This window comes from Pseudomonas koreensis (genome assembly GCF_025447595.1).
Taxonomy (GTDB): domain Bacteria; phylum Pseudomonadota; class Gammaproteobacteria; order Pseudomonadales; family Pseudomonadaceae; genus Aquipseudomonas; species Aquipseudomonas koreensis_H.
Genome location: NZ_JAOEJU010000020.1, coordinates 56,578 through 111,741, shown reverse-complemented (window position 1 = coordinate 111,741; position 55,164 = coordinate 56,578). Strand labels below are relative to the sequence as shown.

The window sequence follows — 55,164 nt, the reverse complement described above, 5'->3', positions numbered from 1 at the left end:
GACTTTGACGGTCACGCCGTCCTTGTCCTGGGTGATGGCGGAAACCGGTGAGTCGGTCTTGATGGTTTTCAGCTGTTTGACGAAGGCCTGCGCCAGCACCGGGCTGCCGCCCACGAGGCGCGAGGCACGCAGATCACGGTCGGATACACCACGATAAACACGGTTTTGCTGTGCGAAGTACAACAGCGACAGGCGCGACGGTTCATCGTAACGGCTGCGGATTTGCTGGTTGATCAACTGACGCGCGGTGGCAGGCAGATTCTGTTTATCGAGCCAGCTCGAAACGTTGATCTGGTCCAGCGCGTGCAGCGTGTTGGTCGCCGCTGGATTCTGCGGGTCGTCAATCGAGCGCGACAGATCATCGAGGGTTTTCTCGTAGCGCTTGAGCGCTTCGGCCGTGGCCGGTTGTTTGGTGGTCAGGTCGGCGGCGGAGAAATACTCGCCGTCGATCAGGTAACCCGGGGTCCGTACGAACTCAGGCGCTGGCGTGGTGTTCAGCTTGAAGGTCGACACGTATTTGTTCAGCACCGGTTGCGTCTTGTCGTTGCCGATCCACTCGCTGGTGGCCATGCCCGAGCGACCGCCCAGGCTCGGTTTGGCTTCGAGCAGCGTGACTTGCCAGCCCTTGTTCTGCAGTTCGTAAGCCGCCGTCAGGCCCGAGAGGCCGCCGCCGATCACGATTGCGGTTTTATCCTTGGCCAGCGCCGTAACGCTAAACAGCCCCAACACCACTAGCGCACAGGCGCGCAGCCAACCGACAGACATTCAGCGAACTCCGGAAAAACACGTAGGAAAATGCAGTTTTTGCGGGTCAGACGACCCAAAGAACCGCGAAGAATACGTCAGCCATCAAAACGCCGCCAGCGACGTCTATCGGCCCATACAAAGTAGCTCAATCGACACAATGGGTTGTCCCGGCGCGACGCATTGCATAGGCTTGCGCGATTGTTTGCCCGCGCCTGACGCGAGCCGCCTCGAGGAGACTGAACATGGGCCTGAACAACCAGTGGATGCAACGCGATCTCGCGGTGCTGTGGCATCCCTGCACCCAGATGAAAGACCACGAACAGCTGCCGCTGATCCCGATCAAGCGCGGTGAAGGCGTCTGGCTGGAAGACTTCGAAGGCAAGCGTTATCTGGATGCGGTCAGCTCCTGGTGGGTCAACGTGTTCGGCCACGCCAACCCGCGTATCAACCAGCGCATCAAGGATCAGGTCGATCAGCTGGAACACGTGATTCTGGCCGGTTTCAGCCATCAGCCGGTGATCGAGCTGTCCGAGCGTCTGGTGAAGATGACGCCGGAAGGGCTGAACCGGGTGTTCTACGCCGATAACGGTTCGTCCTGCATCGAAGTCGCGCTGAAAATGAGCTTTCACTACTGGCTCAACCGCGGCCAGCCGAACAAGAAGCGCTTCGTCACCCTGACCAACAGCTACCACGGCGAGACCATGGCGGCGATGTCGGTCGGTGACGTGCCGTTGTTCACCGAAACTTATAAAGCGCTGCTGATGGACACCATCAAAGTGCCGAGCCCGGATTGCTACCTGCGCCCGCAGGGCATGAGCTGGGAAGAACACTCACGCAACATGTTCGCAGCGATGGAACAGACGCTGGCGGAAAATCATGACAGCGTCGCTGCCGTGATCGTCGAGCCACTGATCCAGGGCGCCGGCGGCATGCGCATGTATCACCCGGTGTACCTCAAGTTGCTGCGCGAGGCTTGCGACCGTTACGGCGTGCACCTGATCCACGACGAAATCGCCGTCGGCTTCGGCCGGACCGGGACGATGTTTGCCTGCGAACAGGCCGGCATCCGTCCGGACTTCCTGTGCCTGTCGAAAGCCCTGACTGGCGGTTATCTGCCGTTGGCCGCGTGCCTGACCACCGACGAGGTCTACAGCGCGTTCTACGACGACTACCCTACCCTGCGCGCCTTTCTGCATTCGCACAGCTACACCGGCAACCCGCTGGCGTGTGCGGCGGCGCTGGCGACCCTGGATATTTTCGAACAGGACAACGTGATCGAGAACAACCAGGCCCTGGCTCAACGCATGGCTTCGGCGACGGCGCATCTGGTGGATCATCCGAATGTTTCGGAAGTCCGGCAGACCGGCATGGTGCTGGCGATCGAGATGGTCAAGGACAAGGCATCGAAAGAAGCCTATCCGTGGCAGGAACGTCGCGGCCTGAAGGTGTTCCAGCATGCGCTGGAGCGTGGCGCGTTGCTGCGTCCGCTGGGCAGCGTGGTGTATTTCCTGCCGCCGTACGTGATCACCCCGGAGCAGATCGACTTCCTCGCCGAAGTCGCCAGCGAAGGCATCGACATCGCCACTCGTGACAGCATCAGCGTGGCGGTGCCGAAGGATTTCCATCCCGGGTTCCGTGATCCGGGCTGATTCGGCTTACTTGAGATTTGCAGTGCCTGGACTGCCTCTTTCGCGAGCAAGCTCGCTCCCACAGGGAAATGCATTCTAAATGTGGGAGCGAGCTTGCTCGCGAATGAAGTCGACTTCGATCCAACTGATTCACATCTTTTCAGAGAACCACCATGAGACTGTCCCGCTTCTTTATCGACGCCCCGCTCAGCACCGGCGAACACGAACTGCCGGAAGCCCAGGCGCATTACATCAGCCGCGTGCTGCGCATGGCCGAGGGCGATGCGGTGCAGTTATTCGACGGCTCCGGCCACGAGTTTCGCGGTTCCCTGGTGGAAGTCGGCAAGAAACGCGTGGTGGTGCAGATCGACGAGCAGTTCGCCGGCCAGGTCGAATCGCCGCTGCACATCCACCTCGGCCAGGGCCTGTCCCGGGGCGAGCGGATGGACTGGGCGATCCAGAAAGCCACCGAACTGGGCGTGACCGAAATCACCCCGATCTTCAGCGAACGCTGCGAAGTCCGGCTCAAGGACGAACGCGCCGACAAACGCCTGCTGCACTGGCGTCAGGTGGCGATCAGCGCTTGCGAGCAATGCGGTCGCTCTCGGGTGCCGGTGATTCATCCACCGGTGCTGCTGGCCGACTGGCTGAAGCAGATCGAAGCCGAACTGAAACTGGTTCTGCACCCGGTGGCCGAGCCGCTGGTCAGCCATGCCAAACCTGCGACGCTGGCGTTCCTGATCGGCCCCGAAGGCGGCCTGTCCGACGCCGAAGTCGAGCAAGCCAAGGCCAACGATTTCCACGCCGCCCGCCTCGGCCCGCGCGTGCTGCGCACCGAGACTGCGCCAGTTGTGGCGTTGGCAGTAGCGCAGCAATTGTGGGGGGACTTCTAAACCTGTGGGAGCGAGCTTGCTCGCGAAAGCGGTGGGTCATTCAACGAATGATGCTGATTGACCTGACCTCTTCGCGAGCAAGCTCGCTCCCACAGGCGTCGCGATTACAAGACGTAAAAAAGAATCGCCACAAAGTGCAGCAGGCTCCCGGCGATCACGAACAGATGCCAGATCCCGTGGGCATGCCGCAACCGATGGTCGAGGGCAAAAAAGATGATCCCCACGGTGTACAGCACACCGCCCGAGGCCAGCCAGGCAAACCCCGCCGTCCCCAGTGCGGCGATCAGCGGTTTGACCGCCACCAGTACGATCCAGCCCATCACCGCGTAGATCACGATCGACAGGATCCGCGCCTCGGAGCGCGGTTTGATCTCTTGCAGGATGCCGATCAGCGCCAGCCCCCAGACGATTCCGAACAGCGTCCAGCCCCAGGGCCCACGCAGGGTCACCAGGCAAAATGGCGTGTAACTGCCGGCGATCAACAGGTAGATCGAAAAGTGATCGACCTTCTTCATGATCGCTTTCTTGCGCCCGCGCACGCTGTGGTACACGGTCGATGCGCTGTAGAGCACCAGCAGGGTAAAACCGTAGATCGCCACGCTGACGATCTTCCAGGGACTGCCGTCGAAACTGGCGATCACCACTAGCCAGATCGCCCCGACAAACGCCGCCACCGCCCCGACCAGATGCGTCCAGGCGTTCAATCGTTCTCCGTGATACATGTGTCGCACACCTCGATTTCATTTACCGCAGCGCGCAAGGCTCGGGCCTTGAGCGTAAAAGCGCAATGTTTCCGTTAAACGCGGGCCTGCGCCTGTCCTGATATTTGGGCACAATCGACCGATACCAAGAAGAGTCCGCGCCATGCTGATCGACGAAGAATTGACCCTGAAGAAACTCGAGGTGTTCCTCGCCTTCATGCGTACCGGCAACCTCGCCCGCGCCGCCGCCGAGCTGCAGACCAGCAACGTCAGCGTGCACCGCGCGATCCACTCGCTGGAAAGCGCCCTGCGTTGTCCGCTGTTCAAACACGAAGGGCGCAACCTGACGCCGCTGGAAAGCGCCTATGTGCTTGAAGAACGGGCGCAGAAGCTGATTCAGGACGTGGTCGAAAGCGTGCGCCTGACCCGCGAAGCCGCCGGGTTCTCGGCCGAGCGCTTCAAGCTCGGTTCGCTGTATTCGCTAACGGTGAAGACCGTGCCGCAGCTGATCATGGGTTTGAAGATCCGCCGCAGCGAACTCAACATCGACCTGATCCTCGGCTCGAACATCGACCTGCTCTACAAGCTGAAAAACATGGAAGTCGATGCGATCCTGGTGTCGCTGGACGACACCGTCAACGACCCGGACTGCGAGCAGATTCCGCTGTTTTCCGACGACATCTTCCTCGCCACTCCAGCCGATTCGCGCTTCGCCCAGCGCAGCGAAGTGGATCTGGCGGAGGTACGCGACGAAACCTTCATCACCCTGACCCAAGGCTTCGCCACCCATCAGGACGGCATTCGGGTGTTCAGGCAGGCGGGGTTCGAGCCGAAAGTGGCGATGCAGGTCAACGACATCTTCACCCTGCTGAGCATGGTCAGTTCCGGGGTCGGTTATGCGTTGCTGCCGGGGAGGATTGCAGCGGTGTACGAGAACCGGGTGAAGCTGATTCCGTTGCAAGAGAAGTACCGGTTGCAGCAGCACATTGGCGTGGTATTTTTGAAGGCCAAGGAGCGCGATCCGAATCTGCTGGCGTTGTTGGCGGAGTGTCGGATGTATGCGAATCGCCAGACCTGACACCCCGTCGCGCCCTTCGCGAGCAGGCTCGCTCCCACAGGGAAATGCATTCCAAATGTAGGAGCGAGCCTGCTCGCGAAAGCGTCAGCCCGGACAACTCAAAATCCGAACCTAGCCAACGATTCCGCGAACGATGAAGAACAGCAGCGAAGGCCCAAGCAGACACCCAAGTCCGGTGTGGAAGGTCGCGGTCAACGCCCCATAAGGCACCAGCCGCCGATCCGTCGCCGCCAGCCCCGCCGTCACGCCGCTCACCGTACCGGCCAACCCGCCAAACACCATCGCCGAACGCGGGTTATCCAGGCCCATCCAGCGCGCCGCCACCGGCGTGCCGACCATCACCAGAATCGCCTTGATCAACCCGGTGGCAATCGACAGCGCCATCACATCCGACGTCGCGCCAATCGCCGCACCGGTCACCGGGCCGACAATGTAAGTCACCGCACCGGCGCCGATGGTGGTCATGCTCACCGCATCGCGATAACCGAACGCCCAGGCCATGCACGCGCCGACAATGAACGGCAGGATCGTGCCCAGCAGCAGCGCAATCACGCCGATCATCCCGGCCTTCTTCGCCTCGGTCGCCTGCACTTCAAACGCCGTTGCAACGATGGCGAAATCCCGCAGCATCGCGCCGCCCATCAGGCCGATGCCGGAGAACAGTGTCAGATCCGCCAGGCCCTTCTGCCCGCCCGTCATCGTGCCGCCGACCCAGGCCAGCACCAGACCGATGACGATGGCAATCGCCGAGCCGTGAATCCGCCCGAACGTCAGGCGTTTGGAGAGAATCACCGAGACCCACATGATCACGCCGACGAAGGCGAACGCGGTGATCAGACCGTTGTGTTCCAGACCTTTTTCAATGAGATCCCACATGTCAGCGACCTCCTACCGGTGTGCCCACCGGAGAGATTTCCGCCGGTTCGTCGGGCAATGGCTCGCCCTTGTGGGTGCGGCTGATCAGGGCAATCGTGCAGCCACAAACCACCACCGAACCGATCGCCGCCAGCACCGCCACCGGGCCGCCGTGCAGGGCGGTGACGACGTTCTGTTGTGCGGCCATCGCCACCACCACCGGAATGTACATGGCGCCCCAGAAGCCGACGCCCATCTCGCAATCCTTGGTCATGCCGCCGCGTTTCTGCATCCACAACCGCGCGCAGATCAACAGGATCATGGCGATGCCGACCCCGCCGACGTTGGATTTGACCCCCAGCAGCACGCCGAGCAGGTCACCCATGATCACCCCTGCCAGCGTACAGATCGCCAGCAGCGCCACACCGTAAATAATCATTGTTGTAGTCCTCAAAGTGCATCGTCGAATGTTGTTTTTGTTGTTCGAAGCCTGAGTCGCTGCGGTCTAGAGTCGGCGGCTTCCCTCCTCACGCAACAGCGCCTGCAAGGTGTCGAGCCGGGCACTGTCGAAGGCAGTGACGGTGCCCTGCTCGAACACCGGGCGCGCCAGCCCGGTCAGCACCGCACCGGGCGGCAGTTCGATCTGTAGCCGCACGCCGCGCTCGTAGGCGCTTTGCACGGTGCCGCGCCAGTCCACCACGCGGCACATGTTGAAGGCGAGGTCGTCGCGCAGCGCTTCTACCTGGGTCACAGGCCTTGCGCGGCTGCCGCTCAGGTAAGCGATTTTCGGTGTTTTCAGCTCTACCCTGGCGAACGCTTCGGCGAGGGTTTGCGCAGGCTGATCCAGCAACGGACAGTGCGACGGCACGCTGACCGCCAGACGTTTTGCCAGCCCGGCGCCGCGACTGCGCGCCAGCTCGGCGACCGCTTGCATCGCCTTGTCGCTGCCGGCAATCACCACCTGGTTATCGGCGTTGATATTGGCCAGATAAACCGGCGCATCTGCGCCGTGCACCTGATCCAGCAAATCTTCGACTGTGGATAATTGCAGGCCGATGATCGCGGTCATGCCGAAGCCCTGTGGATAAGCCTGCTGCATCAACTCGCCGCGCAGGCTGACCAGATGCAACGCATCGCTGAAGCTCAACGCCCCGGCAACCACCGCTGCCGGGTAGGCACCGATGGACAGGCCAGCGACGTAATCGGCAGTGAGTCCTTCCTGCAACAACTGCCGCGAAGCTGCGACTCCGGCGATCAGCAGGCAGAGCTGAACCGCCCGGGTGCTGCGCAACGCTTCGCTGGAATCCAGCCGCAAGACATCTTCACCGAGGCTATCGCTGGCCTCGATCAGCGTTTCCCGAGGCAAACGCTGGAGCATGCCGGGTTGCTGCGCGCCCTGGCCGGGAAACACCAGCAGGCTGCTCACGCTGCCTGCTCCTGCGGGTTCCACGGGTCAGACACCAGACACGCTTCATGGGCGTTTTTCAGCAGCACCCGCGAAGCGTTTCCGGCCCACTCACGCAGGGCGACGGCACCGAATGGTGTCTGCAACTGCAGGTCGACCCGGCAGATCGCCCGATCGAAAACCGCGACCAGTTTGCGCGCCTGATTACGGGTGATGAGTTGCGGTGTACGCAGGATCAGGTCGAGATCGCTGCGCTCGTGCATCGCCGTAAATCCGCTGGCCAGTTCAAACCCGGCACTGCCACTGACGCCCCAGATCCAGCCGCAATCATCGAGCACCGGCCGCAGTTGGCGAAGCGCGTGCATGACCGGCAGATCACGCTCGCACTCGACCTGACAAAGCGCTTCCGGGCTGACCCGACAGGCAATCGAATCGATCGCCATGAACGCCGCCAACCGCTGCTCGCGCAACCGACCGCGCACGCCCACCGCCACGAATCCCTCTTCACTCAACGCCCGCCGCACCACCACCGGTTGCCCGGCAGCCAGCGAATCATTCGCCCACTGCGGCGCATCCGCCGGCAACTGCGCCGGCGTCATGCCCCACAGCAAGTCGTGGGCCAGAGGCATGTTCACCACTGCGCCCTCAGCAGTTCACGCACGCGGCTGGAGGCTTCGCGATTTTTCGCGCCGAGACGATTGCTCAAATCAGTCGCCGAAATATCGCCGATGGCCTGTGTCAGGCACTCGGTCACCCGCGCCAGATCCTCCGCCGTCGGCTGTTCGATCTGTTGCACCGACAGGGTTTCCCAGAGCAACCCGAGGCTGGCGTAGCTGTCGATGTCATAGGCCATCGGCGGCACGCTGGACGCCAGGGCTTCCAGTTCTTCGACGCTGCGCAAGGTCACCCGCGCCGCTGACGCCTTGCCCATCGCATGCACCATCACCCCCGGATCACGCAGGGCGATCAAGCGATTGGCCTGATATCCATGAGCGAGAAACGCCCCCGACATGGCCTTGCCCACCAGCAGCGCAATCACCGGATGCCCGGCCAGACGCGCGCGGGCATAGGCGTCCGCCGCACCGGCCAAGGCCTGATGAATGCCGAGGGCTTCTTCGCGGCGACCATAGGCCTGGCTCGGCACATCGACGATCGCGATCAAGGGACGCTTTTGCGTTTTGTCTCGGTCGGCGGTGATCGCATCATCCACAGCCTTGGCCAAACCCCAGCCTTCGAGCAAACCGACTTCGCCGTTGCGAGCGCGAGGGAAACGGTTTTGCGGATCGGCGACCACCGCGATAAAGCGCCCGAGCTCACCGTCGGCGACCTTCAACGATGCCGGCAAACCCTCAACGGCATTCGCCCCGGCGCTCAAGGCATTGAACCAGTTCAAACCGCGCATGGAATAACCGCTCATGAGCGCTCTCCTTGATACAGGTCGCGAACCATCGAAGGCTCGATTTGCTTGTCAGTGTCCAGGCTCGTCAGCCGTTGCAGGAACCATTCGGCCCGCTGACTGCGCGGTTGTTTCGGCAAGCCTTGTTGCAGCAATTCGCCGACCTGCTGGCGAATCTGCGCCACGTCATCGGCGACATAACGGTCCACCAGACCACTGGCAAACCGTTGCTCGCCACCGGTCAGGCTCCAGATGAAGGGCCGGTCGCGGGAGTCGTATTCCTCGATCCCGGCTTCCTGCTCGATCACCTGCGGGCCGTTCAGACCGAGGCGTGCTTCCTGGGTCACCAGCAAGTAGTTGCATAGCGCGGCGGCAATCGACATCCCGCCAAAGCAACCGACGCTGCCGGCCACCACGCCGACCACCGGTTGGTAACGCTGCAGATCGACAATCGCCGCGTGAATATCGGCAATCGCCGCCAGCCCGAGATTGGCTTCCTGCAAACGCACGCCGCCGGTTTCCAGCAGCAGGATGGCGCGGGTCGGGATGCCTTTGCGGTTGTCCTCGGCAGCCAGTTCCAGTGCGCCGGCGATTTTCGCGCCGCCGACTTCACCGAGGCTGCCGCCCTGAAACGTGCCCTCAATCGCTGCGATCACCACTGGCAAACCATCGAGGCTGCCCTTGGCGATCACCACGCCGTCATCGGCCTGCGGCACCACGCCCTGACGTTCCAGCCATGGCGACATCACGCGCTGAAACGGGTCGAGCAGTTCGCGGAAAGTGCCGGTGTCGAGCAAGGCTTTCGCCCGCTGCCGGGCACCGAGCTCGACGAACGAATGTTTGTGCAAAAGCGCTGAGGTGTCAGTCATGGCCGATCTCCTCGAAGCCTTGTTCCAGTCGCAGGCGAACCACACCGGGGGTCGCGCCGAAGTCGTGGATATCGATGGCCATCGCCGGCGGTGTGGTGCCGTCGAACATCCGCGCGAACAGATGTTGCCAGCGCTGCTCGGCGCCATTGACCGAGGTCTGCACATTGATCGTCAGCTTGCCGGCCAGACCCGGTTCGATCAGCACTTCCAGATCGCCCGAACCGACACAACCGACCAGCGCCCGACCGCGTGGCGGCTGCCCGGCGGGGAATTCAAAGGATAAGGTTTCCATCAAAACGCTCCCTGAAGGATGCCGTCGCGCTCGACTCGGTCGAGCAACAACGTGGCGGCGAGCAAGTCGGCGGCGCCACCGGGCGAGGCATTCAATGCGATGAGTTGTTGATCCAGTTCGTGCAGGCGGCGGCGACCGGTGAGGCTGGCGCTTCCGCCAGCGTCGAGCACTGCCTGAGCGCCGTGCTGCATGGCGTGCAGGCCTTGTTCGCCGGCGCGGTAGAGCACGCAGGTGTCGGCAAGGTCGGTCATGATCGCCAGCAAGGCATCGAGCCGGGCGTTCTGTTCGCCATGGCCGGCGACGCGGCTGCGCTTGAGTTGCGGCAGACCGCGTTGCACCACGGACGGAAAGCCGAGTTGCGCTTCCTCCCGAGCACCGCGAGCGCCGTAGCGCTGGGCGACTTGCGCGCCGTGGCTCAACGGGCGCGGCGCATGACGATCATCGAGCAACGCCAGACGCGCAGCGCGCAGAGTGACGGCGCCAGCACTGGTGGATTTGGTGTCCAGCGCAGCAGCCGTGACCAGCAGACCCAGCGCCCATATCGCCCCGCGATGGGTGTTCACGCCGTTAGTGGTGGCGAGCATCGCTTGCTCGCCTTCCCGGCCGATGCGGCCAATGGCTTCGCGCAGCGGCAAGCCGACCTCGCCAAACTCCAGCGCGGCCTCGGCCATTTCCTTGAACGCCGGCCACAGCGCCAGCGCCGAGGCGTGCATTAATCCCAGGTGCAGATCGGTGTGCGCACCGTTGCCGCGACGGTCGACCAACGCCGGTTTCGGCGACAGGTCGGCTTCGTCGATCAGCGCGTCCACTGCCAGGTCCGCCAGCCGTTCCGCGAGGGTGATGGTTTTCGGTTGCAGGTTGATTGCGTGCATTACCAGCTCCTGAACTTGGCGGGCGGGTTGTAGAGGCCGCCGGACCACTCGACCAGATCGGCCACACTTTTCGCCGCCAGCAGTTCGCGGGTGGCATCGGTGCGGCGGATGCCAAGGTCTTTGGGCAAGGCGATCAGGCCTTCGCGGCGCATGCGTTCGGTGTCTTTCGGGTTGTGCCGCAGGCCGATGGCGGTGACGCCCGCGACGGCCGCGATCATCGCCTGACGCTCTTCCAGCGAACGTGCCTTGTACAGGTAGGCGATACCTTCTTCGGTGAGCAGGTGGGTGACGTCGTCGCCGTAAATCATGATCGGCGCCAGCGGCATCCCGCTTTTTTTCGCCACCTCCACTGCGTCGAGGGTTTCGACGAAGGTCGGTTTGCCGCCCTCCTGGAACGTTTCGACCATTTGCACCACGAGTTTCTTGCCGCGTTCGAGCATCGGTTGCTGCGAATCGTCATGGCGCATGTCGAGCCATGCCGGGGTGCCGTGACGCCGGCCGCGCGGGTCGTGGCCCATGTTCGGTGCGCCACCAAAACCGGCGAGGCGGCCACGGGTGACGGTGGAGGAATGGCCATCGCCATCGACTTGCAACGTTGCGCCGATAAACAGATCCACCGCGTATTGCCCGGCCAGTTGGCAGAACATCCGGTTGGAACGCAGCGAGCCGTCACGGCCGGTGAAGAACACGTCCGGCCGCGCGGCGATGTAGTTTTCCATGCCCAGTTCGGTGCCGAAGCAGTGCACGCTTTCGACCCAGCCGCTTTCAATCGCCGGGATCAAAGTCGGGTGCGGGTTGAGCGTCCAGTTACGGCAGATCTTGCCCTTGAGGCCGAGGGATTCGCCATAGGTCGGCAGGATCAGTTCGATGGCGGCGGTGTTGAAACCGATGCCGTGGTTCAGCGACTGCACATTGTGTTTTTCGTAGATCCCGCGGATCGCCATCATCGCCATCAACACGTGCACAGGCTTGATGTGGCGAGGGTCACGGGTGAACAGCGGTTCGATGTAGAACGGTTTGTTCGCCACCACCACGAAATCGACCCACGATGCGGGGATGTCCACGCGAGGCAGTTCGCTGACGTCGTCCACCAGTTGATTGACCTGGACAATGACGATGCCATCGCTGAACGCCGCCGGTTCGATTAGCGCCGGGGTGTCTTCAGTGCTCGGCCCGGTGTAGATGTTGCCGGCACGGTCGGCCATGAACCCGGCCGAGAGCACGACGTTGGGAATCAGGTCCACCACCAGCCGGGCGTAGAGTTCGATGTAGGTGTGGATCGCACCGACTTCCAGCAGACCGTCTTCGAGCAACTGGCTGATACGCAGGCTCTGGGTGCCGGCAAAGGAGAAATCGAGCTTGCGGGCGATGCCGCGTTCGAACAGGTCCAGATGCTCGGAGCGACCGACACTGGGCATGATCATGTGCAGGTCGTGGAGCTTTTCAGGATCGGCCTTGGCCAGGGAGCGCGAGAGGAAATCTGCCTGCTTCTGGTTGTTGCCCTCCAGCACCACACGGTCGCGGGGCAGGATCAGCGCTTCGAGCGCTGCGACGATCCTGTCGGTAGGCAACACCGCACCGTCGGCCAGCCCGCGCACCTTGTCGAGGCGCCGCTGCTTCTCGTCACGCCGCCGCGTCCAGCGCGAGTCGGGGGATATTGTTGTTGTCATGCTCACTCCACGGGGTTCGCTGTCGTGGAGCTACCTTAGGAGTGTCGGGTGGGGGCATCAATCAAGCGCAGCGGTGAATCATTACGGTCAGCGTAACGGTTGGAATCGCTATCGCGAGCAGGCTCGCTCCCACAAGGGAAACGCATTTCAAATGTGGGAGCGAGCCTGCTCGCGATGGGGCCAACCCGAACACTGCAGACTCTGGATCAGTGGACCAGCCCCGCATCCACCAACAATGTCTCCAATGCCAACAAATCCGGCACCTTCGCCACCTGCTCCCCCACCTGCACCGCCGCCTGTTCCAGCGCACACAGCGGCACGTCGACATAACTCAACTGACTGTCGAGCTTGTACGAGCGCGGAATACCCTGCACCAGCAGTGCGATGAACTTCAATTCCGGCCGCCCACCAAGAGCATTGAGGATGACGATCCGGGCCCGTTCGCCAATGACGATCTTGTTGCCGCACGCCGACTCGAAACTCAGCAGCGGAATCTGCCGCTCACGCCAGGTCACCCGACCGAGATACCACGGCGGTGTGTCGAGATCGAAGGCGCTGGACTGGTAGTCGATCAGCTCGGCGACGGCGACGTTGGGCAGGATCAGGTTGCGATCCGCCAGCGGCAGGAGCAGCCCGGTGAGTTGGCTGGTGCGCTGGTTGTGCCGGCGTTCATGCATGTTTTTTGCTCCACAGGGCGATGCTTTCGAGCAGCACCGATTCCTGGTACGGCTTACCGAGGTAGTCGTTGACGCCGATGGCCATCGCACGGTCGCGGTGTTTCTGCCCGGTGCGCGAGGTGATCATGATGATCGGCAGGTGTTGCAGGCGTTCGTCGTGGCGTACCTGGGTCGCCACTTCGAAGCCGTCCATGCGCGGCATTTCGATGTCGAGCAACATCAGGTCCGGCATGTGTTCTTCCAGCAGCAACATCGCATCGACCCCGTCCTTGGCGGTCAGCACGTTCATGCCGTGGCGTTCGAGCAGGCGGCTGGTGACCTTGCGCACCGTGACCGAGTCGTCGACCACCATCACCAGCAGCGGCTTCTGCGGTTCGCTCTCGATTTCATGACTGGCCGGACGCTGCGGCAACTGCGCCTGCATCGCGCGGATCGGCGCCAGCAGGTCGAGGATCAGCACCACCCGGCCATCGCCGAGAATCGTCGCCCCGGACACGCCCTGCACCGACGCGAACTGCGGGCCGAGACTCTTGACCACGATTTCGCGGGTGCCGGCCATCGTGTCGACCTGCACCGCGATGTGCCGGTCGTTGCACTGCACCAGCAAGACCGGCACCGGCAGGCTCTGGCCGGACAGTTTTGGCCGTGGCGCGGTTTTCAGCAGCTCGCCCAGATAGCACAGTTCATAACGCTGGCCGCCGTACTGATAACTCGGCGGATCGAGACGGAAATGCCCGTCCAGCTCATTCGGCAGCACGCGGACGATGCCGTCGATGGTGTTCAACGGAATCGCGTATTGATCCTCGCCGCACTGCACCATCAGCGCACGGTTGACCGATACGGTGAACGGCAGGCGAATGCGGAAATGCACGCCCTGCCCCGGCACCGAGTCGATGCTCATGGTGCCGCCCAGTTGCCGGACTTCTTCGTGCACCACGTCCATGCCCACGCCGCGTCCGGAAATCTGGGTGATCTTCTCGGCGGTGGAAAACCCCGGCTGGAGGATGAACTGCAACACTTCGCGGTCGCTGATGTCGGCATCCGGCGCCAGCAGACCGCGCTTGATCGCCTTGCGCCGCACGGCGTCCAGCGGCACCCCCGCGCCATCGTCGCGGATGTCGAAGACGATGTCGCCGCCCTCGCGGGACAGGTCGAGGCTGATCTGGCCTTGCGCCGGTTTGCCCGCCGCCAGCCGGACCTCGGCGGACTCCAGACCATGATCGACGGCATTGCGCAGCATGTGTTCCAGTGGCGCGGCCATGCGTTCGAGGACGTTGCGGTCCATCTCGCCTTCGGCGTTGCCGACGCTGAACGCGACGTCCTTGCCCAGCTCTTCGGCGACCTGCCGGACGATGCGTTTCAGACGCGGCAACATGCGCTCGAACGGCACCATGCGCGTGCGCATCAGGCCTTCCTGCAACTCGGTGTTGATCCGGCCCTGCTGCTGCAACAGGTTCTCGGCGTCGTGGGTGCGCCGGTCGAGGGTTTCCTTCAGATCCAGCAAGTCGGAAGCGGACTCGAACAGCGCCCGTGACAGTTGTTGCAACTGCGAATGGCGGTCCATTTCCAACGGGTCGAAATCTTCGTAGCCGAGGCGTTCGGCGTCCACTTGCTGGCGGCTGAGGATCCGCCCCTGGGTTTCGGTGTCGAGCCGGCGCAACTGGTCGCGCATACGCTCGATGGTGGTTTCCATCTCGTGCAGGGCGGTCTGCGCATCGCTGACTTGCTGTTCGATGCGCCCACGGAAAATCGAGGTTTCGCCCGCGAGGTTGACCAGTTCATCCAGCAGCTCGGCGGAGACCTTGACCATGTCCGCCCCGGCCTCGGGCGCGGGGGCAGCAGGCTCGACCTTGACCGCAACCGGCGGCACGGGTGCCGGGGTTTGCACGACCAGCGGATGGCTGAAATTCTGGATCGCGCTGATCAGCCGGTCCGCCGGCGGGCACGGCTGGCCGGCGCGCACCGCGTCGAGCATCTGCGCCAACCGGTCCTGGCCGCGCTGCAACAGCGCGAACAGTTCGGCGCTGCCTTGCAGGGTGCCGGCGGACAGGCTTTCGTAAAGGTATTCCAGCTCATGGGCGAGATCGCCGATCGGGCCGATTTCCACCATGCGTGCACCGCCCTTGAGGGTGTGCAGGTCGCGCAGCAGGGTTTCCACTTCCTGGCGATTGCCGGGCTCGGCCTGCCAGCGCAACAGCGCGGCGCCGGAGTTTTCGATGATGTCGAAACCTTCTTCGAGGAAGATTTCCAGCAGCTCCGGATCGTGTCCGGGGCCGTCCTGCGTGACGCTGGTTGGCGGTGTTTCAGGATTGGCGGTCGAGCCCTGACGGAAACGGCGGATCGCCTCGATCAGGTCCTGCGCCGGATCCAGCGGCTGGTGCAGGTGCAACTGTTCGAGGAACTGTGCCAGACGTTCGTGGCTCTGGCGCAGCAATCGGTCGAGGGCTTCGCTGTGGCTGTAACGACGATCCACCAACCCTTCGTAAAGACCTTCCAGCTCATGGGCCAGATCGCCGACCGCCGCCACCTCGGCCATCCGCGCGCCGCCCTTCAGCGTGTGCAAATCCCGTTGCAGCGACGACAGCGGTGCGCCGTTCTCCGGATCCTTCAGCCAGCGTTGCAAGGCTTGCCCGGCGCTGTCGAGAATGTCAACCGCCTCCTCGAGGAAGATCTCGACGATCTCGTCGTCCGGCCCGCTGTCGACGCTGTGTTGTTGCAGTTCGGCGGTGGCGCTGCCCAGTTCGCGGATGCTCAGGGTGCGGCTGCCGTCGCTGCGGATCAGGCCCATGGCCGACGGATCGAGGCTCTCGTCGAGCAATTCGTGCAAGGCGCGGATGCGCTGCGGTTGCGGGGTGATTTCCTGGCCGGCGGCCAGTTCGTCGAGCATGTTGATCAGCGCTTCGTGGGCCAACTGCGCTTCATGGAAAAACCGCTCGCTGACCGCCAGGCTGCTTTCTTCGACCGCGCCGTACAGATCGAGCAAAGCTTCACACAACACATCCACCGGCAGCAGATCCGCCAGATGTGCGCCCTCACCCAGGGTCGTCAGCTCATCCAGCAGCGCGCTGAGTTCCTGACGTTCGCCGGGGTGCTGCTGCCACCGCTGCAAGAGGTTTTCGGCGTCGAGCAGGATGTCCATGCCCTGGGCCAGGAAGTTGTTGATCAGTTGCGGATCGCGCTTGACCCGCAGGGCGCTGCTCGGGGCGTTGAGGATCGATTCCAGACGCTCGCCGAGCAGGGTTTCGGTGCGTTTGATCAGCGACTGCGCACCGACAATCGGCGCCAGCGGATCGTGTTTGAGCTGACGCAGACCAACGCGGAACAGGCCCTCGGCTTCGAGCAGCAGTTCCACTTCGTCGAGGTCCAGTGCCAGCTGATGGGCCTTGAATTCCCGCGCGAGCTTATCGAGCGGCGCCGCCAGTTCAGCAATCGGTGAAACTCCCGCCATTGATGCGCTGCCCTTGAGGGTGTGCAGCGCGCGCTGCAATTCGTCACTGGCCTGCAACGGCACATGCTCGGCGGCCTGATCGAGAAAACGGTTGAGACTGGCGAGATGGGTTTCGGCTTCGTTGCGGAAGATCTCCAGCAACAGCGGATCGAGGGCCGCGACGTCTTCCACGTCTTCGGCCGGCAGCGGTGTGTCGCCCTTGGCCAGCGCGTGGGCGCGGGCTGCCAGTTGATCGACATCGTGGCGCTGACGCTGGCCGTTGGTGGCGAATTCGGCGATCAGATCCGGCAACAGCAGCAGCGTGTCGGCCAGCAACTGGCGCACCGCCGGACCGGGTTCAACGCTGTGTTCCAGCACACGGTTAAGCAGGTTTTCCACCGCCCACGCCAGCTCGCCGAGGACCAGCGCGCGAACCATCCGGCCGCTGCCCTTGAGCGTGTGGAAGGCACGGCGCAGTTCACTCAGGGCGGCATGATCATCGGGATCGGCAGACCAGCGCGGCAGGTATTCGCTCAGTACTTCGAGCACTTCCCCGGTCTCTTCGAGGAACACTTCGCGCAGCTCGTCATCCACCGGTTCTTCATCGACCGGTGGCGGCAGCAGACTGCCCGGCGTGGTCAGCGCCGGCGGGTTGACCGCCGAGACCGGGCTGGCCAGCACTTCGGCCAACGACTGCACGATCTGCGGGTCGTCCAGTTCCTGCAAATCCTGCATCACCAGCGCTTCGCTGGGGCTGAGCACATCGTCGAGCACCGGCACATGCGGCTCGCCGGGCTGTTCGTCAGGAAAGAAACCGAGACTGGCGAGGCTTTTCTGCGCGATATCCAGCAAGTGCTCGCTGGGTGCCTGCGGGTCGTCGGTCAGGCGCTCGAGGTAATACTCGAGACTGGTGATGGCGTCGGCGAGGCTGTCGAGTTGCTGCCAGCCCGGCTCGTGAGGATCAAGCAACAGATGCTCGCGGATAAACCCGTTGCAGGCTTCGAGCAAGCTTGCCGCGCGCGCCAGCGGAATCATCGCCAGTGCGCCGCGCACCTGGGTCAGCAGCGCCGGCAACGGTTGCAGCTGCTGGCGATCCCAGTCGGCGTCGATGTAGTCGACAATCATGTCCTTGGCCTGTTGCAGGCAGATGCGCGCTTCCTTGATCACGATCTGATGGATCTGCGTCAGGTCGGTGGTTGGCAACTGCGAATCGTCCGGGCTCTCCGGCTCGACGGTGCCGACCATCCCGGCCAGCGTCGCTTCGACATAGAGCAAAGCCCCGGCGACGTCCATCAGCGTGGCGTCGTTCGGTTCGCGCTGGCCCTGCGCGAGGCTCAGCACCACCGCCAGTTGATCGATGATCACCTTGCGCGGCTGGCCGAAACCGAGCACCGCCAGGGTGTCGGCAATCTGCCGCAGCGGCGCCAGCAGGCTGTCCAGATCCGAAGCGTGCTGGCGGTCACTGCGCACGAACAGGTCGAGGCGCTCCTTGACCCGCACCAGTTCTTCGCACAGCGCCGCGAGCACCGAGCGCATGGCATCGCGATCGGGGCCGGCCAGGCGCGCGCGTTCTTCGTCGACCATCGCGCTGTCGGGCAGCGCGTCGTCCAGGGAGTAGCGATCTTTCATGGTCAGCATCTGCCCGGTGGGATGTTCGGCTTTGGCGATATAAAACAGCAGGCTTTTCAGCAGTTCAGGCGGTGGCGGCTGGTTGAGGCCGGGCATGCCCTGTTCGAGCAGACGCTTGAGCTCCTTATCGGCGTCCTTGAACAGGCTGCGCAGGGCCGGACTGTTGGCGATCCGCCCTTCGCGCATGCCCTCGACCAGCGCCGAGGCGACCTGCCATAAAGGGCTGAGCGGAGCATTGCCGCTCAACGCTTCAAGCCGGGTAAAGACCTTGGCCAGATAAGCGAGGTGCGTCTGGTCATCCTGTTCGCGAAGCAATCCGACCAGCGCCATTTGCAGCATCTGGCGTAACTTGCGCAGCACATTCGGCAGCTCTGCCGGTTCCAACAGCGCCAGCGCTTCCGGGCTCAGGAGTGAAAGCTCGGGCAACTGCGGGCTGAACAGGCTGGTTTCCGACAACAGGCTTTCGCCCCGGGCGCTGCGCAAATCGTTGATCAGCGGCAGCACCACCAGCGGCAGGTCACGGCGGGCACCCTGCACGCGGTCGAGGTAGATCGGCAATTGACCCAGCGCCTGCAACAGCAAGTGCAGCGCTTCGTCGCGGTGGCTGACGCGGCCGTTCTGCAACGCTTCGACCAGGTGTTCCATTTCTTCGGCCAGCAGCGCCGCACCGTAGAACCCGACCATTTGCAGACTGCCGTGTACCTGATGGATACAGGTCAGGCATTCGTCCAGCCCCGGCCCGGACTGCGGATCGTCGAGCACGGCCTCGATAGCCTGATGCGCCTGCCTCAGCGTCTCGGCTATTTCACCCTTGACCCATTCAAGGGCCACGTAGTCGTGCCGGTCACCCATAACCACTCCGCTCGACATGGACTCGCCCGCAGGCCTCACGCCTTGTCCGCGACGGGCGCAGGCGCCGCCGGCAAGGTGAACCCGGACACCGAGCGACGCAACTGGCTGGCCATTTTCGCCAGGTTGCCGATGCTCTCGGCGGTGGCCGTGGAGCCGGACGAGGTCTGCGAGGTGATCTGCTGGATCACGTTCATCGTCAGGGAAATCTGCCCGGCCGAAGACGTCTGTTGCTGCGCCGCGTTGGAAATGCTCTGGATCAGCGCTGCAAGGATCTTGGATACGCCTTCGATTTCTTCCAGGGCCACACCGGCATCCTGCGCCAGCCGCGCGCCGCGCACCACTTCGGTGGTGGTCTGTTCCATGGAAATCACGGCTTCGTTGGTGTCGGTCTGGATCGCCCGCACCAGCGTTTCGATCTGTCGGGTCGCGGCGGACGAACGCTCGGCCAGCCGCTGGACTTCGTCGGCAACCACGGCAAAACCGCGCCCGGCGTCACCGGCCATCGAGGCCTGAATTGCCGCGTTGAGGGCAAGAATGTTGGTCTGGTCAGCGATGTCATCGATCAGGCTGACGATGTCGCCGATTTCCTGAGACGACTCGCCCAGACGCTTGATGCGCTTGGCGGTGTCCTGGATCTGTTCGCGAATGTTGTCCATGCCGTGGATGGTGTTGTGCACCACCTCGTTGCCCTTGTTGGCGATCTCCACCGACCGCTCGGCAACCGCCGAGGATTCAGCGGCGTTGGCCGACACCTGATCGATGGACTGGGCCATGTCGCTGATCGCGGTCGAGGCTTCGGAAATCTGCTGGGCCTGATGCTCCGAGGCCTGGGCCAGGTGCATGGCGGTGGCCTGGGTTTCCTGCACCGCAGCGGCGACCTGGCCGGCGGTGAGGTTGATGGTCGCCACCAGATCGCGCAACTGGTCGACGGAATAGTTGATCGAGTCGGCGATGGTCCCGGTGAAGTCTTCGGTCACCGAGGCCGTTACAGTCAGGTCGCCGTCGGCGAGGTCTTCGATCTCGTCGAGCAGGCGCATGATCGCGTTCTGGTTGCGTTCGTTTTTCTCGGCGGTCTCGCGCAACTGACGGTTGGTTTCCCGGACCATGACCATGCCGATCAGGATGATCGAAGCCAGCGCCAGCAGGCCCAGCACATAACCGCCGATGGTATCGGTGCTGCGACCGCCGGCAAGGTTCTCGAAACCGGTGGCCAGGTGCGAGGCTTCGTCGAGCAGGGTCTGCGACAGGCTGAAGATATTGGTGGCCGACTCACGAACCTTGAACAGCTCCGGCGAGGTTTCGAGGATTTCATCCACCGAACCCGAGACGAACTGGAACAGCTCGGAGATCTCGCTCAAGCGAGCGCGGGCATCGCGGTCTTCGACCTGACTGATCTTCAGGGCCGGGTTGCCCTGCAGCATGCCGTTAAGCACCTGACCGAAGCGCGCAGCATCGCGACCGAAAGCGTCGGCGGCCTGCTGGGAATTTTCATCGCCCGACAGCACGGTGTTCACCGCGCCTAGAATCCGCTCGGCCAGCAGCGACTGACGCTGGGCCATCGCCACTTGCGCCGCCGGCGCACCCCGTTGCAGGAGAATCTCGACGACTTTTTCGTATTCGATCTGCAACTGCGGCACGGTTTCGGCCAGGGTCGCGGCCACCTGATGCAGGGACAGCACGGTCTGTTCGCTGGAAAGAATCGCGTCGGTGTTTTTCAGCAGGCGTTCCCAGTCCAGCTGCACGGCGCGCATTTCCGGGCGCACGGTGGACGGCGCCGGCGGCAGGCCGGTGGCCGAGTCGCCTTTCTTCAGGTAGCCCCAGCGCTGGGCGAAGTCGTTGCGCGCATCGCTCAACAGTTTGAACGCGGCGGCCTTGCCGGCGGCGGCTTCGGTGGCGTTCTTGGCGATCCGCTGCGACAGGACCCGCAGCTCGCCGGCGTGGCCGATGTACTGCTTGTCGTAGTTGGCCTGGGTGTTGAGGTAAGCGAAGTTGGCGAACAGCAGCATGATGAACACGATCAGTGCGATGAACAGCACGATGATCTGCGAGCGGCTGCGCGAGCCTTCTGCGGGCTTGCCTGTTTTTGCTTTGATCATCCGCACCTTCCAAGACTTGCCGAAGAACCTGTGGGAGCGAGCCTGCTCGCGATTCAGGCCCTGCGGTGGCACTGTTTCACCGCGTTATCGTTCAATCGCGAGCAGGCTCGCTCCCACAGGGGGTTCTCTGGTGTTGCTGCTAAATTGCGACGTGCATGAAACTCGGTGACTGCGCCAGCGCAAACAGGCTGAACACCCGCCAGTTCTGCTCGCGCCGGAAATAGCCCTTGATGAACTCGCCCTTGGAGCCTTGCCGTTTACTGATCGAGACGGATTCGAAACTGTCCTGCTCGAAGTGCTGCAGGCCGAAGACTTCATCGACCAGCAACCCGGCAAACACGTCCTGATGCTCTACCACCAATACCCGCCGCTGTTTGCGCATCGGTGACAGCTCATGGCCGAAGAATCCGCACAGGTCCATGACCGGCAGCAAGCGTCCGCGCAGATTGGCCACGCCCTTGACCCACGGCTTGACGCCCGGCAGCTGGGTGACGCGCAGTTCGGGCAGCACTTCGCTGACTTCGCCCATCGGCGTGACGTACCAGTGCTCGCCCAGACGAAAGCCGATGCCGCTCCAGCGATCCTGCCGCGCCGGTTGCGACGGCAGGTCCGCCGCCAGCAGGCGACAGCGCTGGTCGATCTGCCACAACAGTTCGAACGCGGTCAGCGACTCGCTCATGGCGGCGCGGTCAACCGGCCAGCACGTTGTTCAGGGTCTTGATCAGCGTGTCTTCGTCGACCGGTTTGGTCAGGTAGTCCCTGGCGCCCTGGCGGGTGCCCCAGACCTTGTCGGTCTCCTGATCCTTGGTGGTGATGATGATCACCGGGATGTGGCTGGTTTCCGCATCCTTGGTCAACTGACGGGTAGCCTGGAAGCCGTTGAGGCCGGGCATGACGATGTCCATCAGCACCGCGTCGGGTTTTTCCTGGCGGGCCAGGGCCACGCCGTCGGCGCCGTTTTCGGCTTTCAGCACTTCGTGCCCGTGCTTTTCCAGCATGCCGGTGAGTTTGTACATTTCGGTCGGCGAATCATCGACGATCAGGATACGTGCCATGGTCTTCCCCATTTTTCTTGTCGACACCGGGCCCGCTGGCCGAGCGTCTCTGTGCGTGTCTTACTGCGGCAAAGCGGCAGCGAAGCCCGGAACATGGGCCGAAATCGCGTCGAGCAGTTCTTCCTTGCTGAAAGGTTTGGTCAAAAATTGATCGGAACCGACAATCCGCCCCTTGGCCTTGTCGAACAAGCCGTCCCGGGACGACAGCATGATCACCGGCGTGCCCTTGAACGCGTTGTTGTTCTTGATTAAAGCGCAGGTCTGATAACCATCCAGACGCGGCATCATGATGTCGACAAAGATGATCCCGGGATGGTGGTCGGCGATCTTCGCCAGGGCGTCAAAACCGTCGATCGCGGTGATGACTTCGCACCCTGCATTTTTCAACAGGGTCTCAGCGGTGCGACGAATCGTTTTCGAGTCGTCGATCACCATGACCTTCAAGGCGCTGGACTGCTGTTCCATAAGGGGGCTCTACCGTCGCCTTTGCGAATCAATTTGTCCGTTTTGCGATGACTGATGGCTGGAAACCCTTGATGCTCAAGGGCCAGCACGGTTGGGAGCCTTTTTAGCACAGTCTCCAGACGCAATCTATCGACGGGTTTTTCCTTGACCGAAAACCCGCCCGGCGCCACTCTGGCGGCACTTTTTTCATACCGATCCGGTAGCCAATTTTCGAGGAAAACCCAATGAGCGTTCGCGTCGGGATTGTCATGGACCCTATCGCCAGCATTTCCTATAAAAAGGATAGCTCGCTGGCCATGCTGCTGGCGGCGCAGAAGCGCGGCTGGGAACTGTTCTATATGGAACAGAAAGACCTTTATCAGGGTGAAGGCCAGGCTCGGGCGCGGATGAAACCGCTGAAAGTCTTCGCCAACCCGGAAAAATGGTTCGAACTGGGCACCGAGCAGGATTCGCTGCTGAGCGACCTGAACGTGATCCTGATGCGCAAGGATCCGCCGTTCGACATGGAGTTCGTCTACTCCACCTACCTGCTCGAACAGGCCGAGTCCGCCGGGGTGCTGGTGGTCAACAAGCCGCAGAGCCTGCGTGACTGCAACGAAAAGCTGTTCGCCACGCTGTTCCCACAGTGCACGCCGCCGACCGTGGTCAGCCGCCGCGCCGATGTGCTGCGTGAATTCGCCGCCAAACACGGCGACGTGATCCTCAAGCCGCTGGACGGCATGGGCGGTACCTCGATCTTCCGTCACCGCGCCGGCGATCCGAACCTGTCGGTGATTCTGGAAACCCTGACCGCCCTCGGCGCCCAGCAGATCATGGGCCAGGCCTACCTGCCGGCGATCAAGGACGGCGACAAGCGCATCCTGATGATCGACGGCGAGCCGGTGGATTACTGCCTGGCGCGGATTCCGGCCCAGGGCGAAACCCGTGGCAACCTCGCGGCTGGCGGTCGTGGCGAAGCCCGTCCGTTGACCGACAAGGATCGCTGGATCGCCGCCCAGGTCGGCCCGACCTTGCGCGAAAAAGGCCTGCTGTTCGTCGGCCTGGACGTGATCGGCGAGCACCTGACCGAAATCAACGTCACCAGCCCGACCTGCATCCGCGAAATCGACAATGCCTTCGGCACCGACATCGGCGGTCTGCTGATGGATGCGATCGAGAAAAAGCTGCAAGCTTGATGTGCATCACATGCAGCCTGTCGCTTGATGCTTGAAGCCCAAGGCGTGAAACCAACATTGCGTTATCATGCGCGGCCTGTGAAAAACGCGATGTTGGTTTTCTTGTCATGACACTTCCGTCCGATCTGCCCGCTGAACTCGCCCATAAAGGCGTGCGCCCGGTCGATCGCCTCGGATTTACCCTGTTTCTCGCGGCGCTGATCCATCTGGCGCTACTGCTCGGCGTGGGTTTCACCATAGTCGAGCCCAAGCAGATCAGCAAAACCCTGGAAATTACCCTCGCCACCTTCAAGAGCGAAAAGAAGCCGGCGAAGGCCGATTTCCTCGCCCAGGAAAACCAGGAAGGCAGCGGCACCCTCGACAAGAAGGCAATCCCCAAGACCACCGAGGTCGCGCCGTTCCAGGACAATCAGGTCAAGAAAGTCACCCCGCCGCCGGCCGCCAAGCCGGAAGTGCAGGAAGCCGCGCCCAAGGCGGCCGTGACCACCGTCGCGCCGAAACCGAAAAAGGCGCCGACCAAGAAAGAAGAAGCCAAGACCGAGACCAAACCGACGGTCGATGCCCCGACTTTCGACAGCTCGCAGCTCTCCAGCGACATCGCCAGCCTTGAAGCCGAACTGGCCAACGAACAACAGCTGTACGCCAAGCGCCCGCGTATCCACCGCCTGAGCGCTGCCTCGACCATGCGCGACAAGGGCGCCTGGTACAAGGACGAATGGCGCAAGAAGGTCGAGCGCATCGGCAACCTCAATTATCCCGACGAAGCCCGGCGCAAGCAGATCTACGGCAATCTGCGCCTGATGGTGTCGATCAACCGCGACGGCTCGCTGTACGAAGTGCTGGTGCTGGAGTCTTCCGGCCAGCCTCTGCTGGATCAGGCGGCGCAGCGCATCGTGCGACTGGCAGCTCCGTTTGCACCGTTTACCGGCGACCTGTCGGACATCGACCGGCTGGAAATCATCCGCACCTGGAAATTTGCCCGCGGTGACAAACTCTCGAGCAACTGACACACCGAAGAACCCCTGTGGGAGCGAGCTTGCTCGCGAATGCGGTGTGTCATACAACATTGATGTGACTGATCCACCGCTTTCGCGAGCAAGCTCGCTCCCACATTGGAACAGTGTTGCAAGCATCTCCAGCTTGTCAGTTCGCCCCCCGAACGCCACACTAGCGCACATGAAAAACGTCAGCCCCAGCTACCTCAAGCATCACTTCCTGATCGCCATGCCACACATGGCCGACCCGAACTTTGCCCACACCTTGACCTACATCGTCGAGCACACGGCCAATGGCGCCATGGGGCTGGTGGTCAACCGACCGCAAGAGCTGAATCTGGCCGACATTCTCGAACAACTGCGCCCGGACATCGATCCGCCAGCGCTGTGCCAGCATGTGCCGATCTTCATCGGCGGCCCGGTGCAGACCGATCGCGGTTTTGTCCTGCACCCGGCGGGCAAGACGTTCCAGGCTACCGTTGAGCTGGAGGGCGATCTGGCCCTGTCCACCTCGCAGGACGTGCTGTTCGCCATCGCCGATGGCGTGGGCCCGGCCAAAAGCGTCATCACCCTCGGTTATGCCGGTTGGGAAGCCGGTCAGCTGGAGGCCGAACTGGCCGACAACGCCTGGCTGACCTGCCCGTACGACGCCGACATCCTGTTCAACACCAGCAGTGAACTGCGCCTGGAAGCGGCGGCCAAGCACCTGGGGATCAACCTCAGCCTGCTGACCAGCCAGGCAGGACACGCCTGATGGCCCTGCGCCTGATCCTCGGCTTCGACTACGGCACCAAACAGATCGGCGTGGCGGTCGGCCAGGTGATTACCGGCCAGGCCCGCGAACTGTGCACCTTGAAGGCGCAAAACGGTGTGCCGGACTGGAATCAGGTCGAAGCCCTGATAAAGGAATGGAAACCCGACGCCGTGGTGGTCGGCCTGCCGCTGAACATGGACGGCACGCCCAGCGAGATGTGCGCCCGCGCCGAGAAATTCGCCCGCCGCCTCAACGGCCGCTTCAACCTGCCTTTCTATACCCACGATGAACGCCTGACGACCTTCGAAGCCAAGGGCGAGCGGCTGGTGCGCGGCGGGCAGAAAGGCAGCTACCGCGACAACCCGGTGGACGCCATCGCCGCCGCCCTGCTGCTGCAAGGCTGGCTCGACGAAAACACCGCACTATTTGAATCCTGACAAGCGCTACGGCGCTTTTCTTTTGGTTACAACCCGAGCCCCGGTTCGCGAGAACCGGCTCGACCCCGAGAAGGAGCAACCATGAGCCTGCCCAATCCCGCCGATCTGATCAGCCAGATGGCGACACGCCTCAAGGCGCACCTTGCCCAGCGTGACATCAGCGAACCGCGTTACATCGGCATCCGCACCGGCGGCGTCTGGGTCGCCCAGGCCCTGCTCGCAGAGCTGGGCAGCGACGCGCCATTGGGCACGCTGGATGTTTCCTTCTACCGCGACGACTTCAGCCAGAACGGCCTGCACCCGCAGGTGCGCCCGTCCGCCCTGCCCTTCGAAATCGAAGGCCAGCATCTGGTGCTGATCGACGACGTACTGATGAGCGGCCGGACCATCCGCGCCGCCATGAACGAACTGTTCGACTACGGCCGCCCGGCCAGCGTAACGCTGGTCTGCCTGCTGGACCTGGACGCCGGCGAACTGCCGATCCGCCCGAACGTGGTTGGCGCGACCCTGTCGCTGGCCGCCCACGAACGGGTGAAGCTGTCCGGCCCGGAGCTGGCCCTCGAACTGCAAGACCTTGCCCTTTAATCCGCCCTATTGAGAGTCCCCCTCGCGATGACGCCTCTAGATACCAAGCGCCCGCTGCAGCTCAATGATCAGGGCCAGCTGCGCCACTTCCTCTCGCTCGACGGCCTGCGCCGCGAGTTGCTGACGGAAATCCTCGACACCGCCGACTCGTTCCTCGAAGTCGGTGCACGGGCCGTGAAGAAGGTCCCGTTGCTGCGCGGCAAGACCGTGTGCAACGTGTTCTTCGAAAACTCGACTCGCACCCGCACCACTTTCGAACTGGCGGCCCAGCGGCTGTCGGCGGACGTGATCACCCTGAACGTGTCGACCTCGTCGGCCAGCAAGGGTGAAACCCTGCTCGACACCCTGCGCAATCTGGAAGCCATGGCCGCCGACATGTTCGTCGTGCGCCACGGCGACTCGGGCGCTGCGCACTTCATCGCCGAACATGTCTGCCCACAAGTGGCGATCATCAACGGCGGCGATGGCCGACACGCCCACCCGACCCAGGGCATGCTCGACATGCTGACCATCCGCCGCCACAAGGGCGGTTTCGAGAACCTCTCGGTGGCCATCGTCGGCGACATCCTGCACTCGCGGGTGGCGCGGTCGAACATGCTCGCCCTGAAGACCCTCGGTTGCCCGGACATCCGCGTGATCGCACCGAAGACCCTGTTGCCGATCGGCATCGAGCAGTACGGCGTGAAGGTCTACACCGACATGACCGAAGGCCTGAAAGACGTCGACGTGGTGATCATGCTGCGCCTGCAGCGTGAGCGCATGACCGGCGGCCTGCTGCCGAGCGAAGGCGAGTTCTACCGCCTGTTCGGCCTGACCACCGCGCGCCTGGCCGGCGCCAAACCCGATTGCATCGTCATGCACCCGGGGCCGATCAACCGTGGGGTGGAGATCGAGTCGGCGGTGGCCGACGGCCCGCACTCGGTGATCCTCAATCAAGTCACCTACGGCATCGCAATCCGTATGGCCGTGCTGTCGATGGCCATGAGCGGGCAAACGGCGCAACGTCAATTCGAGCAGGAGAACGCCCAGTGAAGCTCAGCATTCTCGGCGCCCGCGTCATCGATCCAAGCAGCGGCCTGGATCAAATCACCGATATTCACGTTGAAGCCTGCAAGATCGTCGCCCTCGGCGCTGCACCGGCCGGCTTCACCGCCGTCGAAACCATCGACGCCCAAGGCCTTGTCGCCGCTCCAGGCCTCGTAGACCTCAACGTCGCCCTGCGCGAGCCGGGCTACAGCCGCAAAGGCACCATCGCCAGCGAAACCCGCGCTGCTGCGGCCGGCGGCGTGACCAGCCTGTGCTGCCCGCCGAAGACCAGACCGGTGCTCGACACCTCCGCTGTGGCCGAGCTGATCCTCGACCGCGCCCGCGAGGCCGGCAACACCAAGGTGTTCCCGATCGGCGCCCTGAGCAAAGGTCTGGACGGCGAACAACTGGCCGAGCTGGTTGCCCTGCGCGACGCCGGTTGCGTGGCGTTCGGCAACGGCCTGGAAAGCTTCCGCAACACCCGCACCCTGTGCCGGGCGCTGGATTACGCGGCGACCTTCGACCTGACGGTGATTTTCAACTCGCAGGATCACGACCTCGCCGACGGCGGCCTGGCCCACGAAGGCGCCACCGCCAGCTTCCTCGGCCTGCCGGGCATCCCGGAAACAGCTGAAACCGTGGCCCTGGCCCGTGATCTGCTGCTGGTCGAGCAGACCGGCGTGCGTGCTCACTTCAGCCAGTTGACCAGTGCTCGCGGTGTGGCTCTGATTGCTCAGGCCCAGGCCCGTGGTTTGAAAGTCACGGCGGATGTCGCCCTGTATCAGCTGATCCTGACGGACGAAGCGCTGATCGACTTCAGCAGCCTGTATCACGTGCAACCGCCGCTGCGCACCCGCGCCGACCGCGATGGTCTGCGCGAGGCGGTGAAGTCCGGCGTGGTCTCGGCGATTTCCAGCCATCACCAGCCCCATGAACGCGATGCGAAACTGGCACCGTTCGGCGCGACCGAGCCGGGCATCAGCAGCGTCGAACTGCTGCTGCCGCTGGCGATGACGCTGGTCGAGGATGGTCTGCTGGATCTGCCGACCCTGCTGGCGCGCCTGAGCGCCGGCCCGGCCGAGGCCCTGCGCCTGCCGGCGGGCAAACTGGCGGTGGGTGGCGCGGCGGATATCGTGCTGTTCGATCCGAAGGCCTCGACCGTGGCTGGCGAAACCTGGCTGTCGAAAGGCGAGAACTGCCCGTTCCTCGGCCATAGCCTGCCGGGTGTGGTGCGTTACACGCTGGTGGATGGCCGGATCAGTCATCAGGCTTGATACCGAGTTGACCCCAATCGCGAGCAAGCTCGCTCCCACAAGGTCACCACGAACCCTGTGGGAGCGAGCTTGCTCGCGAAGCTTTATTGGAAGGCACCACGCCCTTCGGCATTACGCACCGACACCTGATCGTTCAGTGTCCAGAAGTCATACAGCACGCCCAGAAAGAACAGCCCGCCGGTCAGCAGGTACAGCAAACCTGTGATCCACTTGCCCTGATACATCCGGTGCACACCGAATGCGCCGAGGAAGGTCAGCAGGATCCACGCCACGTTGTATTCGATAGGACCCGCCGCAAAACGCAGGTCGGCTTCGCGATCCATCGCCGGGATCAGGAACACGTCGATCAGCCAGCCGATCCCCAGCAGTCCGAAGGTGAAAAACCAGATCGTGCCGGTCACCGGCTTGCCGTAATAGAAGCGGTGAGAACCTGTGAAACCGAAAATCCACAACAGGTAGCCGATCACCTTGCTATGGGTGTCTTTTTCCTTCACACGGGGCAGCTGATAGCCGTTCATTAAGACCTCGATACACGCGATAGATAAATATTCTTTAATTCTTTGTGACTTTTTTACAGGTAGCCGACGTATGGCAAATGCTACCGTGTCTCCCGTCAAAGCCTTATAGCACCGGACTTCTGTCCGACAATTGCGTCTTTTTGCCGCTTATTTGGTTCCGTTGGCACCCGATTGAATCGACCAACGGCCTCGGAAGTGACAAAAAAGCTGTTATAAAGTTGCGCGCTAACACACCAAGAGCCCTGCCTAATGCGTCCATTTTTCAAGACATGGCTAACTATTTGCCTATTAATGCCACTGGCCGCCCACGCCACCAATCGTGAGCAACGTCTTCCCAACGTTAACGGTTTCACACCCAAATCCCATGCCTCTGCTCCTTCGAACAAAGGCAAACAGGTCAAACACACCACGCTGAGCAGCAACGGCCGCAGCAAGCTGGTGCCACCGATGGCGACCAAGGAAAGCAGCAACGTCCTGAGTCGCGCGGTAAACGTCCTCGGTACACCCTACCGTTGGGGCGGCAGCAGCCCGAGTAAAGGCTTCGACTGCAGCGGTCTGGTGAAATACGCGTTCAACGACGCCACGTTCGACCTGCCACGCACCTCGAACGCCATGGCCAGCGGTCACGGCGAGAAAGTCGAACGCAAGGACCTGAAGCCGGGCGACCTGATTTTCTTCAACATCAAGAGCCGTCGGGTCAATCACGTTGCCATCTACCTAGGCAACGACCGCTTCATCCATGCACCACGGCGCGGCAAGTCGGTAAGCATCGACACACTGAACAAGCCGTACTGGGAAAAGCATTACGTGGTAGCCAAACGCGTATTGCCGAAAGAGCCAGGCAGCAAGCAGTTGCGTGTGGTTCAACGCTGATCCGGCAGTGCCAGAATCTGCTTTGCCAGTCATGACCTCATCGCGAGCAGGCTCGCTCCCACATTGAAATGCGTTCCAATGTGGGAGCGAGCCTGCTCGCGATGAGGCCGGTAAAATCGCTACATATCCCTTTTAGAAATTATCCGGTGTCCGCGCTTTCTCCCGCGCATGTTCGCGGCTGATCAAGCCCTTGGTCACCAGATCCTTCAGACACATGTCGAGTGTCTGCATCCCCAGCGAGCCGCCGGTCTGTATCGCCGAATACATCTGCGCCACCTTGTCCTCGCGGATCAGATTACGGATCGCCGACGTCCCCAGCATGATTTCGTGCGCCGCCACCCGGCCGCCGCCGATCTTCTTGATCAGCGTCTGCGACACCACCGCCAGCAACGACTCCGAAAGCATCGAGCGCACCATGGATTTTTCGTCCCCGGGGAACACATCCACTACCCGGTCGATGGTCTTGGCCGCCGACGTTGTGTGCAGGGTGCCAAACACCAGGTGCCCGGTCTCGGCGGCGGTGAGTGCCAGGCGGATGGTTTCCAGATCACGCATCTCGCCCACCAGAATCACGTCCGGATCCTCACGCAGTGCCGAACGCAACGCGGTGGCGAAACTGCGGGTATCGCGGTGGACTTCGCGCTGATTGATCAGGCATTTGCGCGATTCATGGACGAATTCGATAGGATCTTCGATGGTCAGGATGTGGTGATGGCGATGGGTGTTGAGGTAATCGATCATCGCCGCCAGGGTCGTGGACTTGCCGGAGCCGGTCGGCCCGGTCACCAACACCAGCCCGCGTGGCGCATCGGTGATCTTGCGGAATACGTCGCCCATGGCGAGGTCATCCATGCTCAGCACTTTCGAGGGAATGGTCCGGAACACCGCACCGGCGCCCCGGTTCTGGTTGAAGGCATTGACCCGGAAGCGCGCCACGCCGGGGACTTCGAAGGAAAAGTCGGTTTCCAGATGTTTCTCAAAGTCCACCCGCTGGGTGTCGTTCATGATGTCGTAGATCAGCTCGTGCACTTGCTTGTGATCCAGCGCCGGCAGATTGATCCGCCGCACATCGCCATCCACGCGGATCATCGGCGGCAGACCGGCCGACAGGTGCAGGTCGGAAGCGCCCTGTTTGGCGCTGAAGGCCAGCAGTTCAGTGATATCCATAGCGTCCCTCAATTCCAGTAGAATGCCGCGAACCTTCAGACCGCTGGCGCCTCTTGATGTCCACGATAGCAGACAACATTCAACTGGTTAGTTCGCGAATCCGTAACGCCACCCAAGCCGCCGGCCGCGATGAAAACAGCGTCCAGCTGCTGGCCGTGAGCAAGACCAAACCGGCACAAGCCCTGCGCGAAGCGTACGCCGCCGGCCTGCGCGACTTCGGCGAGAACTACCTGCAAGAGGCCTTGGGCAAACAGCTCGAACTGGCCGACCTGCCCTTGATCTGGCACTTCATCGGCCCCATTCAGTCGAACAAGACCCGCTCGATTGCCGAGTATTTCGCCTGGGTGCACTCCGTGGATCGTCTGAAAATCGCCCAACGCCTGTCCGAACAACGCCCGGCGGATCTGCCGCCACTGAACATCTGCATTCAGGTCAACGTCAGCGGTGAAGCCAGCAAGTCCGGCTGCACGCCGCAAGATCTGCCGGCCCTCGCACACGCCATCAGCGCCCTGCCGCGCCTGAAGCTGCGCGGATTGATGGCGATTCCCGAGCCGACCGAAGATCGTGCCGAGCAAGACGCTGCATTCGCTGCCGTTCAGAAACTGCAGGCCGGGCTAGACCTGCCGCTCGACACACTTTCCATGGGCATGAGCCACGACCTCGAGTCGGCCATTGCCCAGGGCGCGACCTGGGTCCGTATCGGTACGGCCCTGTTCGGCGCCCGCGACTATTCCCAATCTTGAACATTTCCAGATAAGGACCTGACATGAGCAACACACGTATTGCCTTTATCGGTGCCGGCAACATGGCCGCCAGCCTGATCGGCGGCCTGCGGGCCAAGGGTCTGGAAGCTGCACGGATTCGCGCCAGCGATCCGGGCGAAGAAACCCGCGCCAAAGTCAGCGCCGAACACGGCATCGAAACCTTCGCCGACAACGCCCAGGCCATCGACGGCGCTGAGGTGGTGGTACTGGCGGTCAAGCCACAAGCCATGAAAGCCGTGTGCGAAGCGATTCGCCCGAGTCTGAAGCCGAATCAACTGGTGGTCTCGATCGCCGCCGGCATCACCTGCGCCAGCATGACCGCATGGCTCGGCGAGCAACCGATCGTGCGCTGCATGCCGAACACCCCGGCGCTGCTGCGTCAGGGCGTGAGCGGCTTGTACGCTACCAGCGCGGTCAGTGCCGAACAGCGCCAACAGGCTGAAGAGCTGCTGTCCGCCGTTGGCATCGCCCTGTGGCTGAACGAAGAGCAGCAACTGGACGCGGTCACCGCCGTCTCCGGTTCCGGCCCGGCGTACTTCTTCCTGCTGATCGAAGCCATGACCGCCGCCGGCGTCAAACTTGGCCTGCCCAAGGAAACCGCCGAGCAACTGACTCTGCAGACCGCGCTGGGCGCAGCGCACATGGCGGTTTCCAGCGACGTCGACGCTGCCGAGCTGCGTCGCCGCGTGACCTCGCCGGCCGGCACCACGGAAGCCGCGATCAAATCGTTCCAGGCCGGCGGCTTCGAAGCCCTGGTGGAAAAAGCACTCGGCGCCGCCGCGCACCGCTCGGCCGAAATGGCCGAACAACTGGGCAAATAAGGAGCCTTACATGATTGGATTGAACACCGCAGCGGTCTACGTGCTGCAAACCCTCGGCAGCCTGTACCTGCTGATCGTGCTGCTGCGCTTCGTCCTGCAACTGGTGCGGGCGAACTTCTACAACCCGCTGTGCCAGTTCGTGGTCAAGGCCACCCAGCCGCTGCTCAAGCCACTGCGCCGGATCATCCCGAGCCTGTTCGGCCTCGACATGTCGTCGCTGGTATTGGCAATTCTCGTGCAACTGGCGCTGATGGCGCTGACCCTGCTGCTGACCTACGGCACCACCGGCAACCCGCTGCAACTGCTGATCTGGTCGCTGATCGGCGTGACGGCGCTGTTCCTGAAGATTTTCTTCTGGGCCATGATCATCAGCATCATCCTGTCCTGGGTCGCACCGGGCAGCCACAATCCGGGCGCCGAACTGGTAAACCAGATCTGTGAACCGGCCCTGGCGCCGTTCCGCCGCATCCTGCCGAACCTCGGTGGTCTGGACCTGTCGCCGATCTTCGCCTTCCTCGTGCTGAAGCTGATCGACATGCTGGTGATCAACAACCTCGCGGCGATGACGATGATGCCGGAAATCCTGCGCCTGCTGATGTGAGCTGGTTTCGCTGGGACGGTGACGATCTGATTCTGGAATGTCACCTGCAACCGGCCGCCCGCAGCGATGATTTCTGCGGGCTGCACGGTGATCGCCTGAAGATCCGCCTGACCGCGCCGCCGGTTGAGGGCAAGGCCAATGCGTATCTTATGGGGTTTCTGGCCAAGGCTTTTGGGGTTTCCAAGAGCCAGGTCAGCCTGATCGGCGGCGAGCTGAACCGGCAGAAGCGGGTGAAAATCTGCTCGCCGAAGAAGTTGCCGGATTTGCCTGATTTGACGCGTCCGGTCTGATCCACCAAGTCGTCTCATTCGCGAGCAGGCTCGCTCCCACATTAGATATGTGATCCCTGTGGGAGCGAGCCTGCTCGCGAATGGCCGCACCTCGATCAAGAGCAAACCAATCAGGCCTGATCGTTGCTTGCCGCTAACCCCACCGGTCTTTAGACTTACGCCTCATTTCAACGAGAGCAGGGTCGATGCCAGCTGCCTTTCCCCCCGATTCTGTTGGTCTGGTGACGCCGCAAACGGCGCACTTCAGCGAACCGCTGGCCCTGGCCTGCGGCCGTTCGCTGGCCGCTTATGACCTGATCTACGAAACCTACGGCACGCTGAACGCGCAAGCGAGCAACGCCGTACTGATCTGCCACGCCTTGTCCGGCCACCACCACGCTGCGGGTTACCACAGCGTCGACGACCGCAAGCCCGGTTGGTGGGATAGCTGCATCGGCCCTGGCAAACCGATCGACACCAACAAGTTCTTTGTGGTCAGCCTGAACAACCTCGGCGGCTGCAACGGCTCCACCGGCCCGAGCAGCACCAACCCGGAAACCGGCAAGCCGTTCGGCGCCGACTTCCCGGTGCTCACCGTGGAAGACTGGGTACACAGCCAGGCGCGCCTCGCCGACCTGCTCGGCATCGGTCAGTGGGCCGCAGTGATCGGCGGCAGCCTCGGCGGCATGCAGGCGCTGCAATGGACCATTACGTATCCGGATCGTGTACGCCACTGCCTGGCCATCGCCTCGGCCCCCAAGCTGTCGGCACAGAACATCGCCTTCAACGAAGTGGCACGCCAGGCGATCCTCACCGACCCGGAATTCCACGGCGGCTCGTTCCAGGAACAGGGCGTGATCCCCAAGCGCGGCCTGATGCTGGCGCGGATGGTCGGGCATATCACTTACCTGTCCGACGACTCCATGGGCGAAAAATTCGGCCGTGGCCTGAAGAGCGAAAAACTCAACTACGACTTCCACAGCGTCGAGTTCCAGGTCGAAAGTTACCTGCGTTATCAGGGCGAAGAGTTCTCCGGGCGCTTCGATGCCAACACCTATCTGTTGATGACCAAGGCACTGGATTACTTCGATCCGGCGGCGAACTTCGACGATAACCTGGCAAAAACCTTCGAAGGGGCGAAAGCCAAATTCTGCGTGATGTCGTTCACCACCGACTGGCGCTTCTCCCCGGCCCGCTCGCGCGAGCTGGTGGACGCACTGATGGCCGCGCGCAAGGACGTCAGTTACCTGGAAATCGACGCACCGCAAGGCCACGACGCTTTCCTGATTCCGATCCCGCGTTATTTGCAGGCGTTCGGCAACTACATGAACCGCATTACGTTGTGAGAAAGCCATGAGAGCTGATCTGGAAATCATCCAGGAATGGATCCCCGCCGGCAGCCGCGTGCTCGACCTCGGTTGCGGTGACGGCGAGTTGCTGACCTGGCTGCGTGACCACAAGCAGGTCACTGGCTACGGCCTGGAAAATGACCCGGACAACATCGCCGAGTGTGTGGCCAAGGGCATCAACGTCATCGAGCAGGACCTGGACAAGGGCCTGGGCAACTTCGCCAGCAACAGCTTCGACATCGTGGTGATGACCCAGGCCCTGCAAGCCGTGCATTATCCGGACAAAATCCTCGACGAAATGCTGCGGGTCGGTCGCCAGTGCATCATCACCTTTCCCAACTTCGGGCACTGGCGCTGCCGCTGGTATCTGGCGAGCAAGGGCCGGATGCCGGTTTCCGAGTTTCTGCCGTACACCTGGTACAACACGCCGAACATTCACTTCTGCACCTTCGAGGACTTTGAAGAACTTTGTCGCGAACGTGATGCGAAGGTCATTGATCGGCTTGCCGTGGATCAACAGCACCGTCACGGGTGGGCCAGTAAGCTATGGCCTAATCTGTTAGGTGAGATCGGTATCTACCGCGTGAGCAGCCCCGGCTTGCAGGATCACAGAATCGCGGTCTGAACCACGACATTGCGAGGAGAACGAACATGGGACGCTTGATTACCGCGCTATTGGCCGCCTGCCTGAGCCTGTCAGCCGTGGCCGCCGATGCCATCAAGGGCGAACGCAAGGAGGTGTTCGGTGATGTCACCGTGCATTACAACACCTTCAACTCGACCTTCCTGACGCCGGACATCGCCAAGGCTGCCGAGCTGATCCGCAGCAAGAATCAGGGCGTGATCAATGTCTCGGTGATCAAGGACGGCAAACCGCTGATCGCCCAGGTCACCGGCACCGTCAAAGACCTGACCAGCCAGAGCGTGCCGCTGACCTTCCGCCAGATCACCGAACAGGGTGCGATCTACTACATCGCCCAATACCCGGTGGAGCAGCAGGAAACCCGCACCTTTGAAATCAAGGTGCAGACCGGTGACAAGATCAACACCATCAATTTCAACCAAGAACTTTTCCCCGGCGAATGATGAACCTCAAGCAACTCGTACTGGCCAGCCATAACGCCGGCAAACTCAAGGAACTCCAGGCCATGCTCGGCGCATCGGTGCAATTGCGCTCGATCGGCGAGTTCAGCAGCGTGGAGCCGGAAGAAACCGGTCTGTCGTTCGTCGAGAACGCGATCCTCAAGGCCCGCAACGCTGCGCGCATCTCCGGACTGCCGGCGCTGGCCGACGATTCGGGTCTGGCGGTGGATTTCCTCGGCGGTGCGCCGGGCATCTATTCCGCGCGCTACGCTGACGGCAAGGGCGACGCGGCGAACAACGCCAAGCTGCTCGACGCTTTGAAGGACGTGCCTGAAGCCGAGCGCGGTGCGCAGTTCGTCTGCGTGCTGGCCTTGGTGCGTCACGCCGACGATCCTCTGCCGATTCTGTGCGAAGGTCTGTGGCACGGGCGTATCCTCACCGCCGCCAGCGGCGAGCACGGTTTCGGCTACGACCCGCTGTTCTGGGTGCCGGAGCGTGACGTGTCCAGCGCCGAGCTGAGCCCGAGCGACAAGAACCAGATCAGCCACCGCGCCCGTGCAATGGATCTGCTGCGCCAGCGTCTGGGCTTGAAATGACCGATAGTTCCTCCGCGTCGTCGCTGATTATCGGCGGCGGCGCCTCCTCGCCTCGGGCGCCGTTGCCGACGCTGCCGCCCTTGGCGCTGTACATCCACATCCCGTGGTGTGTGCGCAAATGCCCCTATTGCGACTTCAACTCCCACACCGCCAGCCCGGCGCTTCCGGAGCAGGAATACGTCGATGCGCTGCTCGCCGACCTGGATCAGGATCTGCACGCGGTGTACGGCCGTGAGTTGAGTTCGATCTTCTTTGGCGGCGGCACGCCGAGCCTGTTCAGCGCCGAAGCCCTTGGTCGCTTGCTCGAAGGCGTAAAACAGCGCATCCCGTTTGCCGATGACATCGAAATCACCCTGGAAGCCAACCCCGGAACTTTCGAGCAAGAGAAGTTCGTCGCCTACCGCAAACTGGGGATCAATCGCCTGTCGATCGGCATCCAGAGCTTCCAGCAGGAAAAGCTCAAGGCCCTCGGCCGCATCCACAACGGCGACGAAGCGGTACGCGCCGCCGGCATGGCGCGCCAGGCCGGGTTCGATAACTTCAACCTCGACTTGATGCACGGCTTGCCGGACCAGTCGCTGGACGATGCCCTGAGCGATCTGCGCCAGGCGATCGAGCTAAAGCCGACGCACATTTCCTGGTATCAGCTGACACTGGAGCCGAACACCGTGTTCTGGAACCAGCCGCCGGTGCTGCCGGAAGACGACACGCTGTGGGACATTCAAGAGGCCGGACAGGCACTGCTGGCCGAGCACGGTTACGCGCAGTACGAAGTCTCGGCCTACGCCCAACCCGGTCGCCCGGCGCGGCATAACCTCAATTACTGGAGCTTCGGCGACTTCATCGGTATCGGCGCCGGTGCCCACGGCAAGCTCAGTCACCCGGACGGGCGCATCGTGCGCACCTGGAAGACGCGCCTGCCGAAGGACTACCTCAACCCGGCCAAAAGCTTTCAGGCCGGCGAGAAGGCCCTGACCAACGACGAGATGCCGTTCGAGTTCCTGATGAATGCCCTGCGCCTGACCGCCGGCGTCGAATCGCGCCTGTACCCGGAGCGCACCGGCCTGCCGCTGGAGAGCCTCGACGAACACCGGCGCGAGGCCGAACAAAGCGGTCTGTTGCAGGTCGAACCGTCACGTCTGGCGGCTACCGAGCGCGGACAACTGTTCCTCAACGACTTGCTGCAGAAATTTCTGAGCTGACCGCTCTTAAGGAAACCGCATGGATTTGATACTCGACCTGCTCGCCACCGTGTCCCGCTGGAGCCGCAGCAACCTCTCGGAAATCGCTCTGGCCCTGGTGGGCTGCCTGCTGGTGCTGTTCGGCGCCGACTTCAAAGGCTGGGTCGAGCAACGCCTGGGCAGCATCGCGGGCGCCCTGCGCGTCCCGCTGATGGCCCTGCTGTGCATGATCGGCAGCGGCGCAGCGCTGATCTACGCCACGCCATGGGTGGTGAAGGGGCTGAGCCAGTTCAACAACTACAGCCTGGCGCCGGTGTTGTTGGTGGTGCTGGTGTTGATTGGCGTGGTCGCGGACCGCCGCTGAATACAGACAGGGAAGTTCATGAGCAAGAAACTGCTGGACGAAACAAGCAAATTTCTCAGCTTCGTGCTGCGTCATGAGCCACAGGCGATTGGCCTGACGCTGGACTCCGAAGGCTGGGCGAACATCGACGCCTTGATCGATGGCGCGGCACGGGACGGCAGAACGCTGGATCGCACGCTGATCGAAAACGTCGTGGCCAGCAGTGACAAAAAGCGCTTTTCGATCTCTCCGGACGGTCAGTCGATTCGCGCTGTACAGGGCCACTCGACGAAAAGCGTGGAGCTGCAGTTCGAAGAAAAGCAGCCTCCGGAAACGCTCTATCACGGCACCGCGACGCGCTTCATGGAGTCGATCAACGAGCAGGGACTGATCCCGGGATCACGCCATCACGTGCATTTGTCCCAGGAAACCGCCACGGCTTCGGCGGTCGGGCAACGTTACGGAACGGTCGTGATTCTGCAGGTCGCCGCGCGGCAGATGCAGGAACAGGGTTTCAAGTTCTATCAGGCCGAGAATGGCGTCTGGTTGACGGAACTGGTTCCAGTGCGCTTCATCTCGACGCTGTAATTTCCTGAGCACACAAAACAACTGTGGGAGCGAGCTTGCTCGCGATTACGGTTTAACATTCAACATCATCGTTGACTGTCAGACCGCTTTCGCGAGCAAGCTCGCTCCCACAGTTTTATTGCATAAGGCTTAAGCGAGCTTTTCGAACTTCAGATCCCACACGCCATGCCCGAGACGTTCGCCACGGCGTTCGAACTTGGTGATCGGGCGCTCGGCCGGGCGTGGTACGCACTTGCCGTCTTCGGCAAGGTTGCGGTAGCCCGGGGCGACATTCATCACTTCCAGCATGTATTCGGCATACGGCTCCCAGTCGGTGGCCATGTGCAGAATACCGCCGACTTTCAGCTTGCTGCGCACCAGCTCAGCGAAGGACGCCTGAACGATGCGGCGCTTGTGGTGGCGGCTCTTGTGCCACGGATCCGGGAAGAACAGCATCAGGCGATCGAGGCTGTTGTCGGCGATGCAGCGATTGAGCACTTCGATCGCGTCGCAATCGTAGACCCGCAGGTTGGTCAGGCCCTGAGTCAGCACGCCGTTGAGCAGCGCGCCGACACCCGGACGGTGAACCTCGACACCGATGAAATCCTGTTCCGGCGCAGCAGCTGCCATTTCCAGCAGCGAGTGGCCCATGCCGAAACCGATTTCCAGCGAACGCGGCGCGCAGCGGCCGAACACCTGGTCGTAATCCACCGGCGCATCGGCCAGCGGCAGGACGAACTTCGGCGCGCCCTGATCCAGGCCGCGCTGCTGGCCTTCGGTCATGCGCCCGGCGCGCATCACGAAACTCTTGATGCGGCGGTGTTGGCGCTCGTCGCCTTCTTCCGTCTGGATTGGCGTGTCGTTCGATTCAGTCATCAATAGCTCTTACTTGATCAGACCATCCAGCGGCGAAGAGGCGCTGGCATAGAGTTTTTTCGGCATGCGGCCGGCGAGGTAGGCCAGGCGGCCCGCGACGATCGCGTGTTTCATGGCTTCGGCCATCATGATCGGCTGCTGGGCGTGGGCGATGGCCGAGTTCATCAGCACCGCGTCACAGCCCAGCTCCATGGAGATGGTGGCGTCGGAAGCGGTGCCGACACCGGCATCCACCAGCACCGGAATCTTGGCTTCTTCAAGGATGATCTGCAGGTTGTAAGGGTTGCAGATCCCCAGGCCCGAGCCGATCAGACCGGCCAGCGGCATGACCGCGATGCAGCCGATTTCCGCCAGTTGCCGGGCGATGATCGGGTCGTCGCTGGTGTAAACCATCACGTCGAAGCCTTCCTTGACCAGCACTTCGGCGGCCTTGAGGGTTTCGATCACGTTGGGGAACAGGGTTTTCTGGTCGGCCAGCACTTCCAGCTTCACCAGGTTGTGGCCGTCGAGCAGCTCGCGGGCCAGGCGGCAGGTGCGCACGGCTTCGACTGCGTCGTAGCAGCCAGCGGTGTTCGGCAGAAAGGTGTAGCGATCCGGCGACAGCACTTCGAGCAGGTTCGGCTCGCCTTCGATCTGGCCCAGATTGGTGCGGCGCACGGCGAAGGTGACGATCTCGGCACCCGAGGCTTCGATGGCCAGACGGGTTTCTTCCATGTCACGGTACTTGCCGGTACCGACCAGCAAACGCGACTGGTAAGTACGACCGGCCAGAACGAAAGGCTTGTCGCTACGAACGATGCTCATGGGGAATCCTCTGTTGGAGTGAGGGTCTTGCAGAATTGTCGGCCCATGCAGGCCTGGCGATTAGCCGCCGCCGATGGCGTGCACGACTTCGACGTTGTCGCCGTCGTTCAAAGTGGTGTCGGCATGCTGGCTGCGCGGGACGATATCCAGATTGAGTTCGACCGCGACGCGGCGTCCGGTCAGGTCCAGACGGGTCAGCAGGGCCGCAACGGTTTCACCGTCGGGCAGTTCAAAGGATTCACCGTTCAACTGAATGCGCATGCGCAACGCCGCCATCACTTTTTAGGGGGTGGCATTCTAGCCCGATCATGACCTAAAGGTCAGCACCAAGCGTCAAGCGGTTGGCTGCAGGCGCCAGGCGGCGAGTCCGAGGCACAGCCAGCCGATCAGGAACGCCAGGCCACCGAACGGGGTGATGATGCCGAGCTTGCCGATGCCGATGGTGGTCAGCAGGTACAGGCTGCCGGAGAACAGCAGGATACCGACGGTGAACGAGATGCCGGCCCAGGCGACCAGACGCCCCTGAAGCTGCGTGGCCAGCAGCGCCACGCCAAACAACGCCAATGCGTGCACCAGTTGATAAGTGACGCCGGTGTGGAAGATCGCCAGATACTCCGGGGTCAGGCGGTTTTTCAGGCCATGGGCGGCGAATGCGCCGAGGCCGACACCGGTGAAACCAAAGAAGGCAGCCAGCATCAGAAAGCTACGCAGCATGTAGAACTCCAGTCAGACTCGATCGGCAGGGTCTGTATAATGGCCCGCTCAACCGGTTCGGCCAAGCCATCTCTATGCTGCGTTTATTTCTCCGTCGTTTCACGAAGGCCCTGCTCTGGTTCGCGGGCGGCAGCGTATTGCTGGTGTTGGTGTTTCGCTTCGTGCCGCCACCGGGCACGGCGCTGATGGTCGAGCGCAAGATCGAATCCTGGGTCGACGGCGAGCCGATCGATCTGCAACGCACCTGGAAACCGTGGGACGAGATCTCCGATGACCTGAAGGTCGCGGTGATTGCCGGCGAAGACCAGAAATTCCCCGAGCACTGGGGTTTTGACCTGAGTGCGATCAAGGCCGCACTGGCCCACAACGAACTCGGCGGCTCGATTCGCGGCGCGAGCACCCTGAGCCAGCAAGTGTCGAAGAACCTGTTCTTGTGGTCCGGCCGCAGTTATCTGCGCAAAGGCCTGGAAGCGTGGTTCACCGCACTGATCGAAGTGTTCTGGCCCAAGCAGCGGATTCTCGAGGTGTACCTGAACAGCGTCGAGTGGGATGACGGCGTGTTCGGCGCCGAAGCGGCGGCAAGGCATCACTTTGGCGTAGGCGCCAAATCGCTGTCCCGGCAGCAGGCGAGTTATCTGGCAGCGGTACTGCCGAATCCCCGGGTCTGGAGCGCCAGTCATCCGACTGCTTACGTGTCGCGCCGAGCTGGATGGATTCGCCAGCAGATGAGCCAGTTGGGTGGCGACAGCTATTTGCTGACACTCAATGATTCGCGCCGCGCGCCCTGGGCCCAATGACTTTGTGACAGGCAAACAAAAACGCCCCGATCATCACTGATCGGGGCGTTTTTTATTGCCGGACTGCCGGTTATGCGGCAATCGACAACTTGAGCTTGTTCATCGCGCTCTTCTCGAGCTGACGGATCCGCTCGGCCGACACGTTGTACTTCTGCGCCAGGTCATGCAGCGTGGCCTTCTCTTCTGCCAGCCAGCGCTGGTAGAGGATGTCGCGGCTGCGTTCGTCCAGCACTTCCAGCGCTTCGTGCAGGTTGTGATTGGAGTTGTCGCTCCAGTCGGCATCTTCCAGTTGACGCGCCGGGTCATACCGGTGGTCTTCCAGGTAGTTGGCCGGCGACTGGAAAGCGCTGTCGTCGTCCGCTTCCGCAGCCGGGTCGAAGGCCATGTCATGGCCGGTCAGGCGACTTTCCATCTCACGCACTTCACGCGGCTCGACGCCGAGGCTTTCCGCCACACGGTGGACTTCCTCGTTGTTCAGCCAGGCCAGACGTTTCTTCTGGCTGCGCAGGTTGAAGAACAGCTTGCGCTGGGCCTTGGTGGTCGCGACTTTCACGATCCGCCAGTTGCGCAGGATGAACTCGTGAATCTCGGCCTTGATCCAGTGCACCGCGAAGGACACCAGACGCACGCCCATTTCCGGGTTGAAACGCTTCACGGCCTTCATCAGGCCGACGTTACCTTCCTGGATCAGGTCAGCCTGAGCCAGACCGTAGCCGGAATAGCTACGGGCGATGTGTACGACAAACCGCAGGTGGGCGAGCACCATCTGCCGAGCCGCCCCCAGATCCTGCTCATAGTAGAGACTCTCGGCCAGTTCACGCTCCTGCTCCGGCGTCAGCAATGGAATGCTGTTGACGGTGTGCACGTAGGCTTCCAGGTTTGCGCCTGGAACCAATGCATACGCAGGTTGCAAAGAATTGGACATACGGAAAAACCTCCGACTTACATACTCATGCTTTTCAGCATTGCGAAAAATTGACCGGAAACTCAAATGAAAGTTTCCTTAACCACTGAAAGGCCAATCACGCGCAAAAAAAGATTCTACTTCGGCGCCAGCTCCCTGAGATGACGTGCGACTGCAATCCATGCACCGATATAACCCAACAGCACCGCGCCAAGCAAGAGCGACAGACCGTCGGCAACTGGCACGCCGGCCAGTGCGAAATCACTGCCGTACAAGCCGGCCAGCCCGACCACCGCGTCGTTCAGCCAGTTCAGGCCGAACGCCAAAACACCCCAGGAAAGCAGCCCCGCGCCGAAGCCATACAGCGCGCCCATATAAAGGAAGGGACGACGCACATAGCTGTCGGTGCCGCCGACGAGTTTAATCACTTCTATCTCTGTGCGGCGGTTTTCAATATGAAGACGAATGGTATTGCCTATCACCAAAAGTAATGCAGAAACCAGCAACACCGTCAGACCGAACACGAAACGATCGCCGAGCTTGAGGATGGCAGCCAGACGCTCGACCCAGACTAGATCAAGTTGCGCCTGCTGTACCTTGGGCAGCTCGGAAAGTTTTTGTCTTAATGCTTCCAGGGTCGACTTGTCGACCTCGTTCGGCGTGACCAGCACCACGCCCGGCAGCGGGTTTTCCGGCAGCTCGCGCAAGGCTTCGCCCAAGCCGGACTGCTGCTGGAACTCTTCCAGCGCCTGATCGCGGCCGACATATTCAGCATCAGCTACGCCCGGCATGCCTTTGATCTGATCACGCAACGCCTCGCCCTGAGCCGGACTGGCTTCGAGCTCCAGGTACAGCGAGATCTGCGCCGCCCGCTGCCACGAGCCGCCCAGACGTTCGACGTTACTCAGCAACAGCGAAAGACCCATTGGCAGGCTCAGCGCAACCGCCATTACCATGCAAGTGAAGAAGCTGCCGATCGGCTGCTTGCCGAGACGGCGCAGGCTGTCGATCCAGCTGGCGCGATGGCTTTCGATCCAGGCACGGAACAACGTCGCGAAGTCCGGGCCATCGTCATCGTCGTGCTTTTTCTTCTTTGGCGGTTGCGGATCGGCGGCCTTAGGGGCCACGCGCTCGGAAACCTTCGGACTGCGTGTTGCACTCATACGCCGGCCTCCCCGTCGCCGATCAATCGGCCGCGTTGCAGGGTCAGCATGCGATGGCGCATGCGCGCGATCAGCGCCAGGTCGTGACTGGCGATCAGCACGCTGGTGCCCAGACGGTTGATGTCTTCGAACACGCCCATGATCTCGGCCGCCAGACGCGGGTCGAGGTTACCGGTCGGTTCATCCGCCAGCAGCAGGGCCGGACGGTGAACGATGGCGCGGGCAATGCCGACGCGCTGTTGCTGACCGGTCGACAGGTCGCCCGGATACAGCTCGGCCTTGTCCGACAGCGCCACGCGCTCCAGCGCCGAATCGACGCGCTTGGCGATCTCGACCTTGGAGAGCCCGAGAATCTGCAACGGCAGCGCGACGTTGTTGAACACCGTGCGATCGAACAACAGTTGATGGTTCTGGAACACCACGCCGATCTGCCGACGCAAAAACGGAATCTGCGCATTGCTGATGGTGCTCAGGTCCTGCCCGGCGAGCAGCAGTTTGCCGCTGGTCGGACGCTCCATCGCCAGCAACAGGCGCAACAACGTGGATTTACCGGCACCGGAGTGGCCGGTGACAAACAGGAACTCGCCGCGACGGACTCGAAAGCTCAGCTCATGCAAGCCGACGTGACCGTTCGGGTAGCGCTTACCGACCTGTTCGAAACGAATCATGAACGCTCCCGCTCGGCAAACAGTGCCTGGACAAAGGGTTCGGCTTCAAAGGTACGCAGATCGTCGATGCCTTCACCGACGCCGATGTAGCGGATCGGCAGGCCGAACTGCTTGGCCAGGGCGAAAATCACCCCGCCCTTGGCGGTGCCGTCGAGCTTGGTCAGCGCCAGGCCGGTCAGTTCGACGGTCTGGTTGAATTGCTTGGCCTGGTTGATGGCGTTCTGGCCGGTGCCGGCGTCGAGTACCAGCAGCACTTCGTGCGGCGCATCGGCGTCGAGCTTGCCGATCACCCGGCGAACCTTTTTCAGTTCTTCCATCAGGTTGTCTTTGGTGTGCAGACGACCGGCGGTGTCGGCGATCAGCACGTCGATGCCACGAGCCTTGGCGGCCTGCACGGCGTCGAAGATCACCGAAGCCGAGTCCGCGCCCGTGTGCTGGGCAATCACCGGGATCTTGTTGCGCTCGCCCCAGACCTGCAATTGCTCGACAGCCGCGGCACGGAAGGTATCACCGGCGGCCAGCATGACTTTCTTGCCTTCCAGTTGCAGTTTCTTCGCCAGTTTGCCGATGGTGGTGGTCTTGCCGGCGCCGTTGACGCCAACCACCAGAATCACGAACGGCTTGTTCTGGGAAACGATCTTCAGCGGCTGCTCGACCGGTTTGAGCATGGCGGCCAGCTCGGCCTGCAGGGATTTGTACAGGGCGTCGGAATCGGCCAGCTCTTTACGTGCGACCTTCTGGGTCAGGCGCTGGATGATCACCGACGTCGCCTCGACGCCGACGTCGGCCGTCAGCAGGCGGGTTTCGAGATCGTCGAGCAGATCGTCATCGATGGCTTTCTTGCCGAGGAACAGGCTAGCCATGCCCTCGCCGATACTGGCGCTGGTCTTGGACAGGCCCTGCTTGAGACGGGCAAAGAAGCCGGCCTTGGTTTCTTCGGTGCGCGGGGCCTCGACCGGGGTTTCAACCTGGATTTCCACAGGAACGACTGGCGCTACGGCGACCGGTGCAGGTGCAGGTGCAGGTGCAGGTGCAGGTGCAGGTGCAGGTGCAGGTGCAGGTGCAGGCTCGGGCGCTTCGACAATCGGGGCAACCGGGGCAGCAACCACGGGTTCTGGAATGACAGGAGCGGCTTCCACCACCGGCGCCGGAACAGGCTCTGGCGTGAACGCAACCGGCGCAGGAATCGGCGGCGTAACGTGCGGTGCAGCCTCTTCAACCAGCGCCACCGGTTCTTCCGCCACTGGCAAGGTCAGCCACGGTTCGCTGGCCGGGGTCAGCGGCAATTCGGCGGCAGCCGGCGCTTCAGGCTCGGCCTCGGCCACCGGTTGCAGCACCGGTTCGGCGATCGGCAGCACAACCGGTGCCGGCGCTTCTTCTATTACGGGAGCGGGCGCAGGGGCTGGCTCAGGAATGGCGGTCGGCTGTTCGACGACGGGTTCCTGCGGTTTCTTGCGCAGCCATCCGAACAGGCTTTTCTTCTCGCCAGCCGCAGCTGGGGTCTTCTTGTCGTCGTTGGAACCAAACATGGAGGACGGCTATCTCACGGTAGCGACGCGCCACAGGGGCGCCCCGGCAAATAAATATTCGATGCAGAACAGACTGTGTTTCACCCAGCTTGTTCACGCGCAACATTTTGTCGAGGCGCCAAAAGCACCTCAAAGGTCATTAAATACGAAGGACTGGAACGGCATCGTCGGCGAAAACGCAGAGTTTAGCTGAGAAACTCAAAGCTTTTGCCGGTAACCCGTACAACCTATAGACCGATCAGTGGCCTGATAGGCGTGGCCGCCAGTAAAACGGATCAGTATCCTAGCACCCTCTCGCCCGCCGACGCTAAGACCAAGCGGGCAGCCCAACAGGTTTAAAAACGAATGAATGCTCTAGCCCGCCGCGCCGCAGGCCTGCTGCTCAGCACAGTCTGCCTGCCCCTTTCGGCCCTGGCGGCCGACCCGCAACCGACCCACGAATTCACCCTCGACAATGGCCTGAAGGTCGTCGTGCGCGAAGACCATCGCGCGCCGGTGGTGGTGTCGCAGGTCTGGTACAAGGTCGGTTCCAGCTACGAAACCCCGGGCCAGACCGGTCTGTCCCACGCTCTCGAACACATGATGTTCAAGGGCAGCGAGAAAGTCGGCCCCGGCGAAGCCTCGCTGATCCTGCGCGACCTCGGCGCCGAAGAGAACGCGTTCACCAGCGACGACTTCACCGCTTATTACCAGGTGCTGGCCCGCGACCGTCTGGGCGTGGCCTTCGAACTGGAAGCCGACCGCATGGCCAACCTGCGCCTGCCGGCCGACGAATTCGCCAAGGAAATCGAAGTCATCAAGGAGGAGCGCCGCCTGCGCACCGACGACAAGCCGATGTCCAAGGCCTACGAGCGCTACAAGGCCATGGCCTACCCGGCCAGCGGTTATCACACGCCGACCATCGGCTGGATGGCCGACCTTGAGCGGATGAAGGTCGAAGAGCTGCGTCACTGGTATCAGTCCTGGTACGTGCCGAACAACGCCACGCTGGTGGTGGTCGGCGACGTGACCCCGGACGAGGTGAAGACCCTCGCCCAGCGCTATTTCGGGCCAATCGCGAAACGCGACGTACCGCCGGCGAAGAAGCCGCTGGAGCTGGCCGAACCCGGCGAACGCCAGATCACCCTGCACGTGCAGACTCAACTGCCGAGCCTGATGCTCGGCTTCAACGTCCCGAGTATCGCCACCGCCGAAGACAAACGTTCGGTCAACGCCTTGCGCCTGATTTCGGCGCTGCTGGATGGCGGCTATAGCGGTCGCATCCCGACCCAACTGGAACGCGGCGAAGAGTTGGTGTCCGGTGGTTCGTCGAGCTACGACGCCTACACCCGCGGCGACAGCCTGTTCACCCTGTCGGCCACGCCGAACACCCAGAAGAAAAAGACCATGGCCCAGGCGGAAGCCGGTCTGTGGAAACTGCTGGAACAGCTGAAAACCACCGCACCGTCCGCCGAAGAACTGGAGCGCGTACGTGCGCAGGTCATCGCCGGCCTGGTTTTCGAACGCGATTCGATTACCAGCCAGGCCACCGCCATCGGCCAGCTGGAGACCGTCGGTCTGTCGTGGAAGCTGATGGACACCGAACTGGCCGATCTGGAAAGCGTCACCCCGCAAGACATCCAGAACGCCGCCAAGCTGTATTTCACCCGCGAACGTCTCAGCGTCGCCCACGTCCTGCCACTGGAGACGACTCATGAGTGAGCGCAAAACCCCACGTCTGTTGCTGCTCGGCCTGATCACCGTGGCGGTGATCGGCTCCGCCGCGTTCTACCTGGCGCCGAGCGACAACAGCAAGGCCAGCGAAGCACTGGATAACGCCAAGTCCAGCCAGAAGCTGCAATCGCTGGCCGAACTCGACGGCAAGGCCCCGGCCAGCCGCAAGCTCGACGTGCAGACCTGGAACACCGCCGAAGGCGCCAAGGTGTTGTTCGTCGAGGCTCGCGAACTGCCGATGTTCGACATGCGCCTGATCTTCTCCGCCGGCAGCAGCCAGGACGGCAACGCTCCGGGTCTGGCCCTGCTGACGAACGCCATGCTCAACGAAGGTGTGGCGGGCAAGGATGTCGGCGCCATCGCTCAAGGCTTCGAAGGCCTGGGCGCGGATTTCGGCAACGGCGCCTATAAAGACATGGCCATCGCGTCGCTGCGCAGCCTGAGCGCTGCCGACAAACGCGAGCCGGCGCTGAAACTGTTCTCGGAAGTGGTGGGCAAACCGACCTTCCCGGCCGACTCCTTCGCGCGCATCAAGAACCAGATGCTCGCCGGTTTCGAATACCAGAAACAGAACCCCGGCAAACTCGCCAGCCTGGAGCTGATGAAGCGTCTGTACGGCGATCACCCATACGCCCATTCCAGCGACGGCAACGCGCAAAGCGTGCCGAAGATCACGCTGGCGCAACTGCGTGAGTTCCACGCCAAGGCCTACGCGGCCGGCAACGTGGTGATCGCGCTGGTGGGCGATCTGTCCCGCAGCGAAGCCGAGGCGATTGCCAATCAGGTGTCCGCTGCGCTGCCAAAAGGCCCGGCGCTGGCGAAAGTCGAGCAACCGACCGAACCGAAAGCAGGCATCGGTCACATCGAATTTCCGTCGAAGCAGACCAACCTGATGATTGCGCAACTGGGCATCGACCGTGATGACCCTGACTACGCCGCGCTGTCGATGAGCAACCAGATCCTCGGCGGTGGTGGTTTTGGCACCCGGCTGATGAGCGAAGTCCGCGAGAAGCGCGGCCTGACTTACGGCGTGTATTCGGCCTTCAGCCCGATGCAGGCTCGCGGCCCGTTCATGATCAACCTGCAGACCCGCGCGGAGATGAGCGAAGGCACCCTGAAACTCGTGCAGGACGTGCTCGCCGACTACCTCAAGACCGGCCCGACCCAGAAAGAACTCGACGACGCCAAGCGCGAACTGGCCGGCAGCTTCCCGCTGTCCACCGCGAGCAACGCCGATATCGTCGGCCAGCTCGGCGCCATGGGTTTCTACAACCTGCCGCTGAGTTATCTGGATGACTTCATGCGTCAGTCCCAGAGCCTGACGGTCGAGCAGGTTCGCGACGTTCTGAACAAACACTTGAGCACGGATAAACTGGTCATCGTCAGCGCTGGCCCGACCGTGCCGCAAAAGCCGTTACCGGCCCCATCTGATAAACCTGCCGAGCAGCCGCTCGGGGTTCCGGAGCATTAATGGCCAGTCCAAAGAAACCTGTACAAAAACTGCACAACGGTGTGAACCAGTTGCGCATCATCGGCGGCGAATGGCGCAGCCGAAAGCTGAGCTTTCCTGATGCGCCGGGCCTGCGTCCGACGCCGGACCGGGTGCGCGAAACCCTGTTCAACTGGCTCGCACCCTACGTTGCCGGGGCTAAGGTGCTCGATCCGTTCGCCGGCAGCGGCGCACTGTTTCTGGAAGCGCTGTCCCGTGGCGCGGCCATGGGCCAGGCGCTGGACGCCAGTCATGTCGCGGTCTCCAGCCTGAAAGAACACCTCGGCACGCTGCGCTGCACCAACGGTCACGTGCAGACTGCCGATGCGCTGCGCTACCTGGAAACCCAGACCGCAACCGCGTTCGACCTGGTGTTCCTCGACCCGCCGTTCAACCAGAACCTGCTGCCCGCCGTGTGCACGCTGCTGGAAGAGCGCCAATGGCTGGCCGACGATTCGTGGATCTACACTGAAAGCGAAACCGCGCCATCGACCCTCGGCCTGCCGGGCAACTGGCGCCTGCACCGCGAGCAGAAATCCGGGCGGGTGTACTACGCATTGTGGCAACGTATGGCAGTGATCGCTGGTTAACCGACCGGCCTGAAAAAGCGGCGAGTCTCAGCCGAGGCTCGCTGCGCTGCATCGAGAGCAATCGTGTCCCCTTCGTCAAAACCTTTCATCCCCGCCTTCGGCCTCGGCAATCCGCACCTGCAAACCTTGTGGGGGCCGCTGTGGCGCAAGACCGTACACCTTGATCGCCAGCGTGAACGGCTGTGGCTGGACGACGGCGATTTCCTCGACCTCGACTGGCACGGCCCGCACAGCGCCGAAACGCCATTGGTGCTGGTGTTGCACGGGCTGACCGGTTCTTCCAATTCGCCCTACGTCGCCGGAATCCAGGCAGCGCTCGCCGCACAAGGCTGGGCCAGTGTCGCGCTGAACTGGCGCGGCTGCTCCGGCGAGCCGAACCTGTTGCCGCGCAGCTACCATTCCGGCGCCAGCGAAGACCTCGCCGAAACCATCCGCCACCTCAAAGCCAGGCGGCCGCTGGCGCCGTTGTATGCGGTCGGTTATTCCCTCGGCGGCAATGTGTTGCTCAAGCATCTGGGGGAAACCGGCAGCGCCAGCGGCGTGCTCGGTGCGGTGGCGGTGTCGGTACCGTTTCGCCTCGATCAATGTGCCGATCGTATTGGCCAGGGTTTCTCGAAGGTCTATCAGGCGCACTTCATGCGCGAGATGGTGGCCTACATCAAGAACAAACAGCGCCAGTTCCAGCACGACGGGCGAGAGGACGGCATTGCCGCACTGGCCGCCCTCGGTTCACTGGAAAACATGCGCACCTTCTGGGATTTCGATGGCCGGGTGACTGCGCCCCTGCATGGCTTCGCCGATGCCGAGGATTACTATCGCCGGGCATCGAGCCGCTATTTTCTTGGGGAAATCCGCACGCCGACCCTGATCATTCAGGCGGCGGACGATCCGTTCGTGTTCCCCCACAGCCTGCCTTCGGCCAGCGAGCTGTCAGCTACGACGCAGTTCGAATTGCAGAACAAGGGTGGGCATGTCGGTTTCGTCGACGGCACGCTCCGCCAGCCGGGCTATTACCTGGAGCGACGGATTCCGCAGTGGCTGGCCGACGCGGGGCGCGGGTGAGGTCATGAGCGATCAGGGCGAGTCGATCCGTTTCTGGCGGGCCGCGCCTCTGGCCGGGGTCGAGCTGTTGACCGCGCGCTACATCGAGCATCGTTTCGCCCCGCACGTCCACGACGGTTATGTGATCGGCATGATCATGGCCGGCGCCCAGCGCTACCGTTATCGCGGCGCCGAACACCTGGCGGGCAGCGGCACGCTGGTGCTGATCAATCCGGACGAAGTGCATAACGGCCACAAGGGCACCGAGGACGGCTGGCTGTACCGGGCGTTTTATCCCGACACCGGGCAGATTGTCGCGCTGCTGAATGAACTGGAACTGCCGACCGCACCGATGCCGGCCTTCGGTGCGACGCTGTATCGCGATCCGGACCTGGTCAACGGTTTCTGTCAGTTGCATCGCTTGCTGGAAAGCCCCGCCACCGCGTTGCAGCAGCAAACGGTGTGGCGCGAAATGATGATGCTGCTGTTACAGCGTCATGCGGCGGTGCAGATCAACGGCAACCCCGGCAAAGAGCACCGCGCGGTGGCGATGGCCAAGGAGTTGCTGCACGCACAACTGGCGGCGCCGCCCTCGCTGGAAGAACTGGCGGCGGCCGTGAATCTCTCGCCTTTCCACTTTGCCCGAGTGTTCCGCCGCGCCACCGGCATGCCGCCGCACAGCTGGCTGATGCAGCAGCGGATCGCCTGCGCGCGGAGTTTGTTGCAGAGCGGCTGCCTGCCGGTGGAAGTCGCCACGCAGCTGGGATTTGCCGACCAGAGCCATCTAAGCCGGCAGTTCAAACAGGTCTATGGCGTGGGGCCGGCGGCCTATCGCAGCGCGAGATTCTTGAAATAGGCAACAAACAACTGTGGGAGCAAGCTCGCTCCCACAAAGTTATTCGCCCGTGGCAATACCGCGTGAAGGCTCGTTGATCCACTCGCTCCACGATCCGGCATACAGCGAACCCAACGGATAACCCGCCAGGCACAGGGCGAACAGGTTGTGACACGCCGTCACCCCGGAGCCGCAATACGCCACCAGATCGGCCGGCGAACGCTCGCCGAGTTTCGCGGCGAAACGCTGCTTGAGCTGATCGGCCGGCAGGAAATGCCCGTCGCTGCCCAGGTTGTCGGTGAACGCCGCGCATTGCGCGCCGGGGATGTGTCCGGCGATCGGGTCGATCGGCTCCACTTCACCCTTGAAGCGCGGCAAGGCGCGGGCATCGAGCAGGGTCAGGGCCGGCTGGCCGAGGCGCTGCTGCAATTGCTCGGCGCTGAGCAGCAGGCTCATGTCCGGCTGGCCGCTGAAGTTGCCCCGTGCCGCTGACGGTGGATCGAGACGCAGCGGCAGTCCCGCCGCATGCCAGGCCTTGAGCCCGCCATCGAGAATGAACACGCCGTCGCGCTTGCCCAGCCACGCCAGCAACCACCAGGCCCGCGCCGCATAGGCGCCCGGGCCGTCGTCATACAGAACCACGTCGCTGTCATTGTTGATGCCGAACGCTTGCAGGCGTTCGATCAGCGTCGCCGGCTCTGGCAGTGGATGGCGACCGGTTACGCCCTTGGTCACCGGACCGCTGAGATCGCGCTCAAGATCAGCGAAATGTGCCCCGGCAATGTGCCCCTCGGCGTAGCTGCGCTGGCCGTAATCCGGGTCTTCGAGGGCAAAACGGCAATCGAGAATCACCAGCCCCGGTTGCGCCTTGCGGGCATCCAGTGCGGTCGGGCTGATCAGTTGCGCAATCGGCATAGCGAACGACTCCAGTGAGGAAATGGAATTACGGTCTTTCTTCGAGGGCCTGGGCCAGCGGCACGTAGAACTCTTCGAACAAGGCGTTGACCTCATCGCGGGCCTGCTCGGTGACGAACCCTGCTTCCAGCACCAACACCTGATACACGCCACGTTTGATGGCCTGCTCGCTGAGGTGATTGGAATTCTCCCGGGTCGTGCACAGGAAGCGCACCCACGAGGTGAGGATGATCCACGCGTTGAGGGTCAGGGATTCGATCTGCACCCGATCCATCTTCAGGATCCCGGCGGCAACGAAGCCCTCGTAGATCGCCGCGCCCTGGATCACGCAGCGCTGGGAGAAACGCCGGTAACGCCCCGCCAGATCCGGATCGCTGTCGAGCAGATGCTCAAGATCGCGGTGCAGGAAACGGTAGCGCCACATCGCCGACAGCAGTTCCTTGAGATAGAAACGCTTGTCTTCGACCGTCGCTGCACGGCCCTGGGGCGGACGCAGAAAACTGTCCACCAGGCTTTCGTACTCACTGAACAGCACGGCGATGATCGCCTGCTTGTTGGGGAAGTGGTAGTACAGATTGCCCGGAGAAATCTCCATGTGGGCGGCGATGTGATTGGTGCTGATGCTGCGCTCGCCCTGCTGATTGAACAGCTCGAGGCTGTTCTGCACGATGCGCTCGCTGGTTTTGATCCGTGGGGCCATGGCTTGAGCTTTAATTCAGAGTGCGTTGGGGGGCATCTTACGACCTAACCGGAACGGGATAAAACCAGGATGCGCAAGGAAGCCATTTGACTTTATAGAGCATAGACTCTAAAAAGTTCCTCACAACAACATCTCCGGAGCTGACAATGACTGCCGATATTGCCTACCTGCAAACGCTGCAACAGCCGCTGGAAGAGCTCAACCGGCTGTTCGATGCGCAGCGTGCCGCCTACGCCGCCAACCCGATGCCGCCTGCGGCCCAGCGCCAGCAATGGCTCAAGACCCTGCGCGATTTGCTGAGCAGCGAACGGCAGGCCCTCATCGACGCGATCAGCTCCGACTTCAGCCACCGCAGCGCCGATGAAACCCTGCTCGCCGAACTGATGCCGAGCCTGCACGGCATTCACTACGCCAGCCAGCACATCAGCCAGTGGATGAAACCTTCGCGGCGCAAAGTGGGTGTGGCTTTCCAGCCCGCGTCGGCGAAAGTCGTGTACCAGCCGCTCGGTGTGGTCGGCGTCATCGTGCCGTGGAACTACCCGCTGTTCCTGGCCATCGGCCCGTTGACCGGCGCGCTCGCGGCCGGCAATCGGGTGATGCTCAAACTCAGCGAATCGACCCCGGCCACCGGCCTGCTGCTCAAGGAATTGCTGGCGCGGATCTTCCCCGAAGATCTGGTGTGCGTGGTGCTCGGCGAGGCCGATGTCGGCGTGGCGTTTTCGAAGATGCGCTTCGACCACCTGCTGTTCACCGGCTCCACCAGCGTCGGCAAGCATGTGATGCGTGCAGCGGCGGAAAACCTGACACCGGTGACGCTGGAGCTGGGCGGCAAATCCCCGGCCATCGTCTCCCACGACGTGCCGCTCAAGGACGCCGCCGAACGCATCGCCTTCGGCAAGACCCTCAACGCCGGCCAGACCTGCGTGGCCCCGGACTACGTGCTGGTGCCGGAAGCGCGCATCGGCGGTTTCGTCGAAGCCTATCGCCAGGCGGTGCGCGGGTTTTATCCGACACTCGCCGACAACCCGGACTACACCGCCATCATCAACGAGCGCCAACTGGCACGACTGAACAGCTACCTTAGCGACGCCACCAGCAAGGGCGCGCTGCTGATTCCGCTGTTCGACCAGGGCCAGGGCCGGCGCATGCCGCACAGCCTGCTGCTGAATGTCAGCGACGAGATGACGGTGATGCAGGACGAAATCTTCGGCCCGCTGCTGCCGATCGTGCCGTATCAGGATCTGGATCAGGCATTTGCTTACATCAATCAGCGGCCACGTCCTCTGGCTCTTTACTACTTCGGCTACGACAAACGCGAACAGAAGCGCGTGCTCAGCGAAACCCATTCCGGTGGCGTCTGCCTCAACGACACACTGCTGCATGTGGCGCAGGACGACATGCCGTTCGGCGGCATCGGCCCGTCAGGCATGGGCCATTACCA

Annotated in this window: 58 protein-coding genes (2 of these 58 cut by a window edge); 29 read left to right on the top strand and 29 right to left on the bottom strand. The window is 62.5% G+C overall.

Annotated features, from left to right (window positions below; all coding sequences use genetic code 11):
• Positions 1-765, bottom strand: the start of a protein-coding gene (locus N8H71_RS21870) for a flavin monoamine oxidase family protein (RefSeq protein WP_262195637.1). Its footprint begins 1,014 nt before the window's first position; 765 of the gene's 1,779 nt are visible here — the first part of the coding sequence; its start codon is at positions 763-765; its stop codon lies beyond the left edge, outside the window.
• Between the two features lie 224 nt (positions 766-989).
• On the opposite strand from N8H71_RS21870, the gene N8H71_RS21865 reads away from it, so the two are divergent.
• Positions 990-2,396: an adenosylmethionine--8-amino-7-oxononanoate transaminase gene (locus N8H71_RS21865; RefSeq protein WP_262195636.1), complete on the top strand. Its 1,407-nt coding sequence runs from the start codon at positions 990-992 to the stop codon at positions 2,394-2,396.
• A gap of 152 nt (positions 2,397-2,548) precedes the next feature.
• Complete coding sequence (locus N8H71_RS21860) at positions 2,549-3,268, top strand: 16S rRNA (uracil(1498)-N(3))-methyltransferase (protein WP_262195635.1); 720 nt, start codon at positions 2,549-2,551, stop codon at positions 3,266-3,268.
• A gap of 104 nt (positions 3,269-3,372) precedes the next feature.
• Here the strand turns inward: N8H71_RS21860 and trhA are convergent, their stop codons facing one another.
• Positions 3,373-3,990 carry a PAQR family membrane homeostasis protein TrhA gene (gene trhA, locus N8H71_RS21855; RefSeq protein WP_262195634.1) on the bottom strand — a complete coding sequence of 206 codons (618 nt, stop codon included), beginning with the start codon at positions 3,988-3,990 and terminating at the stop codon, positions 3,373-3,375.
• A 142-nt stretch (positions 3,991-4,132) separates the two neighbouring features.
• On the opposite strand from trhA, the gene N8H71_RS21850 reads away from it, so the two are divergent.
• On the top strand, positions 4,133-5,047 hold the full coding sequence (locus tag N8H71_RS21850; RefSeq protein ID WP_085689645.1) for a LysR family transcriptional regulator: 915 nt from the start codon (positions 4,133-4,135) through the stop codon (positions 5,045-5,047).
• Positions 5,048-5,158: 111 nt separating this feature from the next.
• Here N8H71_RS21850 and madM read toward each other — a convergent pair whose 3' ends face one another.
• The 15 genes from madM to pilG all read right to left on the bottom strand — a co-directional run bounded on the left by madM (position 5,159) and on the right by pilG (position 22,607).
• Positions 5,159-5,923: a malonate transporter subunit MadM gene (madM, locus tag N8H71_RS21845; RefSeq protein WP_085689643.1), complete on the bottom strand. Its 765-nt coding sequence runs from the start codon at positions 5,921-5,923 to the stop codon at positions 5,159-5,161.
• 1 nt (position 5,924) lies between these two features.
• A complete protein-coding gene (madL, locus tag N8H71_RS21840) occupies positions 5,925-6,341 on the bottom strand; it encodes a malonate transporter subunit MadL (protein WP_007953315.1) in 417 nt (138 codons plus the stop codon).
• Positions 6,342-6,407: 66 nt separating this feature from the next.
• Entirely contained in the window at positions 6,408-7,328 is a 921-nt protein-coding gene (mdcH, locus tag N8H71_RS21835; protein ID WP_262195633.1) for a malonate decarboxylase subunit epsilon, read from the bottom strand.
• Entirely contained in the window at positions 7,325-7,945 is a 621-nt protein-coding gene (locus N8H71_RS21830; protein WP_262195632.1) for a malonate decarboxylase holo-ACP synthase, read from the bottom strand. The genes mdcH and N8H71_RS21830 overlap by 4 nt, the downstream gene beginning before the upstream one ends.
• Complete coding sequence (gene mdcE, locus N8H71_RS21825; RefSeq protein WP_262195631.1) at positions 7,939-8,724, bottom strand: biotin-independent malonate decarboxylase subunit gamma; 786 nt, start codon at positions 8,722-8,724, stop codon at positions 7,939-7,941. Before mdcE ends, N8H71_RS21830 begins: the two co-directional genes overlap by 7 nt.
• Positions 8,721-9,572, bottom strand: coding sequence for a biotin-independent malonate decarboxylase subunit beta (locus tag N8H71_RS21820; protein WP_262195630.1), 852 nt, complete (start codon positions 9,570-9,572; stop codon positions 8,721-8,723). Before N8H71_RS21820 ends, mdcE begins: the two co-directional genes overlap by 4 nt.
• Positions 9,565-9,864, bottom strand: coding sequence for a malonate decarboxylase subunit delta (locus N8H71_RS21815; protein WP_039767948.1), 300 nt, complete (start codon positions 9,862-9,864; stop codon positions 9,565-9,567). The genes N8H71_RS21820 and N8H71_RS21815 overlap by 8 nt, the downstream gene beginning before the upstream one ends.
• The gene (locus N8H71_RS21810; protein ID WP_262195629.1) at positions 9,864-10,736 is read right to left on the bottom strand and encodes a triphosphoribosyl-dephospho-CoA synthase; all 873 of its coding nucleotides are present in this window, start codon (positions 10,734-10,736) and stop codon (positions 9,864-9,866) included. The genes N8H71_RS21815 and N8H71_RS21810 overlap by 1 nt, the downstream gene beginning before the upstream one ends.
• The gene (mdcA, locus tag N8H71_RS21805) at positions 10,736-12,406 is read right to left on the bottom strand and encodes a malonate decarboxylase subunit alpha (protein WP_262195628.1); all 1,671 of its coding nucleotides are present in this window, start codon (positions 12,404-12,406) and stop codon (positions 10,736-10,738) included. Before mdcA ends, N8H71_RS21810 begins: the two co-directional genes overlap by 1 nt.
• Before the next feature lie 206 nt (positions 12,407-12,612).
• Positions 12,613-13,083 carry a chemotaxis protein CheW gene (locus N8H71_RS21800; RefSeq protein ID WP_127800388.1) on the bottom strand — a complete coding sequence of 157 codons (471 nt, stop codon included), beginning with the start codon at positions 13,081-13,083 and terminating at the stop codon, positions 12,613-12,615.
• Positions 13,076-18,991, bottom strand: a complete 5,916-nt coding sequence (locus N8H71_RS21795) for an Hpt domain-containing protein (protein WP_262195627.1) — start codon at positions 18,989-18,991, stop codon at positions 13,076-13,078. Before N8H71_RS21795 ends, N8H71_RS21800 begins: the two co-directional genes overlap by 8 nt.
• Before the next feature lie 35 nt (positions 18,992-19,026).
• Positions 19,027-21,087: a methyl-accepting chemotaxis protein gene (locus tag N8H71_RS21790; RefSeq protein ID WP_262195626.1), complete on the bottom strand. Its 2,061-nt coding sequence runs from the start codon at positions 21,085-21,087 to the stop codon at positions 19,027-19,029.
• Between the two features lie 139 nt (positions 21,088-21,226).
• Complete coding sequence (locus N8H71_RS21785; protein ID WP_262195625.1) at positions 21,227-21,766, bottom strand: chemotaxis protein CheW; 540 nt, start codon at positions 21,764-21,766, stop codon at positions 21,227-21,229.
• Between the two features lie 10 nt (positions 21,767-21,776).
• On the bottom strand, positions 21,777-22,142 hold the full coding sequence (gene pilH / locus N8H71_RS21780; protein WP_011336365.1) for a twitching motility response regulator PilH: 366 nt from the start codon (positions 22,140-22,142) through the stop codon (positions 21,777-21,779).
• Positions 22,143-22,202: 60 nt separating this feature from the next.
• Positions 22,203-22,607 (bottom strand): twitching motility response regulator PilG, encoded by a 405-nt coding sequence (pilG, locus tag N8H71_RS21775; protein WP_007953330.1) that lies wholly within the window; start codon positions 22,605-22,607, stop codon positions 22,203-22,205.
• A 224-nt stretch (positions 22,608-22,831) separates the two neighbouring features.
• On the opposite strand from pilG, the gene gshB reads away from it, so the two are divergent.
• The 7 genes from gshB (at position 22,832) to N8H71_RS21740 (ending at position 28,853) form a co-directional block, all read left to right on the top strand.
• Entirely contained in the window at positions 22,832-23,782 is a 951-nt protein-coding gene (gene gshB, locus N8H71_RS21770) for a glutathione synthase (protein WP_007953331.1), read from the top strand.
• A 107-nt stretch (positions 23,783-23,889) separates the two neighbouring features.
• Positions 23,890-24,789 (top strand): energy transducer TonB, encoded by a 900-nt coding sequence (locus tag N8H71_RS21765; RefSeq protein ID WP_262195624.1) that lies wholly within the window; start codon positions 23,890-23,892, stop codon positions 24,787-24,789.
• Between the two features lie 169 nt (positions 24,790-24,958).
• Positions 24,959-25,531: a YqgE/AlgH family protein gene (locus tag N8H71_RS21760; RefSeq protein WP_039767938.1), complete on the top strand. Its 573-nt coding sequence runs from the start codon at positions 24,959-24,961 to the stop codon at positions 25,529-25,531.
• Positions 25,531-25,968 carry a Holliday junction resolvase RuvX gene (ruvX, locus tag N8H71_RS21755; protein ID WP_007953334.1) on the top strand — a complete coding sequence of 146 codons (438 nt, stop codon included), beginning with the start codon at positions 25,531-25,533 and terminating at the stop codon, positions 25,966-25,968. Before N8H71_RS21760 ends, ruvX begins: the two co-directional genes overlap by 1 nt.
• A gap of 81 nt (positions 25,969-26,049) precedes the next feature.
• Entirely contained in the window at positions 26,050-26,553 is a 504-nt protein-coding gene (pyrR, locus tag N8H71_RS21750) for a bifunctional pyr operon transcriptional regulator/uracil phosphoribosyltransferase PyrR (protein WP_007953335.1), read from the top strand.
• Between the two features lie 27 nt (positions 26,554-26,580).
• Positions 26,581-27,585 carry an aspartate carbamoyltransferase catalytic subunit gene (locus N8H71_RS21745; RefSeq protein ID WP_007913665.1) on the top strand — a complete coding sequence of 335 codons (1,005 nt, stop codon included), beginning with the start codon at positions 26,581-26,583 and terminating at the stop codon, positions 27,583-27,585.
• A complete protein-coding gene (locus tag N8H71_RS21740; protein ID WP_085746690.1) occupies positions 27,582-28,853 on the top strand; it encodes a dihydroorotase in 1,272 nt (423 codons plus the stop codon). The genes N8H71_RS21745 and N8H71_RS21740 overlap by 4 nt, the downstream gene beginning before the upstream one ends.
• Positions 28,854-28,936: 83 nt before the next feature.
• Here N8H71_RS21740 and N8H71_RS21735 read toward each other — a convergent pair whose 3' ends face one another.
• Positions 28,937-29,371 (bottom strand): NINE protein, encoded by a 435-nt coding sequence (locus N8H71_RS21735; RefSeq protein ID WP_115079505.1) that lies wholly within the window; start codon positions 29,369-29,371, stop codon positions 28,937-28,939.
• Positions 29,372-29,620: 249 nt separating this feature from the next.
• On the opposite strand from N8H71_RS21735, the gene N8H71_RS21730 reads away from it, so the two are divergent.
• Positions 29,621-30,244, top strand: a complete 624-nt coding sequence (locus N8H71_RS21730) for a C40 family peptidase (RefSeq protein ID WP_262195623.1) — start codon at positions 29,621-29,623, stop codon at positions 30,242-30,244.
• 132 nt (positions 30,245-30,376) lie between these two features.
• Here the strand turns inward: N8H71_RS21730 and N8H71_RS21725 are convergent, their stop codons facing one another.
• On the bottom strand, positions 30,377-31,411 hold the full coding sequence (locus tag N8H71_RS21725; RefSeq protein WP_262195622.1) for a type IV pilus twitching motility protein PilT: 1,035 nt from the start codon (positions 31,409-31,411) through the stop codon (positions 30,377-30,379).
• A gap of 56 nt (positions 31,412-31,467) precedes the next feature.
• On the opposite strand from N8H71_RS21725, the gene N8H71_RS21720 reads away from it, so the two are divergent.
• The 11 genes from N8H71_RS21720 to N8H71_RS21670 all read left to right on the top strand — a co-directional run bounded on the left by N8H71_RS21720 (position 31,468) and on the right by N8H71_RS21670 (position 39,006).
• The gene (locus N8H71_RS21720; protein ID WP_262195621.1) at positions 31,468-32,154 is read left to right on the top strand and encodes a YggS family pyridoxal phosphate-dependent enzyme; all 687 of its coding nucleotides are present in this window, start codon (positions 31,468-31,470) and stop codon (positions 32,152-32,154) included.
• Positions 32,155-32,177: 23 nt separating this feature from the next.
• Complete coding sequence (gene proC, locus N8H71_RS21715; RefSeq protein ID WP_262195620.1) at positions 32,178-32,996, top strand: pyrroline-5-carboxylate reductase; 819 nt, start codon at positions 32,178-32,180, stop codon at positions 32,994-32,996.
• A 10-nt stretch (positions 32,997-33,006) separates the two neighbouring features.
• Positions 33,007-33,597, top strand: a complete 591-nt coding sequence (locus tag N8H71_RS21710; RefSeq protein WP_011336374.1) for a YggT family protein — start codon at positions 33,007-33,009, stop codon at positions 33,595-33,597.
• Positions 33,594-33,887, top strand: a complete 294-nt coding sequence (locus N8H71_RS21705) for a DUF167 domain-containing protein (RefSeq protein ID WP_262195619.1) — start codon at positions 33,594-33,596, stop codon at positions 33,885-33,887. Before N8H71_RS21710 ends, N8H71_RS21705 begins: the two co-directional genes overlap by 4 nt.
• 185 nt (positions 33,888-34,072) lie before the next feature.
• Entirely contained in the window at positions 34,073-35,212 is a 1,140-nt protein-coding gene (metX, locus tag N8H71_RS21700; protein WP_085689607.1) for a homoserine O-succinyltransferase MetX, read from the top strand.
• A 7-nt stretch (positions 35,213-35,219) separates the two neighbouring features.
• Positions 35,220-35,840 carry a methionine biosynthesis protein MetW gene (gene metW / locus N8H71_RS21695; RefSeq protein WP_085689605.1) on the top strand — a complete coding sequence of 207 codons (621 nt, stop codon included), beginning with the start codon at positions 35,220-35,222 and terminating at the stop codon, positions 35,838-35,840.
• Between the two features lie 26 nt (positions 35,841-35,866).
• The gene (locus N8H71_RS21690; protein ID WP_262195618.1) at positions 35,867-36,301 is read left to right on the top strand and encodes a DUF4426 domain-containing protein; all 435 of its coding nucleotides are present in this window, start codon (positions 35,867-35,869) and stop codon (positions 36,299-36,301) included.
• On the top strand, positions 36,298-36,894 hold the full coding sequence (gene rdgB, locus N8H71_RS21685) for an RdgB/HAM1 family non-canonical purine NTP pyrophosphatase (protein ID WP_262195617.1): 597 nt from the start codon (positions 36,298-36,300) through the stop codon (positions 36,892-36,894). The genes N8H71_RS21690 and rdgB overlap by 4 nt, the downstream gene beginning before the upstream one ends.
• Positions 36,891-38,096 (top strand): radical SAM family heme chaperone HemW, encoded by a 1,206-nt coding sequence (gene hemW, locus N8H71_RS21680; RefSeq protein ID WP_262195616.1) that lies wholly within the window; start codon positions 36,891-36,893, stop codon positions 38,094-38,096. The genes rdgB and hemW overlap by 4 nt, the downstream gene beginning before the upstream one ends.
• Before the next feature lie 19 nt (positions 38,097-38,115).
• Positions 38,116-38,439, top strand: coding sequence for a DUF3392 domain-containing protein (locus tag N8H71_RS21675; protein ID WP_011336381.1), 324 nt, complete (start codon positions 38,116-38,118; stop codon positions 38,437-38,439).
• 18 nt (positions 38,440-38,457) lie between these two features.
• Positions 38,458-39,006, top strand: coding sequence for an RNA 2'-phosphotransferase (locus N8H71_RS21670; RefSeq protein ID WP_262195615.1), 549 nt, complete (start codon positions 38,458-38,460; stop codon positions 39,004-39,006).
• A 129-nt stretch (positions 39,007-39,135) separates the two neighbouring features.
• On the opposite strand, the gene trmB is transcribed toward N8H71_RS21670, so the two are convergent.
• The 4 genes from trmB to N8H71_RS21650 form a co-directional block, all read right to left on the bottom strand.
• Positions 39,136-39,861 carry a tRNA (guanosine(46)-N7)-methyltransferase TrmB gene (gene trmB / locus N8H71_RS21665; protein ID WP_262195614.1) on the bottom strand — a complete coding sequence of 242 codons (726 nt, stop codon included), beginning with the start codon at positions 39,859-39,861 and terminating at the stop codon, positions 39,136-39,138.
• A 9-nt stretch (positions 39,862-39,870) separates the two neighbouring features.
• Positions 39,871-40,665: a thiazole synthase gene (locus N8H71_RS21660; protein WP_007953385.1), complete on the bottom strand. Its 795-nt coding sequence runs from the start codon at positions 40,663-40,665 to the stop codon at positions 39,871-39,873.
• Positions 40,666-40,725: 60 nt separating this feature from the next.
• Positions 40,726-40,926 carry a sulfur carrier protein ThiS gene (gene thiS / locus N8H71_RS21655; protein WP_007953386.1) on the bottom strand — a complete coding sequence of 67 codons (201 nt, stop codon included), beginning with the start codon at positions 40,924-40,926 and terminating at the stop codon, positions 40,726-40,728.
• 72 nt (positions 40,927-40,998) lie between these two features.
• Positions 40,999-41,379, bottom strand: a complete 381-nt coding sequence (locus N8H71_RS21650; protein WP_179693392.1) for a DUF423 domain-containing protein — start codon at positions 41,377-41,379, stop codon at positions 40,999-41,001.
• A gap of 74 nt (positions 41,380-41,453) precedes the next feature.
• Here N8H71_RS21650 and mtgA point away from each other — a divergent pair, with 74 nt between their 5' ends.
• Positions 41,454-42,176: a monofunctional biosynthetic peptidoglycan transglycosylase gene (gene mtgA, locus N8H71_RS21645; RefSeq protein WP_085689595.1), complete on the top strand. Its 723-nt coding sequence runs from the start codon at positions 41,454-41,456 to the stop codon at positions 42,174-42,176.
• A gap of 70 nt (positions 42,177-42,246) precedes the next feature.
• Here mtgA and rpoH read toward each other — a convergent pair whose 3' ends face one another.
• The 4 genes from rpoH to ftsY form a co-directional block, all read right to left on the bottom strand.
• Entirely contained in the window at positions 42,247-43,101 is an 855-nt protein-coding gene (rpoH, locus tag N8H71_RS21640) for an RNA polymerase sigma factor RpoH (RefSeq protein ID WP_007953393.1), read from the bottom strand.
• A gap of 116 nt (positions 43,102-43,217) precedes the next feature.
• A complete protein-coding gene (gene ftsX / locus N8H71_RS21635) occupies positions 43,218-44,243 on the bottom strand; it encodes a permease-like cell division protein FtsX (RefSeq protein WP_007953395.1) in 1,026 nt (341 codons plus the stop codon).
• On the bottom strand, positions 44,240-44,911 hold the full coding sequence (gene ftsE / locus N8H71_RS21630; RefSeq protein ID WP_007953396.1) for a cell division ATP-binding protein FtsE: 672 nt from the start codon (positions 44,909-44,911) through the stop codon (positions 44,240-44,242). Before ftsE ends, ftsX begins: the two co-directional genes overlap by 4 nt.
• Positions 44,908-46,440, bottom strand: a complete 1,533-nt coding sequence (gene ftsY, locus N8H71_RS21625; protein ID WP_262195613.1) for a signal recognition particle-docking protein FtsY — start codon at positions 46,438-46,440, stop codon at positions 44,908-44,910. Before ftsY ends, ftsE begins: the two co-directional genes overlap by 4 nt.
• 345 nt (positions 46,441-46,785) lie before the next feature.
• Between ftsY and N8H71_RS21620 the strand changes: the two genes are divergently transcribed.
• The 5 genes from N8H71_RS21620 (at position 46,786) to N8H71_RS21600 (ending at position 52,129) form a co-directional block, all read left to right on the top strand.
• Positions 46,786-48,141, top strand: coding sequence for a M16 family metallopeptidase (locus N8H71_RS21620; protein WP_150793210.1), 1,356 nt, complete (start codon positions 46,786-46,788; stop codon positions 48,139-48,141).
• Positions 48,134-49,624, top strand: a complete 1,491-nt coding sequence (locus N8H71_RS21615; protein ID WP_262195612.1) for a M16 family metallopeptidase — start codon at positions 48,134-48,136, stop codon at positions 49,622-49,624. Before N8H71_RS21620 ends, N8H71_RS21615 begins: the two co-directional genes overlap by 8 nt.
• A complete protein-coding gene (gene rsmD, locus N8H71_RS21610) occupies positions 49,624-50,232 on the top strand; it encodes a 16S rRNA (guanine(966)-N(2))-methyltransferase RsmD (protein WP_007953401.1) in 609 nt (202 codons plus the stop codon). The genes N8H71_RS21615 and rsmD overlap by 1 nt, the downstream gene beginning before the upstream one ends.
• 63 nt (positions 50,233-50,295) lie before the next feature.
• The gene (locus tag N8H71_RS21605; RefSeq protein ID WP_262195611.1) at positions 50,296-51,294 is read left to right on the top strand and encodes a hydrolase; all 999 of its coding nucleotides are present in this window, start codon (positions 50,296-50,298) and stop codon (positions 51,292-51,294) included.
• Between the two features lie 4 nt (positions 51,295-51,298).
• The gene (locus N8H71_RS21600) at positions 51,299-52,129 is read left to right on the top strand and encodes an AraC family transcriptional regulator (protein WP_262195610.1); all 831 of its coding nucleotides are present in this window, start codon (positions 51,299-51,301) and stop codon (positions 52,127-52,129) included.
• 39 nt (positions 52,130-52,168) lie between these two features.
• On the opposite strand, the gene N8H71_RS21595 is transcribed toward N8H71_RS21600, so the two are convergent.
• Together N8H71_RS21595 and N8H71_RS21590 are read right to left on the bottom strand one after the other, a co-directional pair.
• Positions 52,169-53,023 carry a sulfurtransferase gene (locus tag N8H71_RS21595; protein WP_262195609.1) on the bottom strand — a complete coding sequence of 285 codons (855 nt, stop codon included), beginning with the start codon at positions 53,021-53,023 and terminating at the stop codon, positions 52,169-52,171.
• 28 nt (positions 53,024-53,051) lie between these two features.
• Entirely contained in the window at positions 53,052-53,723 is a 672-nt protein-coding gene (locus tag N8H71_RS21590) for a TetR/AcrR family transcriptional regulator (RefSeq protein WP_007953407.1), read from the bottom strand.
• A gap of 146 nt (positions 53,724-53,869) precedes the next feature.
• On the opposite strand from N8H71_RS21590, the gene N8H71_RS21585 reads away from it, so the two are divergent.
• A protein-coding gene (locus N8H71_RS21585) for a coniferyl aldehyde dehydrogenase (RefSeq protein WP_262195608.1) crosses the window boundary here: on the top strand, positions 53,870-55,164 show its 5' portion. 136 nt of this gene lie beyond the right edge of the window; only the first 1,295 of its 1,431 coding nucleotides appear in the window; the start codon lies at positions 53,870-53,872; the stop codon falls past the right edge of the window.

Excerpts from the sequence above, each read along its gene's own strand:
- N8H71_RS21865 (WP_262195636.1), top strand. The coding sequence starts at position 990 with ATGGGCCTGAACAACCAGTGGATGCAACGCGATCTCGCGGTGCTGTGG.
- N8H71_RS21860 (WP_262195635.1), top strand. The coding sequence starts at position 2,549 with ATGAGACTGTCCCGCTTCTTTATCGACGCCCCGCTCAGCACCGGCGAA.
- trhA (WP_262195634.1), bottom strand. The coding sequence starts at position 3,990 with ATGTATCACGGAGAACGATTGAACGCCTGGACGCATCTGGTCGGGGCG.
- N8H71_RS21850 (WP_085689645.1), top strand. The coding sequence starts at position 4,133 with ATGCTGATCGACGAAGAATTGACCCTGAAGAAACTCGAGGTGTTCCTC.
- madM (WP_085689643.1), bottom strand. The coding sequence starts at position 5,923 with ATGTGGGATCTCATTGAAAAAGGTCTGGAACACAACGGTCTGATCACC.
- madL (WP_007953315.1), bottom strand. The coding sequence starts at position 6,341 with ATGATTATTTACGGTGTGGCGCTGCTGGCGATCTGTACGCTGGCAGGG.
- mdcE (WP_262195631.1), bottom strand. The coding sequence starts at position 8,724 with ATGAGCGGTTATTCCATGCGCGGTTTGAACTGGTTCAATGCCTTGAGC.
- N8H71_RS21820 (WP_262195630.1), bottom strand. The coding sequence starts at position 9,572 with ATGACTGACACCTCAGCGCTTTTGCACAAACATTCGTTCGTCGAGCTC.
- N8H71_RS21815 (WP_039767948.1), bottom strand. The coding sequence starts at position 9,864 with ATGGAAACCTTATCCTTTGAATTCCCCGCCGGGCAGCCGCCACGCGGT.
- N8H71_RS21810 (WP_262195629.1), bottom strand. The coding sequence starts at position 10,736 with ATGCACGCAATCAACCTGCAACCGAAAACCATCACCCTCGCGGAACGG.
- mdcA (WP_262195628.1), bottom strand. The coding sequence starts at position 12,406 with ATGACAACAACAATATCCCCCGACTCGCGCTGGACGCGGCGGCGTGAC.
- N8H71_RS21800 (WP_127800388.1), bottom strand. The coding sequence starts at position 13,083 with ATGCATGAACGCCGGCACAACCAGCGCACCAGCCAACTCACCGGGCTG.
- N8H71_RS21795 (WP_262195627.1), bottom strand. The coding sequence starts at position 18,991 with ATGGGTGACCGGCACGACTACGTGGCCCTTGAATGGGTCAAGGGTGAA.
- N8H71_RS21790 (WP_262195626.1), bottom strand. The coding sequence starts at position 21,087 with ATGATCAAAGCAAAAACAGGCAAGCCCGCAGAAGGCTCGCGCAGCCGC.
- N8H71_RS21785 (WP_262195625.1), bottom strand. The coding sequence starts at position 21,766 with ATGAGCGAGTCGCTGACCGCGTTCGAACTGTTGTGGCAGATCGACCAG.
- pilH (WP_011336365.1), bottom strand. The coding sequence starts at position 22,142 with ATGGCACGTATCCTGATCGTCGATGATTCGCCGACCGAAATGTACAAA.
- pilG (WP_007953330.1), bottom strand. The coding sequence starts at position 22,607 with ATGGAACAGCAGTCCAGCGCCTTGAAGGTCATGGTGATCGACGACTCG.
- gshB (WP_007953331.1), top strand. The coding sequence starts at position 22,832 with ATGAGCGTTCGCGTCGGGATTGTCATGGACCCTATCGCCAGCATTTCC.
- N8H71_RS21765 (WP_262195624.1), top strand. The coding sequence starts at position 23,890 with ATGACACTTCCGTCCGATCTGCCCGCTGAACTCGCCCATAAAGGCGTG.
- N8H71_RS21760 (WP_039767938.1), top strand. The coding sequence starts at position 24,959 with ATGAAAAACGTCAGCCCCAGCTACCTCAAGCATCACTTCCTGATCGCC.
- ruvX (WP_007953334.1), top strand. The coding sequence starts at position 25,531 with ATGGCCCTGCGCCTGATCCTCGGCTTCGACTACGGCACCAAACAGATC.
- pyrR (WP_007953335.1), top strand. The coding sequence starts at position 26,050 with ATGAGCCTGCCCAATCCCGCCGATCTGATCAGCCAGATGGCGACACGC.
- N8H71_RS21745 (WP_007913665.1), top strand. The coding sequence starts at position 26,581 with ATGACGCCTCTAGATACCAAGCGCCCGCTGCAGCTCAATGATCAGGGC.
- N8H71_RS21735 (WP_115079505.1), bottom strand. The coding sequence starts at position 29,371 with ATGAACGGCTATCAGCTGCCCCGTGTGAAGGAAAAAGACACCCATAGC.
- N8H71_RS21730 (WP_262195623.1), top strand. The coding sequence starts at position 29,621 with ATGCGTCCATTTTTCAAGACATGGCTAACTATTTGCCTATTAATGCCA.
- N8H71_RS21725 (WP_262195622.1), bottom strand. The coding sequence starts at position 31,411 with ATGGATATCACTGAACTGCTGGCCTTCAGCGCCAAACAGGGCGCTTCC.
- N8H71_RS21720 (WP_262195621.1), top strand. The coding sequence starts at position 31,468 with ATGTCCACGATAGCAGACAACATTCAACTGGTTAGTTCGCGAATCCGT.
- proC (WP_262195620.1), top strand. The coding sequence starts at position 32,178 with ATGAGCAACACACGTATTGCCTTTATCGGTGCCGGCAACATGGCCGCC.
- N8H71_RS21710 (WP_011336374.1), top strand. The coding sequence starts at position 33,007 with ATGATTGGATTGAACACCGCAGCGGTCTACGTGCTGCAAACCCTCGGC.
- metX (WP_085689607.1), top strand. The coding sequence starts at position 34,073 with ATGCCAGCTGCCTTTCCCCCCGATTCTGTTGGTCTGGTGACGCCGCAA.
- metW (WP_085689605.1), top strand. The coding sequence starts at position 35,220 with ATGAGAGCTGATCTGGAAATCATCCAGGAATGGATCCCCGCCGGCAGC.
- N8H71_RS21690 (WP_262195618.1), top strand. The coding sequence starts at position 35,867 with ATGGGACGCTTGATTACCGCGCTATTGGCCGCCTGCCTGAGCCTGTCA.
- rdgB (WP_262195617.1), top strand. The coding sequence starts at position 36,298 with ATGATGAACCTCAAGCAACTCGTACTGGCCAGCCATAACGCCGGCAAA.
- hemW (WP_262195616.1), top strand. The coding sequence starts at position 36,891 with ATGACCGATAGTTCCTCCGCGTCGTCGCTGATTATCGGCGGCGGCGCC.
- N8H71_RS21675 (WP_011336381.1), top strand. The coding sequence starts at position 38,116 with ATGGATTTGATACTCGACCTGCTCGCCACCGTGTCCCGCTGGAGCCGC.
- N8H71_RS21670 (WP_262195615.1), top strand. The coding sequence starts at position 38,458 with ATGAGCAAGAAACTGCTGGACGAAACAAGCAAATTTCTCAGCTTCGTG.
- trmB (WP_262195614.1), bottom strand. The coding sequence starts at position 39,861 with ATGACTGAATCGAACGACACGCCAATCCAGACGGAAGAAGGCGACGAG.
- N8H71_RS21660 (WP_007953385.1), bottom strand. The coding sequence starts at position 40,665 with ATGAGCATCGTTCGTAGCGACAAGCCTTTCGTTCTGGCCGGTCGTACT.
- thiS (WP_007953386.1), bottom strand. The coding sequence starts at position 40,926 with ATGCGCATTCAGTTGAACGGTGAATCCTTTGAACTGCCCGACGGTGAA.
- N8H71_RS21650 (WP_179693392.1), bottom strand. The coding sequence starts at position 41,379 with ATGCTGCGTAGCTTTCTGATGCTGGCTGCCTTCTTTGGTTTCACCGGT.
- mtgA (WP_085689595.1), top strand. The coding sequence starts at position 41,454 with ATGCTGCGTTTATTTCTCCGTCGTTTCACGAAGGCCCTGCTCTGGTTC.
- rpoH (WP_007953393.1), bottom strand. The coding sequence starts at position 43,101 with ATGTCCAATTCTTTGCAACCTGCGTATGCATTGGTTCCAGGCGCAAAC.
- ftsX (WP_007953395.1), bottom strand. The coding sequence starts at position 44,243 with ATGAGTGCAACACGCAGTCCGAAGGTTTCCGAGCGCGTGGCCCCTAAG.
- ftsE (WP_007953396.1), bottom strand. The coding sequence starts at position 44,911 with ATGATTCGTTTCGAACAGGTCGGTAAGCGCTACCCGAACGGTCACGTC.
- ftsY (WP_262195613.1), bottom strand. The coding sequence starts at position 46,440 with ATGTTTGGTTCCAACGACGACAAGAAGACCCCAGCTGCGGCTGGCGAG.
- N8H71_RS21620 (WP_150793210.1), top strand. The coding sequence starts at position 46,786 with ATGAATGCTCTAGCCCGCCGCGCCGCAGGCCTGCTGCTCAGCACAGTC.
- N8H71_RS21615 (WP_262195612.1), top strand. The coding sequence starts at position 48,134 with ATGAGTGAGCGCAAAACCCCACGTCTGTTGCTGCTCGGCCTGATCACC.
- rsmD (WP_007953401.1), top strand. The coding sequence starts at position 49,624 with ATGGCCAGTCCAAAGAAACCTGTACAAAAACTGCACAACGGTGTGAAC.
- N8H71_RS21600 (WP_262195610.1), top strand. The coding sequence starts at position 51,299 with ATGAGCGATCAGGGCGAGTCGATCCGTTTCTGGCGGGCCGCGCCTCTG.
- N8H71_RS21595 (WP_262195609.1), bottom strand. The coding sequence starts at position 53,023 with ATGCCGATTGCGCAACTGATCAGCCCGACCGCACTGGATGCCCGCAAG.
- N8H71_RS21590 (WP_007953407.1), bottom strand. The coding sequence starts at position 53,723 with ATGGCCCCACGGATCAAAACCAGCGAGCGCATCGTGCAGAACAGCCTC.